54 protein-coding genes and 1 other RNA gene (2 of these 55 cut by a window edge) are annotated in these 57,671 nt (G+C 57.4%); 4 read left to right on the top strand and 51 right to left on the bottom strand.

Annotation, left to right across the window (positions count from 1 at the left end; genetic code table 11):
- The 33 genes from ileS to L6439_RS08695 all read right to left on the bottom strand — a co-directional run.
- Positions 1 to 2,304, bottom strand: partial view of an isoleucine--tRNA ligase gene (gene ileS / locus L6439_RS08855; RefSeq protein ID WP_213469096.1) — the 5' portion only. Its footprint begins 789 nt before the window's first position; 2,304 of the gene's 3,093 nt are visible here — the first part of the coding sequence; its start codon is at positions 2,302 to 2,304; its stop codon lies beyond the left edge, outside the window.
- Between the two features lie 452 nt (positions 2,305 to 2,756).
- Positions 2,757 to 3,248: a DivIVA domain-containing protein gene (locus tag L6439_RS08850; RefSeq protein WP_087442170.1), complete on the bottom strand. Its 492-nt coding sequence runs from the start codon at positions 3,246 to 3,248 to the stop codon at positions 2,757 to 2,759.
- A gap of 95 nt (positions 3,249 to 3,343) precedes the next feature.
- On the bottom strand, positions 3,344 to 4,132 hold the full coding sequence (locus tag L6439_RS08845) for a YlmH family RNA-binding protein (protein ID WP_168178933.1): 789 nt from the start codon (positions 4,130 to 4,132) through the stop codon (positions 3,344 to 3,346).
- Between the two features lie 50 nt (positions 4,133 to 4,182).
- Entirely contained in the window at positions 4,183 to 4,455 is a 273-nt protein-coding gene (locus L6439_RS08840; RefSeq protein WP_168178934.1) for a YggT family protein, read from the bottom strand.
- 7 nt (positions 4,456 to 4,462) lie between these two features.
- Positions 4,463 to 4,912 (bottom strand): cell division protein SepF, encoded by a 450-nt coding sequence (locus L6439_RS08835; protein WP_168178994.1) that lies wholly within the window; start codon positions 4,910 to 4,912, stop codon positions 4,463 to 4,465.
- Positions 4,912 to 5,598, bottom strand: a complete 687-nt coding sequence (locus L6439_RS08830) for a YggS family pyridoxal phosphate-dependent enzyme (protein ID WP_213469095.1) — start codon at positions 5,596 to 5,598, stop codon at positions 4,912 to 4,914. The genes L6439_RS08835 and L6439_RS08830 overlap by 1 nt, the downstream gene beginning before the upstream one ends.
- 4 nt (positions 5,599 to 5,602) lie before the next feature.
- Positions 5,603 to 6,454 carry a peptidoglycan editing factor PgeF gene (gene pgeF / locus L6439_RS08825; RefSeq protein WP_213469094.1) on the bottom strand — a complete coding sequence of 284 codons (852 nt, stop codon included), beginning with the start codon at positions 6,452 to 6,454 and terminating at the stop codon, positions 5,603 to 5,605.
- 46 nt (positions 6,455 to 6,500) lie between these two features.
- The gene (locus L6439_RS08820) at positions 6,501 to 6,791 is read right to left on the bottom strand and encodes a YlmC/YmxH family sporulation protein (RefSeq protein WP_168178937.1); all 291 of its coding nucleotides are present in this window, start codon (positions 6,789 to 6,791) and stop codon (positions 6,501 to 6,503) included.
- Positions 6,792 to 6,930: 139 nt separating this feature from the next.
- Positions 6,931 to 7,713 carry an RNA polymerase sporulation sigma factor SigG gene (gene sigG / locus L6439_RS08815; protein WP_168178938.1) on the bottom strand — a complete coding sequence of 261 codons (783 nt, stop codon included), beginning with the start codon at positions 7,711 to 7,713 and terminating at the stop codon, positions 6,931 to 6,933.
- 128 nt (positions 7,714 to 7,841) lie between these two features.
- Complete coding sequence (sigE, locus tag L6439_RS08810) at positions 7,842 to 8,564, bottom strand: RNA polymerase sporulation sigma factor SigE (RefSeq protein ID WP_006675641.1); 723 nt, start codon at positions 8,562 to 8,564, stop codon at positions 7,842 to 7,844.
- 110 nt (positions 8,565 to 8,674) lie between these two features.
- Positions 8,675 to 9,640: a sigma-E processing peptidase SpoIIGA gene (locus tag L6439_RS08805; protein ID WP_213469093.1), complete on the bottom strand. Its 966-nt coding sequence runs from the start codon at positions 9,638 to 9,640 to the stop codon at positions 8,675 to 8,677.
- Positions 9,641 to 9,829: 189 nt separating this feature from the next.
- Positions 9,830 to 10,948, bottom strand: coding sequence for a cell division protein FtsZ (gene ftsZ / locus L6439_RS08800; protein WP_168178941.1), 1,119 nt, complete (start codon positions 10,946 to 10,948; stop codon positions 9,830 to 9,832).
- Positions 10,949 to 11,001: 53 nt separating this feature from the next.
- Entirely contained in the window at positions 11,002 to 12,246 is a 1,245-nt protein-coding gene (gene ftsA / locus L6439_RS08795) for a cell division protein FtsA (RefSeq protein WP_168178942.1), read from the bottom strand.
- A 238-nt stretch (positions 12,247 to 12,484) separates the two neighbouring features.
- Positions 12,485 to 13,357 carry a cell division protein FtsQ/DivIB gene (locus L6439_RS08790; protein WP_213469092.1) on the bottom strand — a complete coding sequence of 291 codons (873 nt, stop codon included), beginning with the start codon at positions 13,355 to 13,357 and terminating at the stop codon, positions 12,485 to 12,487.
- 92 nt (positions 13,358 to 13,449) lie between these two features.
- The gene (gene murA, locus L6439_RS08785) at positions 13,450 to 14,733 is read right to left on the bottom strand and encodes a UDP-N-acetylglucosamine 1-carboxyvinyltransferase (protein ID WP_168178944.1); all 1,284 of its coding nucleotides are present in this window, start codon (positions 14,731 to 14,733) and stop codon (positions 13,450 to 13,452) included.
- Between the two features lie 16 nt (positions 14,734 to 14,749).
- The gene (murB, locus tag L6439_RS08780) at positions 14,750 to 15,658 is read right to left on the bottom strand and encodes a UDP-N-acetylmuramate dehydrogenase (protein ID WP_213469091.1); all 909 of its coding nucleotides are present in this window, start codon (positions 15,656 to 15,658) and stop codon (positions 14,750 to 14,752) included.
- A gap of 308 nt (positions 15,659 to 15,966) precedes the next feature.
- A complete protein-coding gene (murG, locus tag L6439_RS08775; protein ID WP_168178946.1) occupies positions 15,967 to 17,073 on the bottom strand; it encodes an undecaprenyldiphospho-muramoylpentapeptide beta-N-acetylglucosaminyltransferase in 1,107 nt (368 codons plus the stop codon).
- A gap of 5 nt (positions 17,074 to 17,078) precedes the next feature.
- A complete protein-coding gene (gene spoVE, locus L6439_RS08770) occupies positions 17,079 to 18,176 on the bottom strand; it encodes a stage V sporulation protein E (protein WP_168178947.1) in 1,098 nt (365 codons plus the stop codon).
- A gap of 47 nt (positions 18,177 to 18,223) precedes the next feature.
- On the bottom strand, positions 18,224 to 19,651 hold the full coding sequence (gene murD, locus L6439_RS08765) for a UDP-N-acetylmuramoyl-L-alanine--D-glutamate ligase (RefSeq protein ID WP_168178948.1): 1,428 nt from the start codon (positions 19,649 to 19,651) through the stop codon (positions 18,224 to 18,226).
- A gap of 3 nt (positions 19,652 to 19,654) precedes the next feature.
- A complete protein-coding gene (gene mraY, locus L6439_RS08760; protein WP_168178949.1) occupies positions 19,655 to 20,617 on the bottom strand; it encodes a phospho-N-acetylmuramoyl-pentapeptide-transferase in 963 nt (320 codons plus the stop codon).
- A gap of 3 nt (positions 20,618 to 20,620) precedes the next feature.
- Positions 20,621 to 22,045, bottom strand: a complete 1,425-nt coding sequence (locus L6439_RS08755) for a UDP-N-acetylmuramoyl-tripeptide--D-alanyl-D-alanine ligase (protein ID WP_213469090.1) — start codon at positions 22,043 to 22,045, stop codon at positions 20,621 to 20,623.
- On the bottom strand, positions 22,042 to 23,538 hold the full coding sequence (locus L6439_RS08750; RefSeq protein WP_168178951.1) for a UDP-N-acetylmuramoyl-L-alanyl-D-glutamate--2,6-diaminopimelate ligase: 1,497 nt from the start codon (positions 23,536 to 23,538) through the stop codon (positions 22,042 to 22,044). The genes L6439_RS08755 and L6439_RS08750 overlap by 4 nt, the downstream gene beginning before the upstream one ends.
- 2 nt (positions 23,539 to 23,540) lie before the next feature.
- Positions 23,541 to 25,469 (bottom strand): stage V sporulation protein D, encoded by a 1,929-nt coding sequence (locus L6439_RS08745; protein ID WP_168178952.1) that lies wholly within the window; start codon positions 25,467 to 25,469, stop codon positions 23,541 to 23,543.
- Positions 25,470 to 25,538: 69 nt separating this feature from the next.
- Positions 25,539 to 27,728, bottom strand: coding sequence for a penicillin-binding protein (locus tag L6439_RS08740; protein WP_237096793.1), 2,190 nt, complete (start codon positions 27,726 to 27,728; stop codon positions 25,539 to 25,541).
- Positions 27,729 to 27,735: 7 nt separating this feature from the next.
- Entirely contained in the window at positions 27,736 to 28,122 is a 387-nt protein-coding gene (gene ftsL / locus L6439_RS08735) for a cell division protein FtsL (protein WP_168178954.1), read from the bottom strand.
- Between the two features lie 18 nt (positions 28,123 to 28,140).
- Complete coding sequence (gene rsmH / locus L6439_RS08730; protein WP_168178955.1) at positions 28,141 to 29,091, bottom strand: 16S rRNA (cytosine(1402)-N(4))-methyltransferase RsmH; 951 nt, start codon at positions 29,089 to 29,091, stop codon at positions 28,141 to 28,143.
- 118 nt (positions 29,092 to 29,209) lie between these two features.
- Positions 29,210 to 29,641: a division/cell wall cluster transcriptional repressor MraZ gene (gene mraZ / locus L6439_RS08725; protein WP_168178995.1), complete on the bottom strand. Its 432-nt coding sequence runs from the start codon at positions 29,639 to 29,641 to the stop codon at positions 29,210 to 29,212.
- A 116-nt stretch (positions 29,642 to 29,757) separates the two neighbouring features.
- Positions 29,758 to 30,927: a DUF4349 domain-containing protein gene (locus tag L6439_RS08720; RefSeq protein ID WP_213469089.1), complete on the bottom strand. Its 1,170-nt coding sequence runs from the start codon at positions 30,925 to 30,927 to the stop codon at positions 29,758 to 29,760.
- 193 nt (positions 30,928 to 31,120) lie between these two features.
- Complete coding sequence (locus L6439_RS08715; RefSeq protein WP_168178957.1) at positions 31,121 to 32,392, bottom strand: adenosylhomocysteinase; 1,272 nt, start codon at positions 32,390 to 32,392, stop codon at positions 31,121 to 31,123.
- Between the two features lie 78 nt (positions 32,393 to 32,470).
- Positions 32,471 to 34,099, bottom strand: a complete 1,629-nt coding sequence (gene bshC, locus L6439_RS08710; RefSeq protein ID WP_213469088.1) for a bacillithiol biosynthesis cysteine-adding enzyme BshC — start codon at positions 34,097 to 34,099, stop codon at positions 32,471 to 32,473.
- Between the two features lie 94 nt (positions 34,100 to 34,193).
- Entirely contained in the window at positions 34,194 to 34,568 is a 375-nt protein-coding gene (locus tag L6439_RS08705) for a DUF3397 domain-containing protein (protein ID WP_168178959.1), read from the bottom strand.
- 40 nt (positions 34,569 to 34,608) lie between these two features.
- Entirely contained in the window at positions 34,609 to 35,583 is a 975-nt protein-coding gene (locus L6439_RS08700) for a ketopantoate reductase family protein (RefSeq protein ID WP_213469087.1), read from the bottom strand.
- 189 nt (positions 35,584 to 35,772) lie between these two features.
- A complete protein-coding gene (locus L6439_RS08695; RefSeq protein ID WP_168178961.1) occupies positions 35,773 to 36,417 on the bottom strand; it encodes an RsfA family transcriptional regulator in 645 nt (214 codons plus the stop codon).
- 339 nt (positions 36,418 to 36,756) lie between these two features.
- Between L6439_RS08695 and L6439_RS08690 the strand changes: the two genes are divergently transcribed.
- Entirely contained in the window at positions 36,757 to 36,993 is a 237-nt protein-coding gene (locus L6439_RS08690) for a DUF2626 domain-containing protein (protein ID WP_040730274.1), read from the top strand.
- A gap of 136 nt (positions 36,994 to 37,129) precedes the next feature.
- On the opposite strand, the gene L6439_RS08685 is transcribed toward L6439_RS08690, so the two are convergent.
- Positions 37,130 to 38,248 (bottom strand): SAM-dependent methyltransferase, encoded by a 1,119-nt coding sequence (locus L6439_RS08685; protein ID WP_213469086.1) that lies wholly within the window; start codon positions 38,246 to 38,248, stop codon positions 37,130 to 37,132.
- A gap of 220 nt (positions 38,249 to 38,468) precedes the next feature.
- Between L6439_RS08685 and L6439_RS08680 the strand changes: the two genes are divergently transcribed.
- Entirely contained in the window at positions 38,469 to 39,581 is a 1,113-nt protein-coding gene (locus L6439_RS08680) for a hypothetical protein (RefSeq protein ID WP_213469085.1), read from the top strand.
- A gap of 29 nt (positions 39,582 to 39,610) precedes the next feature.
- Here L6439_RS08680 and L6439_RS08675 read toward each other — a convergent pair whose 3' ends face one another.
- Together L6439_RS08675 and L6439_RS08670 are read right to left on the bottom strand one after the other, a co-directional pair.
- Positions 39,611 to 41,020 (bottom strand): extracellular solute-binding protein, encoded by a 1,410-nt coding sequence (locus L6439_RS08675; RefSeq protein ID WP_213469084.1) that lies wholly within the window; start codon positions 41,018 to 41,020, stop codon positions 39,611 to 39,613.
- Positions 41,021 to 41,195: 175 nt separating this feature from the next.
- Positions 41,196 to 42,524 carry a PhoH family protein gene (locus L6439_RS08670; RefSeq protein WP_168178965.1) on the bottom strand — a complete coding sequence of 443 codons (1,329 nt, stop codon included), beginning with the start codon at positions 42,522 to 42,524 and terminating at the stop codon, positions 41,196 to 41,198.
- A 150-nt stretch (positions 42,525 to 42,674) separates the two neighbouring features.
- Between L6439_RS08670 and L6439_RS08665 the strand changes: the two genes are divergently transcribed.
- A complete protein-coding gene (locus L6439_RS08665; RefSeq protein WP_168178966.1) occupies positions 42,675 to 43,217 on the top strand; it encodes a YhcN/YlaJ family sporulation lipoprotein in 543 nt (180 codons plus the stop codon).
- A gap of 351 nt (positions 43,218 to 43,568) precedes the next feature.
- Here L6439_RS08665 and L6439_RS08660 read toward each other — a convergent pair whose 3' ends face one another.
- From L6439_RS08660 to L6439_RS08610, 11 genes are all read right to left on the bottom strand, one after another.
- Complete coding sequence (locus L6439_RS08660) at positions 43,569 to 44,690, bottom strand: LCP family protein (protein ID WP_168178967.1); 1,122 nt, start codon at positions 44,688 to 44,690, stop codon at positions 43,569 to 43,571.
- 18 nt (positions 44,691 to 44,708) lie between these two features.
- A complete protein-coding gene (locus L6439_RS08655) occupies positions 44,709 to 44,990 on the bottom strand; it encodes a hypothetical protein (RefSeq protein WP_168178968.1) in 282 nt (93 codons plus the stop codon).
- A 61-nt stretch (positions 44,991 to 45,051) separates the two neighbouring features.
- Positions 45,052 to 45,342, bottom strand: coding sequence for a YlaH-like family protein (locus tag L6439_RS08650; protein ID WP_168178969.1), 291 nt, complete (start codon positions 45,340 to 45,342; stop codon positions 45,052 to 45,054).
- A 37-nt stretch (positions 45,343 to 45,379) separates the two neighbouring features.
- Positions 45,380 to 47,221 (bottom strand): translational GTPase TypA, encoded by a 1,842-nt coding sequence (typA, locus tag L6439_RS08645; protein WP_168178970.1) that lies wholly within the window; start codon positions 47,219 to 47,221, stop codon positions 45,380 to 45,382.
- Between the two features lie 172 nt (positions 47,222 to 47,393).
- A complete protein-coding gene (locus L6439_RS08640; RefSeq protein ID WP_213469083.1) occupies positions 47,394 to 47,879 on the bottom strand; it encodes a glutamate synthase in 486 nt (161 codons plus the stop codon).
- Between the two features lie 212 nt (positions 47,880 to 48,091).
- Positions 48,092 to 48,760 (bottom strand): TerC family protein, encoded by a 669-nt coding sequence (locus L6439_RS08635; RefSeq protein WP_213469082.1) that lies wholly within the window; start codon positions 48,758 to 48,760, stop codon positions 48,092 to 48,094.
- A gap of 94 nt (positions 48,761 to 48,854) precedes the next feature.
- The gene (thiI, locus tag L6439_RS08630; RefSeq protein WP_168178973.1) at positions 48,855 to 50,144 is read right to left on the bottom strand and encodes a tRNA uracil 4-sulfurtransferase ThiI; all 1,290 of its coding nucleotides are present in this window, start codon (positions 50,142 to 50,144) and stop codon (positions 48,855 to 48,857) included.
- 24 nt (positions 50,145 to 50,168) lie between these two features.
- Positions 50,169 to 51,326 (bottom strand): cysteine desulfurase family protein, encoded by a 1,158-nt coding sequence (locus tag L6439_RS08625; RefSeq protein ID WP_213469118.1) that lies wholly within the window; start codon positions 51,324 to 51,326, stop codon positions 50,169 to 50,171.
- 490 nt (positions 51,327 to 51,816) lie between these two features.
- The gene (locus L6439_RS08620) at positions 51,817 to 52,155 is read right to left on the bottom strand and encodes a hypothetical protein (RefSeq protein ID WP_213469081.1); all 339 of its coding nucleotides are present in this window, start codon (positions 52,153 to 52,155) and stop codon (positions 51,817 to 51,819) included.
- A 24-nt stretch (positions 52,156 to 52,179) separates the two neighbouring features.
- Positions 52,180 to 52,386 carry a DUF1540 domain-containing protein gene (locus L6439_RS08615; RefSeq protein WP_168178975.1) on the bottom strand — a complete coding sequence of 69 codons (207 nt, stop codon included), beginning with the start codon at positions 52,384 to 52,386 and terminating at the stop codon, positions 52,180 to 52,182.
- A 159-nt stretch (positions 52,387 to 52,545) separates the two neighbouring features.
- Positions 52,546 to 53,046, bottom strand: coding sequence for a DUF3907 family protein (locus L6439_RS08610; RefSeq protein ID WP_213469080.1), 501 nt, complete (start codon positions 53,044 to 53,046; stop codon positions 52,546 to 52,548).
- Between the two features lie 259 nt (positions 53,047 to 53,305).
- On the opposite strand from L6439_RS08610, the gene L6439_RS08605 reads away from it, so the two are divergent.
- Entirely contained in the window at positions 53,306 to 55,213 is a 1,908-nt protein-coding gene (locus tag L6439_RS08605) for a S8 family peptidase (protein ID WP_213469079.1), read from the top strand.
- A 71-nt stretch (positions 55,214 to 55,284) separates the two neighbouring features.
- Here L6439_RS08605 and rnpB read toward each other — a convergent pair.
- The 4 genes from rnpB to L6439_RS08585 form a co-directional block, all read right to left on the bottom strand.
- Positions 55,285 to 55,690, bottom strand: an RNA gene (rnpB, locus tag L6439_RS08600) — RNase P RNA component class A.
- 54 nt (positions 55,691 to 55,744) lie between these two features.
- Positions 55,745 to 56,860 (bottom strand): Nif3-like dinuclear metal center hexameric protein, encoded by a 1,116-nt coding sequence (locus L6439_RS08595; protein ID WP_213469078.1) that lies wholly within the window; start codon positions 56,858 to 56,860, stop codon positions 55,745 to 55,747.
- Positions 56,836 to 57,609 (bottom strand): tRNA (adenine(22)-N(1))-methyltransferase, encoded by a 774-nt coding sequence (locus tag L6439_RS08590; protein WP_213469077.1) that lies wholly within the window; start codon positions 57,607 to 57,609, stop codon positions 56,836 to 56,838. The genes L6439_RS08595 and L6439_RS08590 overlap by 25 nt, the downstream gene beginning before the upstream one ends.
- Positions 57,569 to 57,671: the 3' end of a hypothetical protein gene (locus L6439_RS08585; protein ID WP_213469076.1), read on the bottom strand. 785 nt of this gene lie beyond the right edge of the window; only the last 103 of its 888 coding nucleotides appear in the window; the start codon falls outside the window, past its right edge; it ends in the stop codon at positions 57,569 to 57,571. The genes L6439_RS08590 and L6439_RS08585 overlap by 41 nt, the downstream gene beginning before the upstream one ends.

Here is a 57,671-nt window from a genome sequence, read left to right as displayed (position 1 = left end):
GCCCAGATTGACGTAGATATCGTCCGCAATCATCGGCGCATAAGGCGCGGCCAGCTTCGCCAAGGTTAAGAGCACCTTGCGCAGCGTCTGGTATGCCGACAGCTTGTCGTCGGTCATGCCGCTGCCCCAGAAGCGGTCGCGGGAACGGCGGATGTACCAGTTGCTCAGCTCGTCCACATAAGCTTCAATCGCTTTGGCCGGATTCAGGAAATCATTCGCGTCCAGCCCCTTCGTCACCGTCCCGATAAGCGAGTGCAGCCTAGACAGAATCCAGCGGTCCAGCTTGTTGGCGGATGGGCGCTCTTCATAGGCCTGCGCATCGTACTGATCGATATTGGCATACAGCACATAGAAGGCGTGCGTGTTGACAAGGGTGTCGATTACCTTGGACTTCGCTTCCGCGACAATTTGCTTCGAGAAGCGCTTCGAGTTCCATGGCGCGCTGTCCGACAGGAGCGCCCAACGGAAGGCATCCGTGCCATACGCATTAATAATTTCCCACGGATCGATGACATTGCCTTTCGATTTGGACATTTTTTGTCCGTTCTCATCCAAAATATGGCCCGTCGCAATCACGGCCTTGTATGGCGCTTTGCCTTTGTAGAGCGTCGATACGGCCAGCAGGCTGAAGAACCAGCCCCGCGTCTGGTCGATTCCTTCGCAGATCATATCGGCCGGATACTGCTCGTTGAATGCTTGTTCATCGCCGAATGGGTGATGGAACTGGGCGAACGGCATGGAGCCGCTGTCGAACCATACGTCGATGACTTCCGGCGTACGCTCCATCACGCCATGCTCGCAGTGCGGGCAGCGCAGCTTCACTTCATCGACGTACGGCTTGTGAAGCTCGATATCCTCCGCTACCGGACCGACCGCCCGCGCGATCAGATCTGCGCGGCTGCCAGGCGCATATTCTTCCTTGCAGGAGGAGCAGACCCAGACGTTGAGCGGCGTCCCCCAATAACGGTTCCGGCTGATGTTCCAATCGACGAGATCTTCAAGGAAATTGCCGAATCGTCCTTCGCGAATATGGGATGGATACCAGTCTACCTTGCTGTTATTTTCAATTAATTGATCTTTAACCGCTGTCGTCTTAATGAACCAGGATTCCGTCGCATAATAGAGCAGCGGCGATTTGCAGCGCCAGCAGAACGGATAGCTGTGCTCATATTTTTCTTTGCTGTAGAGCGTCTTCTGCTCCGACAGCGCCTTGACGATGTCAATATCGCAATCTTTGACGAAGCGGCCCGCGAAGTCGGTCACTTCCTCCGTATAGCGGCCGCGGGCGTCCACGACGCTGACGAAGCTGATGCCGTTCTCGCGGCAGCTCTTGTAGTCGTCTTCCCCATGGGCCGGCGCCATATGGACGATCCCGGTTCCGCTCGAATCCGTAACGAACCCGGCCGCGACGATCCGATGGCCTTTCTCGGGCTTGATGTAGGTAAAGGGCGCATCATAGGTCTTGCCGATGAATTCGGCCCCTTTATGCTCCGACAGAATCGTGTATTCGCCCTGCATCACGTTATCGGCGAGATTTTTGGCTACGATATAGACGCCGTCCTCCTGCTGCACCCGCACATAGTCCATATCCGGGTTCATCGCCAGCGCCGCATGCGCCGGCAGCGTCCATGGCGTCGTCGTCCAGGCCAGCACGTATTCCCCGCTGTCCTTCAGCTTGAACTTGACGGTCGCCGACAGATCCTTGACTGTCTCGTATCCTTGCGCCACCTCATGCGAGCTGAGGGTCGTCTGGCAGCACGGGCAATACGGGCTGACGCGATGGCCGCGATAGAGCAGGCCTTTGTTATGGATCGTGGATAAAATATGCCATACGCTTTCGATATAGCGATTGTCGAGGGTAATATACGGATCGTCCATATTGGTCCAGTAGCCGATCGCTTCCGTCAGCTCCCGCCATTGCTTCTCATACTCGAAGACGCTGGCCTTGCATTTCTTGACAAATTCCTCGACCCCGTATTTCTCGATCTCCTGCTTGCCGGAGATGCCCAATTGCTTCTCCACGCCAAGCTCGACGGGCAATCCGTGCGTATCCCAGCCGGCCTTGCGGAGGACGCGGTACCCGGACATCGTCTTGTAGCGGCCGATGAAATCCTTGATGACCCGGCCGAGCACATGCCCGATATGCGGCGCTCCGTTCGCCGTCGGCGGTCCTTCATAGAACACATAGTTCGGCTTGCCTTCGCGCTGCTCGATCGATTTCTGGAACGTATTCTGTTCATTCCATCTCTGCAGCACCCGCAGCTCCCGCTCGCGGGCCCGCTCTTTTACATCTACTTTTTTCACGGTTCCTCTTCCTTTCTCATGCAAAATGCATCTCGGATTGACATAAAAAAACCTCATCCCAAAAGGGACGAGGTCTCTCGCGTTACCACCCTTGTTCCATTAGCGCGCCCGAAAGTAGGGTGCAATGGCACTCTGTGCGCTTCAGCAGACTGCTGGCGCTCCCGGATAACGGCCGGCTTGCCGGGCAAGCTTACCTCCGCCGCGATGCCGCGCACCGCCGGGTTCTCGGCCTGCCTTCTCCGGGATGATGTCCGGTCACGTCGTGTTCATCGGTTCCCACCTATCCCGATTCTCTGGTCGAACAACAGTCGTGACGGCGCGTTCCCGTCATTGAATATGCGATATACGATGCGGCCGGAATGCTGCCCGGGCCGTGTCTATCATACAACGTATGGAATAATACATAGTTATATCGCGTTTTGCGCGAAATGTCAAACGATTCGGCCGGACGCTCAATAGAGCTCCTTCACTTCGGTCCGTTCCGCGCGCTCCAGTCCGTCCCAGCCGTCCTGGCTCAGCAGCTCGAGCTGGGCCTCGACCAGCGTGCGGAAGCGTGTGCGGTAGATGGAAGCCTGCTTCTTCAGCTCCTCGATCTCAATCGCCACCTTGCGCGATTTGGCCAGAGAGTCGTTGATGATCCGATCGGCATTCTTCTCCGCTTCCTTGAGGATAAGCTGAGCTTCCTTCTTCGCGTTGTTCTTTACTTCATCGGCCGCTTCCTGAGCGACAATGATCGTCTTGCTGAGCGTCTCCTCCAGGTTGGCGAAGTGATCCAGCTTCTCCTGCAGATTGAGCGCATGGTTCTGCAGCTCTTTGTTCTCCCGGATAAGAGCTTCAAAATCTTTAATAATCTGATCTAGAAATTCATTTACCTCATCTTCATCGTAACCGCGCAGCTTGCGGCTAAATTCCTTATTATGTATATCGAGCGGTGTCAATGGCATGCTGTGCACCTCCTAATAATTACAAGCCTTGCAGCGATTATTATGCAATTCGACATCCCTTGCCAAAATTCCTGCACCTGCGTGCCGCAAGATCATCAGGTGAACGTCCCGACCGTAACCCAATAGCGGCCCTTCTTCGTCAACCCTTCCACATCGATAATCTTGAACCGCCCGAAGCCCTGCAAGGAGACGACGTCCCCCGCTTCAAGCGGGGCGGAAGGGTTCTCTTCCACCTTCCAATTCACCTTGCAGCGGCCCGCCTTGATCGGCGCCACGATCTTCGTGCGGCTCAAGCGGAACACATCGCTCGCAATTCCGTCCAGGCGCAAAGAAGCGACGCTCAGCTTCGCCGTCTTCATCTCCGCGTGCGCCGCCCGCAATTCAGACAGAGGAAGGATATCCGTCAAGACGCTCACCCGGTGAACCTGGCGCAAATGCGTATTGATGAACGGCGCCATCTCCTCCGTTACCAGCACATGGCAGCGATCGGGAGAGACATGAATATCCCCGATCTTCTCCCGCTTGATGCCCAAGCCAAGGAGCGCGCCAAGAAAATCACCATGCTCCAGCTCGTCCCACTTCCGGTCGGGTGAGGTGATCTGGAGTACGGAGATTCCCATATCTTCCCCTTCGGCATACACATAGTCGGGGGCGATTAAGCCCCGCTTGCGCTCTGCCTGCCCGGAGCCGCCGTCCAGCCGGAGCTGTACATCCCGACTCCGGTTGACCAGCGTCGCCGTAATATAAGCTTGTCTCGGATCCAAAAAGTCCGTCCGCTTTATCTCATGTCCTTCCGCCGCGCGCCGTACCCACTCCCATGCGCGATCGACGAACTCCCGCTCGTCCGGATGGAAGTGGACATACAGCTTCTCGTTACCTTTCATTCCTCATTCCGCCTTTTGCCATTCTCCCGAGCCGAACGCATCAATCATGTCTAGAACAGGTACTGCACGACGGCTACCAATCCCATATACACGAAGCGAAGCGCGAACAGGGCGATGATCGGGGAAATATCGAGCATGCCGCCAATCGGCGGAATAATGCGCCGGAACAGACTCAAATACGGTTCGACGATCTTGCCCAAAATCTCGCCGACAAAGCTCTCGCGGACATTCGGGAGCCAGGACATCAAAACATAAATAATGATGAGCCACGTATAGATTTCATACAAATAGCCCAAATATTGAATAATCGTATATTCCAGCAACAGCAGGTCACCTCGTTTGTTTGTATTCGAAATCCTCCGCAAACATCTCCGTTATCGAACCTTGGATCTCGATATTGTCCGGAGTGCAGATAAAAATATTGCTTCCGAGCTTGGAAATGTTGCCGCTCAACGCATACACCGTTCCGCTCAGGAAATCAATGATGCGCAGCGCCTGATCAGTGCGGACGCGCTGCAGATTAATGATGACCGACCGCCGGGAACGCAAATGATCGGCGATCTCCTGCGCTTCATCATAGGATCGGGGCTCATACAGGACGACCTTGGAAGCCTTCTGCGAATGGATGCTCACGATGTTGGACCCTCTCGCGCCCTTGCGCTGATCGAAGGCAGGCGCTTCCAGCTCCTGATCGTCCGCGTGGGTGACCTGCTCTCGTTCGATGACTTCTTCCTCTTCCTGCAGCCCGAGAAAACTCATGAAACGGTTCATTACGCCCATCATTCATCCCTCTCTTTCCCTACCAGAATGGAGCCAAGCCGAATCCAAGTCGCTCCTTCCTCAATGGCGATCTCGAAGTCGTTCGACATGCCCATCGACAGATGATCAAGCGGTTCGGCCCGCGTCTCGTTCAATTCATCCCGCAATTGGCGCAGACCGCGAAATACCGGTCTCGTCTCTTCCGGCTCCGCTTCATACGGAGCCATCGTCATTAGCCCGATCGGCTGAATGTGCGGGTATGCCTTCAACTCTTCGAGGAAAGGCGCGACATCCTGCGGCGGCAACCCTTGCTTCGAAGCTTCTCCTGATATATTCACCTGAATGAAGCAGCGGACGAATTGATCCAATTCGGCGGCCCGCTTCTCTATTGCCTTGGCCAGCGAGAGCCGGTCCAGCGAATGGATGTACGGGAACTTGCCGACCACATCCTTCGCCTTGTTCGACTGCAGCGTTCCGATAAAATGCCAGGCCGCCTGATCGCCGTACCGCATCCACTTCGCTTCCGCATCCTGCCACCGGTTCTCCCCGACGTCCTTCAGACCGGCCGCAATGGCCTCTCCGGTCCGTTCCAGCGAGACATACTTGGTCACCGCGATCGTCCGGACGTCCTCCCGGTTGCGCCCCGATCGGGCGCATGCTTCCTGTATACGTCGTTCCACAGCTTCGATTCTCTGCTGCAGCGTCATGTCGTCATCCCTTCTTCCAACCAATAAAGCTCATCATGCGGCCGGTTGCTCCCCCCTCCTTGCGGTGGGAAAAAAACATGCCGGTATCGCAGCCGGTGCACAAAGTAGTACATTCGATATTTGTTGGCAAAATTCCTGCTTGCTTCAACAATTGTCGATTCAATTCTCTCAAATCGAGCCATGCATGTCCCGGCCGGGAAGCTCGAATGACAGGGCGGTCCGCTTCGCCTTCCTCTTCGTTCCACACCGCCCGGACTTGCTCCAGCACCCGGTTGTCCACCTCATAGCAGCACGGACCGATCGAAGGTCCGATGGCCGCTCTTATATGTTCGATCGAACTGTGATAACGTTCCTGCATCATATGTACCGTCTCCGGGCCAATCCGGGTTACCGTTCCCTTCCAGCCCGCATGCGCCAACGCCACGACCCGCTTCACCGGATCCAGAAAAATAAGCGGCACGCAATCGGCGTAAAAGGAGGCCAGCATCACGCCTTCCGCATCCGTCACGAGCGCGTCCGCATCTTGTATTGCGCTGGCCCGGCCGAACCAGCCCCGGCCCCGGTCTTCCCCCGTAACGGCGTGCACGCGATTGCCGTGCACCTGCTCTCCGCATACCCAGTTCTCGAACGGAATGCCGGCAGCCTCGGCGACTCGCCGCCGGTTCGCGATGACATCCTCCTCCGCATCGCGCACATGAAGGGCGCAGTTAAGCGAAGCGAAGCAGCCCTGGCTCACTCCGCCCTGCCGGGTCGTGAACCCGGCCGCCAGCCCGGGCGCGTCGGCCATCCAGCCGGCCAGCTCGAGCACGCCCGGTTCAGCCAGCTTCCCGCCTTGACGTCGTACAAAAGGTTCCATACCGTTCACCTCAACCTCCAGTGTACCACAAACTCCGGCCGGAAGCCTACGGTCTCGGCAGCAGAACCGTTGTCTCGTATTCCTCCGCACGCTGGGAGGCTTTCGCCTCTTCCATCTTGACGAGCACGACGTCGGCGCCGATTTTGACAATGTTCCGCCACGGAATCACCAGCTCGGTGCCGCCGCCGAAAAAGCCGAGGAACTTGCTGTAGCTGGGCACGACGATCGCGTCGATGCGCCCTTGCTTCAAATCCAGCTCCACATCACTAACTTGCCCTAATTTTTTCCCGTCTACAATATTGATAACATCTTTGGTTTGAAAATCGGATATTTTCATCGGGATCCCCACTATGCATTTATTTTGGATCATAATATAGATATATGTCCGAAGCCTCCAAAATGTCCTCTCCCCTGCCCTCCGGCACAAAAAAAGCCGCCGCTTCAAGGCGGACGGCTGCAAACTTGTCGTAACCGGATTACGTTCGCACATGCTTTTGCATTTGATTGATCGCTGATTTCTCCAACCGGGATACCTGCGCTTGAGATATGCCGATTTCATCCGCTACCTCCATCTGGGTTTTCCCTTCAAAAAAACGCATCGATAAAATCATTTTCTCTCTCTCGTTCAATTTCCGCATCGCCTCCCGGAGCACAATCTCCTCGATCCAGGACACGTCCTTATTTTTGTCATCGCTTATCTGATCCATGACATATATCGGATCGCCGCCGTCATGATAAATCGGTTCAAAGAGCGACACCGGATCCTGTATGGCGTCCAATGCGAACACGACATCCTCCTTGGGAACGTTCAGCGCTTCCGAGATTTCCATAATCGTTGGCTCCCGCGAATTTTGATTGGTCAAGGAATCACGAACCTGCAGCGCCTTGTAGGCAATGTCCCGCAAGCTGCGGGATACGCGGATCGGGTTGTTGTCCCGCAAATATCTCCGGATCTCGCCGATAATCATCGGTACCGCATAGGTGGAAAACTTAACGTTCTGCCCCAGATCGAAGTTATCGATGGCCTTCATCAGGCCAATGCATCCGACTTGGAACAAATCATCGACGAACTCGCCGCGATTGTTGAAGCGCTGAATGACGCTAAGGACAAGACGCAAGTTGCCGTTGACCAGCTTCTCCCGCGCGGAACGTTCATTCCGCTCCTGCAGAGCCACGAACAATTCTCTCATTTCGGCGTTCGTGAGGACGGGCAACTTCGATGTATCGACACCGCAAATTTCGACTTTGTTTCTGGTCATTCGTGACTACCTCCCAGGGTAAAACATTAATGTACATTATCTCCCCGGGGTTCAAATTTATTCCTTCGCCATCTCCCCGCAAGCGGGGGAATGAGCGGAAACTCGCTCTGGATTAAGCAAAATTGCGGTCACACCATTTTATTGAATTCCTTGCGCAAGCGCTTTATTATTCGCTTCTCCAATCGGGAAATATAGGACTGGGAAATGCCGAGCAAATCGGCCACATCCTTTTGCGTTTTCTCCTCTCCGTCGGACAAGCCGAACCGCAGCTCCATAATGAGCCGCTCCCGCTCGCTCAGCTTGTCAAGCGCCTTGTGAAGCAGCTTCCGGTCGACCTGCTCCTCAATATTTTTATATATCGTATCGTTCTCGGTGCCGAGCACATCGCTCAGCAGCAGCTCATTGCCGTCCCAGTCTATGTTCAGCGGCTCATCGAAGGACACTTCCGTTCTCGTCTTGCTGTTGCGGCGCAAATACATCAGAATCTCATTTTCGATGCAGCGGGACGCATACGTGGCCAGCTTGATTTTCTTCTCCGGATCGAACGTGTTGACGGCTTTGATCAACCCGATCGCACCAATGGAGACGAGATCCTCGATGTGGATGCCTGTATTCTCGAATTTGCGGGCAATATAGACGACCAACCGCAAATTGCGCTCGATCAGCATCGCTCTTACGGCGGCTTCCCCGCTGCTGAGCTTCGAGAGCAAGTACTCCTCCTCCTCCCTAGTCAGCGGGGGAGGAAGCGCTTCGCTGCCGCCGATGTAATAGATTTCATCGCGCTTCAAACCCAATAAGAACAAGAGTCGGTAATAATAGAGCTGCATGATCAATTTCCATTTCAAGCGCATGGCTACTCCTCCTATATACGTGGTAATCACCGAACGCATTTGCCGCGAAGGCTCTCCTTCTTGCCGGGAATCCGAGTGCTCCATCAGGCGCCGCATGGCCCAAGCTGGCGTCAAGATGCCCGGTGGGCCTGCGGAATCGGTTCGGACGGCTTCTGCTGCCCGGTCTCGATCATATCGGGATGGACAATCGCCTGGAAAGCGCCGTCACGGGACAGCACGCCCCCGTCGAGCCCGATAATCGCCCGGTCGCAGAGAAGCGTCTCCGTCTCGGTCGTAATCCGGATCTCATCCGGCTTGAAGCCAATCATCCATTGCATTCCTTGATTGACGCCGCGATAGGGCAGCAGCCGGAGCTTCGATACATCGATGACTCCGCTAAGCGGTTCCAGCATATCCAGCGATTGCGAAGCCCCAAGCTGCTGCAGCCAGTCCGCCGGCAGCCAGCCCTCCCATATCCTTGCTTCCGTCACCATAACCGGGGCCCCGCTCAGCGGATCATTCAGATGATTCCCCGTATCGACCAATCCGGTCACCTGGCGGCGAATGTCACCGATGCGGATATCGACCGTTACCAGCTGCCTCGCCACTTGCTGCTGCCGCTTGCTCCATTTCCAGACGAGGCGGAACAGCCCATACGTAGCGGGGAGCGCCGCCATGACCAGCCCCATGCCGGTCTGCATCCGCCGTTCATTGGCAGACCACCACTCCGAGGTGCGGTGAGCGATCGACCATAGCCTGGAATCCTGCAGCATATATTGAATACCAATGGCGCCGCCGGCAAGCACAAAAGCGGAAAAATAAAAAACGGCGACATTTTTTAAAAAATATCCGGGATTGCGAAATCCAAAAGCGATGAGCAGCATAAATATGGATATCAGAATCTTTCCCGCATAGGTATACAGCAGCGGAAAAGCCGGAATAAACAAGACGAGGGCATAGAGCGTCCCAAGTCCCGCTCCGGCCGCTACCTTCCAGCGGGAATGAGAGAGTCCGCGCATCCAGGCGGTCATCGTCAGCAGCGTCCAATCCAGTGCTAGATTCAGCCCGAATACGAGATCGGCATAGATGACGGTCACAGCGCTCCCTCCTTCGGCACCGCCAATCTATCGTGAGATAAGGATAAGTATATAGAGGCGGTTATCCGAAGTCTGTCTAAAGGTGGGTGGGGGATTGTTACTTTTTTTGTCGAGGAGAAGCGAACCGTGGCCCTGGACAAGCATGCAAAAAGACGCCTGCCCCGGAAGGCAGACGTCTCGCGTCTATCATTATTCGTTATTATTGCGTGGACGGTTCCGCAGGAACGTCGGAATGTCGAGCTGATCTCCGCCGGATGGCGCATTGCCGAACGGACGAAGCGGCGCCTGAGCGCGGGATTCCCCTCCGCTCGTCTCGCTGCCCGCAGGGCGCCGCCCTGGCATCATCGGAGCGGGCTTATGCTCGAATCCTGTCGCAATGACAGTGACCTTAATGTCATCATTCATATTCTCGTCGATAATCGCGCCGAAGATCATGTTCACTTCCGGATCCGAGGCAGCGGTCACGATCTCGGCCGCTTCATTGACCTCGTAGAGCGACAGATTCGCTCCGCCCGTTATGTTCATGATGACGCCGCGCGCGCCATCGATCGACGTCTCCAGCAGCGGACTCATAATCGCCTTGCGCGCAGCTTCCGCCGCCCGGTTCTCCCCGTTGGCGATGCCGATTCCCATCAACGCCGAACCCCGTTCGGTCATAATCGTCTTCACATCCGCGAAGTCGAGGTTGATCAATCCCGGCACGGCAATCAAGTCGGAAATACCCTGGACTGCCTGACGCAGCACGTTGTCTGCCGCCCGGAACGCTTCCAGCATCGGCGTCTTCTTATCCACAATCTCCAAGAGGCGGTCATTCGGGATGACGATAAGCGTATCCACCTTCTCCTTCAAGGCTTCAATGCCCATCTCCGCCTGCGTCAGACGCTTGCGGCCTTCGAACGTAAATGGCCTCGTAACCACTCCTACCGTCAGCGCCCCGCATTCTTTCGCGATCTCGGCGATAACCGGAGCCGCGCCGGTTCCCGTGCCTCCACCCATGCCGGCGGTGACAAAGACCATGTCAGCCCCCTTCAGGGTGTTCATAATCAGCTCGCGGGACTCCTCCGCCGCCTTCTTCCCCACCTCGGGATTCGCGCCCGCCCCGAGGCCGCGCGTCAGCTTGTCCCCGATCTGCAGCTTGTGCTCGGATTTCGCAAAGTGAAGCGCCTGCGCATCCGTATTTACCGTAATAAATTCAACGCCCTTGACACCGTTGTCGATCATGCGGTTGACCGCGTTGCTCCCCCCGCCGCCGACGCCGATTACCTTAATCTGGGCTAATGCTTCCATCTCGAATTCAAATTCCAACATGAGCTCTCCATCTCCCCTTCATTGTGCATGGATGGCATGAAGTCAAAGAAACTTTAAATAAATTCGCTAAACATATTTTTTAACCGTTCGATAAAACCAGGCTTGTTCGATGATTCTGCCGGAGCCGGCTTTCGTGCGGCTGCTTTCTTGGTGCCACCTGCACTGCGTGGTCGGACAGAGCGCATCACATGATGCAAGACCCCCACACCGCTTACGAATCCTGGATCGCGCACTCCGATGTAATCAGGAACCGCAATCCGAACCGATGTCTGCAGCTCGGCCTGTGCGGCATTCAACACACCGGCCATAGAGACAGTGCCTCCCGAAAGAATGTACCCGCCAGGAAGCTCTGTGAAACCTAGACGCTTCACTTCATTCTTCACAAGGTGAAAAATCTCTTGAACGCGAGGCTCAATAATATTGGCGAGGAACACTTGATTGAATTCCTTCTCCACGTTGCTGCCGATGCGGACGACTTTGAACACTTGGTCCTCCAACGCATCGTCCACCCAGGCGCAGCCGAACTTGAGCTTGACCTTCTCTGCCTGATCCGACATCGTCCGCAAGCCGTAGGCGATATCGTTCGTGACGAAGTCGCCCCCGATCGGGAGGGTCGAAGTAGCTGCTAGCGTCCCGTCCTGGAACACGGCAATCGTCGTGGCGCCGGCACCTACATCGACCAATACCGAGCCCATCAGCTTCTCATCCTTGGAGAGCGCCAGATGGCCCCCGGCCAGGGACATGAGGACAAGCTCCTTGACATGCAGCCCCGCTCTCTCGACGCAACGGGTCAAATTATGTATCGCGGTCTTCGCCCCTGTAATAATCGTCGCATCCGCCTCGAGGCGGACTCCAATCATGCCGCGCGGATCGTGGATATCCTCCAGACCGTCGACCACATATTGCTTCGCAACGACGTCGATGATCTCCCGTTCAGGCGGGAGCGCAATGACTTCGGCCGCCTTCAGGACCCGTTCGATGTCTTCCTCGCCAATCTCTCTATCCTCGTTCGAGACCGCGACGACGCCATGACTGGACTGAAGTCCGATATGATTGCCCGATATGCCAACGTACACTTCCGTAATCTCTATACCGACCATGCGTTCCGCATGCTCCACAGCATTACGAATGGATTGCACAGTCTGATCAATATCTACAATCGCACCTTTGCGAATACCTTCTGAATCAGCAGATCCAACGCCGATGATTTGCAGCGTTCCGTTGTTAATCTCTCCAATGATAGCACGCACTTTGGATGTACCGATGTCCAAACTCACAATGATGTCATTGCTGCTCAACCCGTGGCACCTCCTACTTCCCAGTCAATTGGTATGTTTGTATCCCCGGACACTCACTATGTATTCAACAAAGGATTGGTCATTCCCTCTTTTTTCTACACTTTTTTTGAAGACAAAATCCTTCCATTTGTCATGTGCCGCTTCCGGTCCGTCTTGTCTTCCACATTCTGAAAAATGCAGATCAAAAAGAAGGGGAGTTCAGGAAATACCATAAACTTTATTCTAGCATTTATTCCGTTTATTGAGTAGAGTTTTTTTCTTCGTCCACATTTTGTTGATCTTGTCCATCCTGCATGTTATTCTCATTATTTTCCTTTTCCTGCTCATTTGTACCCGTTTGTTCCTCTTCTGCGCCTATCTCGTCCGGGTCCTCCGGGAGGCTGGAGTACGGAATATACGAATCGGCCTTGAGCATCGTGATGCGGCCAGGCTCCTGCGTCTCGACCACGCCGCTTAAATACGTGATCTTGTCGGGGAGAGCCGATACCGTCGTGACGACCTCGAACCCGGAGCGCGTATACATCTTGATGCGGTCCGGGTACGAGGGAGACGGATAGAAGCTAATCTCGGAAATGTCCGCCAGCAGCCCCTTCGGAATCTTGGCCAATTGCTCGCTCAACCGACCTCTCATCTCGGCTTGTCCGTCCCATTTGGTCAATACCGGCTTCTCCAGCACGGTCTTCAGCTGCGCGCTCGGCTTCACGACGGCGCCGTTCTCCAGACAGGCCATAACCTGCCCGTCGGCGCTCAATTCGTAGGCTACGGCGGCATACTCATGAACGTATACTTCGATCACGCCAGGGAACTGCTTGACCATCTTCACCGATTTGACAAAAGGGAACTTTTCTTGAATTCGCGCGCCGACCGTCGCCTCGCTCGTCCCGAAGAACGGTTCGCCGGGCTTCAGTCCGCTGACTTCGCCCAATTCGGCCTTCGTCACGAAGTGCTCTCCGATCCAGCGCACTTCCGAAACCTTGCTTATCGATGAACGGAAGAACAGCACGACCAGAAGCACGATGCATAGAATGGACAGCAGCCAAATGAGCTTCGCAGCTGCGCGCTTCTTCTTCGGCGGCTTCCCTGGAAGCGGGGGAATACTACGTAGGTGCAACCGCTCACCCCCTCCATTCTTTCTCCTTAAATGTTAGTTCGCCGTAACACCCACAATCCCCTCCTTGTTAGGGGAGGGGACTCGCTGTAGCTTTATCCATTGGCAAGGTCAAGCTTGGGTACCGCGGCGAACCGTTCGATGTTCGCGCCAAGTCGGCTGAATATATGCTCAATCCGGTCATAGCCGCGATCAATATGATGGACATTTTCAATAATCGTTCGGCCCTGCGCGGCCAATCCGGCAATAACGAGAGCGGCTCCCGCGCGAAGGTCGGTCGCTTCGACTGTCGTGCCGTACAGCGTAGTCACGCCGCGTACGAACGCCGTGCTCAGATCGACCCGGATATCGGCGCCCATGCGTGACAATTCATCCACATGCTTGAAGCGGCCCTCGAATATCGTCTCCTTCAGCACGCTGACTCCGTCGGCAAGCGCCATCAACACCATCAGCTGCGATTGCAGATCGGTCGGAAATGCCGGATACGGCGATGTGACGATCCGATCTACGGCCTTCGCCCTGCCGAAGCTGGTTACATTGATTATACCATCACTCGTAGCGATCTGAACACCGGCGCGGCGAAGAATATGAATCAATGAGGTCAAATGCCCCGAATGCGCGTTGGTCAGCGTCACCGCTCCCCTTGTCGCGGCTGCCGCGATCATCAGCGTGCCGGCCACGATCCGGTCCGGGATGATCGAATATTGACAGCCGTACAGATTGCTGACGCCTTCAATCACGATCGTGCCGCTGCCCGCTCCGCTTACATTGGCCCCCATCTGATTCAAGAAGTTCTGAAGGTCGTTGATTTCCGGCTCCCGGGCGGCATTCGTGATGACGGTCGTGCCTTCCGCCAGCACGGCGGCCATCATTACATTCTCCGTCGCCCCCACGCTTGGGAAATCAAGATGGACATCCGTTCCGACGAGCCGGGATGCGCGGCACGTGACGCGGTGGCCGCACTGCTCCACTTCCGCTCCAAGCGCCTGCAGCCCCCGCAGATGCAAATCGATCTTGCGTTCCCCGATAGCGCAGCCGCCGGGCTGATAAATATGAACTTCCTTAAAGCGAGCAAGCAGCGGCCCCATCAAAAATATGGATGAGCGCATCTGTCGCATCAAATCTTCCGGCACATGAACCGAATGAGTACCGGCTGCATCCAATGTGACCGTATAACCGTCTTGAACGGCCCGACAGCCCAAGCGGCGCAAAATGTGCAGCATTACTTCAATGTCGAGTAATTGCGGAACATTATCGAGCTTGACGACACCGTCGGCCAGGATCGCGGCTGCTAAAATCGGTAAAGCGGCATTTTTGGCTCCATGGATACGAATGGTTCCCGATAGAGGCTTCCCACCCTCAATCACCAATTTGTCCAATGTATCACCTCCGTGATTACCGCTCACCCACCACCAACACTTCCGGCACCAACTCGACACCATATCGGTCTTTTATCGTTTGTTGGATGCGCTCCATCAGGGTGAGCACGTCTGACGCTGTTGCTTGCCCGGTGTTTACAATGAAATTGGCGTGTAACGTGGATACTTCGGCTCCGCCGATCCGAAATCCCTTCAGTCCGGCTTCTTCCACCAGCCGGGCCGAGAAATCTCCCGGCGGGTTGCGGAACACGCTCCCCGCGCATGCGGCTTGCAGCGGCTGCGTCCGCAGACGCCGTTCCTTATTGGCTGCGTTCAAGGCTTTGATTTCATGCCGGTCTCCGCGCTCCAGCCGGAACGTCGCCTCCAGTACGATGCCCCTGATCTCGTGCAGCACGGAATGGCGGTACGCGAACTTCATATCTTCCGTTCTGTATCGCACCAATTCCCCTGTCTCCAGTACAATCTCAGCAGATTCAAATATTCGTGACACGTCAGACCCGTGCGCGCCGGCATTCATGTAGACGGCTCCGCCTACCGTGCCTGGAATGCCGCCCGCGTATTCCAGTCCCGACAACCCCATATTGCCGGTGAGCACGGACAGCTTGATGAAGGAAAGCCCCGCTCCGGCATGCACCAGATTGTCTTCCTGCCGGACATAATCAAGCGCATGCCCGGTATGAATGACAACGCCTCGCACCCCTTTGTCGGAGACGAGCATGTTGGATCCGCGCCCTAAGGCCATCCACGGGAGTTGCATGTCATGAAGGAGCCGGACAGTCTGAACGATCTGCTCTTTGCCGGCAGGCTCGACGAGCACATCCGCCGGACCTCCGATTTTCCAGGTCGTATACGGTGCAAGCGGCTCATTTACCTTGTACTTGCCCAAGTTCAAATCCGAATAACGGGATATAAATTGCTGCAGCATATGATGAACCTCCTTAACCCAACTCATCCTGTCGTCCGCGATAGAACGATGCAACGTCCGTGTCCGGCAAGCGGCACTGGCTGTCACGATGTATAGGGTATCTTATGTAGCCGTCACGCGTTGTGTGACAGGTGCCCAGACGGAAAGGGCGCGGCGCTTCACCCATGCCGTCCGCCCCGCTCCGGGCCGGACGGCCCCCGGCAAACCTCGGATTGCGCTTGCCCCGGAACATGATGAAAGCCCCAGTTCGCAGCGAGAGCGGACGCCCTCCCCCGCATCTCGTCCGAGACGCACAAATCGGGCAAGCTTCACTTGCCCGTCAATCGTTCCAATTCAATTGCGACGCGCTCCGCGGCGTCCGGCTGGCCGAACGCTTTGGCCCGGGCCGACATCCGGCTTCGCGCATTCTCATCGGTCATCAGCCGCTTGATCGTATCGAAGAGCGCGGTCGAGCTCAGCTCCCGCTCCAGCATCATGATGGCGGCTCCGGCATCCGCCAGCGATCGCGCGTTGGCCTCTTGGTGATTATTCGTCACATTGGGCGACGGGATGAGCACCGACGGGATGCCAAGCGATGTCAGCTCCGCCAGCGATGAGGCCCCCGCCCGGCTTACCGCGAGCGTCGTCGCGGCCAGCACCTCGGGCATATTTCCGATATAAGGAAGCACATGCAGATGATTGCGCACGGACTCGCTCGATTTGAGGACCGCGGCCCGCGTATGCTCATAATAATGCTGGCCGGTCACATAGACGAAGTGAACGTCCGGCAGCTGCTTCAGCAGCGGGACCATTCCGATCATCGCCTGGTTCACCGCTTGCGCGCCGCGGCTGCCGCCCACGATAAGCACGACGCGGCTGTCCATCGGCAGTCCGAGCGAGGCGAAGCCCCGCTCCCGGTTCGCCCGCGCGACCGCGGTCGCGCGCGGGTTGCCGGTGTAGGCGACCTGCTTCGCCTTCTTGAAATAAGCGGCCGATTGCTCGAAGCTGACCGCGACCAGGCTGACATAACGGCTGAGGAACTTGTTGGTCAGCCCGGGAATGACATTCTGTTCATGGATGACCGTCGGGATGCCCATCTTGGCGGCCGCGTAGACGACCGGCCCGCATACATACCCTCCGGTTCCGATGACGACATCCGGCTTGAATTCGGCCAGCATCGCCTTCGCCTTGCTCACGCCCTTCAGGAAGCGCATGACCGTCTTGACGTTGTCAAGCGAGAGCTTGCGGCGAAATCCGGTGATGTCGATGGAGGCGAAAGGGAGGCCTTCCTCGGGAACAAGCCGGCTCTCCAGGCCTCGATCGGTTCCTATATATAAAAAAGTGCAGTCGGGATAGCGTTTCTCGCATTCCCTCGCGATGGCGACAGCCGGGTAAATATGACCTCCCGTACCGCCGCCGCTCAGCACGACGCGCATCTCGTTCACCTCGCATATCGTGATATATTCAACAAGATGCCCAGTGAAGTCAGCATCAATGTCAAGGAAGAGCCGCCATAGCTGATTAATGGCAGCGTAATGCCTGTCACCGGCATCAAGCCGATGACGACGCCAATATTGATAAGAACCTGCACGGCGACGATGCCGACGATCCCGACGGCCAGCAGACTGCCGAATGTGTCCGGAGCCGCCATCGCCGCCCGCATGCCGCGCCATACTAGAATTAAGAATAGCATTAATACGGTAACGCCGCCAATGAACCCAAGCTCCTCCGCCAGAATGGAGAAGATAAAGTCGGTCTGCGGCTCGGGCACGTAATTGTATTTCTGGCGGCTCGCCCCCAATCCGAGGCCGACCAATCCGCCCGGACCGATCGCGTACAGCGACTGGATCGCCTGATACCCCGCCCCAAGCGGATCCTGCCACGGATCGAGAAAGGCGGTGATCCGCTGCAACCGGTAAGGCGCCGCCAGAATAAGACCGACGAACCCGGCTATTCCGACGAGAGCCAGCGAAGCCAGATGCTTGATCCGGGCCCCTCCCGTGAAGATGAGCAGCAGCGAAGCGCCCATCATGACCGTGCCTGTCCCAAGATCGGGCTGAAGCATAATGAGTCCGAAGGCTGCCCCCATCACGCCGAGCGGCGGAAGCAGTCCGGTCGTGAACCGATCGATTCTTGTCTGCTCGTCGGACAGCATTTTGGCCAAAAAGATCACCATGCCGAGCTTCATGAATTCCGAAGGCTGAATGCCGAACGAACCGATGCCAAGCCAGCTGCGCGCGCCGCCCCGGACGTCTCCGATGCCCGGAATAAGAACGATGATGAGCAGCCCGAAGCAGATCAGCAGGCCGGCCTTCGCATACCGGGCCCATACCCGGTAATCGGTGTTCATCGTTATGAACATGGCAACCAATCCAAGTACGGCGAACAGCAGCTGCCGCTTGACGAAATAGAACGAGTCGCCGTAGTCATGAAAAGCGATGACGGCGCCGGCACTGTATACCATGACAATTCCTATCGCCAGCAAAGAGAGAATGGATCCGATAAGCCACAAATCGGGAGCGGTCCGTGCTTTGACCATTGCGGTACACCTCATTGGACAATGTAGGGGCTTGAACACCCCCCTACTTAAAGACTATGCACCGCCGCCTTAAACATTCGTCCGCGCTCTTCATAGGAAGGGAACATATCCCAGCTCGCGCAAGCCGGCGACAGCAGCACGACATCGCCCGGCTTGGCATAGCCGGCCGCCAGGCGCACCGCTTCCGAGACGGCTTCCGATGCATTATCTACATTGTCGACGACCGCTACGTTCGTTAAACCCGCCTTTGCGGCGATGGCGGCCAAGATTTCTCTGGTCTCGCCCATTGTCACCACGGCCGCGGCCCGCTCCTTCAGCGCCGGAACCAGCTCCAGGAAATCGAGCCCGCGATCCAGGCCGCCGGCGATCAGGACGACCGGCGCTTCGAACGCCTCCAGCGCCATCAGCGTCGCCTTCGTATTTGTCGCCTTGGAGTTGTTATAGTACGATGCGCCGTTCACCTCGCCCACGTATTCGAGCCGGTGCTCCACGCCCCGGAACGAACGGAGCGGCTCCGCCAGCGCCGCGGGATCGGCGCCCGCCGCAATCGAGATGGCAGCGGCCGCCAAGGCGTTGTCCACATTGTAACGCCCGGGCACGCCGATTTCCCGGACGCCGATGATCGGATGCAAGCGCCCCGCCTCATCCGCATAGACCAACCGGCGATCTTCTTCCTCCCCTTCGCCGGCTTCCGCCGGATAAGGAGGCTCTACGTATACGCCGCATTCCACTCGCCGCGTGGACGACACCCACCAGATGCGGGCCCCGATCCCGGGAGCGAGCGCCCGGCAAGTCGGATCGTCCGCATTGAGCACGGCGACATCCCCGTTCGCCATATTGCGGAACAAGCGGGCCTTGGACTGGACATAATCCTCCATCGTCCCATGATAATCCAAATGGGTCTCCGACATGTTCAGCAAGCTGGCGACACGCGGACGAAAGGCGGATGTCCCCTTGAGCTGGAAGCTGCTCAGCTCGGCGACCAGCACGTTGTCCGCGCCCGCTTCCCCGGCGGCCTGGCAGAGCGGCGTGCCGATATTGCCGGCGACGATGGGACGAAGCCCGGCCGCTTCGAGCATATTGCCGACCCAGGTCGTCGTCGTCGTCTTGCCGTTGCTGCCCGTAATGCCGATGATCGGCGCCGGACTGAGATGGTAAGCGACCTCCACCTCGGTCACGACCTCGATCCCGAGGGCGAGCGCCTGGCGCACGGGCGGCGCCGTATACGGAATGCCCGGATTTTTGACGACGAGCCGGACGCTGGCGTCGAGCAGATCATCCGGGTGTTGGCCGCATACAACACAAATGCCCAAAGCTTCCAGCTCCGAAGCTTCAGGGCATTTGTGGCGCTCTTTCTTATCATTGACGGTTACGAGGGCACCGCGTTCATGAAACGTCTTAGCCACACTGACGCCGCTCTTGGCCAGTCCGAGAACGACGACGCGCTTACCTTGGTACGTATCTGGATGTTCCATCTGCTACAACCCCTTGTTGATCCATAATCCGAGTCCGGCGAGCACGATGCCCGCGAGCCAGAAGGTGATGACGACGCGCCATTCCGACCAGCCGGACAACTCGAAATGATGATGAATCGGACTCATTTTGAATACGCGCTTGCCTCGTGTCTTGAAAGAGACGACTTGAATCACGACGGACAGCATCTCGATGACGAAAATGCCCCCGATAACGAGGAACAGCAGCTCCGTCTTCGTCAAAATGGCAATCGCACCGATAGCGCCACCGATGCCGAGCGAACCGGTATCGCCCATGAACACCTTGGCCGGATGCGCATTGAAGACGAGGAAGCCGAGCACGGCGCCGATCATGGCTGCCGCGCATACCGCGGCCGCGATCTCGGACAGCTGCATCGCGATCAGGGCGAAGGCCGCCAGCGCGATCGCGCTGGTGCCGGAGAGCAGTCCGTCCACCCCGTCCGTGAAATTGACCGCGTTGCTGATCGCCAGCATCATCAAAATGACGAACGGATAATAGAACCAGCCTAGGTCAAGGCCCCAGGACGTCCCCGGAACCGCCAGCACGGTGCTGTGATCCGACTGCCACAGCAGCGCGCAGATCACGGCGGAGCACGCCAGCTGCCCGATCAGCTTCTGCCTCGCGGTCAGACCGAGCGAACGCTTGAACACGATTTTGATATAATCGTCAAGAAATCCAATCAGTCCGAAGCCGAGCGTCGCGATGAGCAATACATAAAAATCGATATCGGTTACAGAAAATTTTAGAAAAGCAAGCGTAAAGGCGAGCAAAATAATGGCGCCACCCATCGTAGGGGTACCTGCTTTTTTCAAATGGGCTTGCGGGCCGTCATCGCGGACCTGCTGTCCGAACTTGAGCCTGCGAAGCAGCGGAATGGTTAGCGGGCCGAGGATGACAGCCAAGATGAAAGATACGCCCATTGTCATTAACATCAATTTGAAGTCCAATCCCTACACCTCCCGTAGCCCCACAGACGAATCCGTGTTACGGATCCAGTCATTTACAACTTCTTCAAGTTTCATTCCCCGGGACGCCTTGACGAGCACGATATCGCCGGGTCTCACTTCTTGGTTCAAATAGGCTTTCAAGGCCATTTTATCTTGGAACGAGTGCACCGCCTCTGCAGGCAGCGAGGCGCGGGCCCCTTCAGCGATATGGCTGCCCAACTCGCCGTACGTGAGCAGCAGATCGACCGTATCCGGGCCAAGCTCCGCTCCGATCTCGTAATGGAGATCCGCTTCCTGCGGCCCCAGCTCCAGCATGTCGGCGAGCACGGCGATGCGCCGTCCGCCCTTCATGTCGGCCAGCACGGACAAGGCCGCCCTCATCGAAGTCGGGCTCGCATTGTACGCGTCATTCAGCACGATCCAGCCTTCCGTCGTGACATGACGCTCGAAGCGCATGCCGCTGATGCGCGCCCCGGCCAGTCCGGCGGCAATCTGTTCGTCCGTCAGGCCGAAGCGGCGCCCGACCGCCAGTGCGGCCATGGCGTTCAACACATTATGCCGCCCCAGCAGCGGGATGCGGAAGACAGCCTCGCCTTGTCCGCCGGCGGAAGGCACGGCGAAGACGGTGCCGCTGCCGTCGCCGTTCATGCGCGACAGCCGCAGCTCGCATCGTTCGCCCAGACCGAAGCGGAGCAGGCGGATGCGCTCCCCCGGCTCCCGTTCGGACAGCGCAAGATCGACCAGCGGTTCGTCCCCGTGGCAGACGAGCAGGCCGCCGTCGCGCAGCCCGGCCGTAATCTCGAGCTTCGCCCGGGCGATCTCCTCCCGGCTGCCGAGCTGGAGCAGGTGGGCGTCCCCGATATTGGTGATGACGGCCACGTCCGGTCTCGCCAGCTTCGAGAGCAGCTCGATCTCGCCCCGGCCGCTCATGCCCATCTCGAGCACCGCAATCTCCGTCTCCGGCGGCATCGAGAGCGCCGTCAGCGGAAGCCCGATATGATTGTTGAAGTTCCCATCGGTCTTATGTACCCGATATTTTTGCGACAAGACGGACGCCACCAGATCCTTCGTCGTCGTCTTGCCGTTGCTTCCGGTAACGCCGACCACCTGAACCCGGGTTTCCGCAAGATAAGCGGAGGCCAGCCGCTGCAGCGCCGCATACGTGTCCTTCACGAGAATCAGCGGTGCCGAAGCCCCGGGCAGCTCCCGATCCGCTTGCCAGAGCGATCCGGCCGCCCCGGCGCGCAGCGTCTCCTCCACATACGCATGGCCGTCGAATCGTTCGCCGGCGAGAGGAACGAACAGTCCTCCGGGGAGCACGGAGCGGGAATCGGTAAATACGCCGCGCACCTTAGCCGAGCCTGCGGACGGATCGGCCAACCGGCCGCCGCACAGCTCCGCTATATGTTCCAAGGTTGTCTCTATCACTGCACTTTTCCCCTTATCGCTTCTTTTGCTACCAAGCGGTCATCGAAATCAAAGGTTTCGCGGCCGATAATTTGATAGGTCTCATGTCCTTTCCCCGCAATCAATACTACATCGCGCGGGCTTGCCATATCAATAGCCTTCGCAATCGCGGCTCTCCGGTCAACGATGCATTCATAACGGTCGCGGCCGACCTCCATCTCCGCCAGCCCCCGTTCGATATCCTCGAGAATCCGGTCCGGATCCTCGGTGCGCGGATTGTCGGACGTAATGATAGAATAGTCCGCATAACGGGCCGATATCCGGCCCATAATCGGGCGCTTCGTCCGATCGCGGTCTCCGCCGCAGCCGAATACGCAAATGACGCGGCCTTCCGCGAATTCCTTGACGCTCTGCAGCACGTTCTCGAGGCCGTCCGGCGTGTGCGCGTAGTCGACGATGACCGTATACGGCTGCCCGGCCTCCACGGCCTCGACACGCCCTGCCACGCCCGGCACCGCTTCGAGGCTGGAACAAATGTCGTCCAGAGCGATGCCTTCAATCAACCCGACCGCGATGGCGGCGAGCGCGTTGCAGACATTGAACTTGCCGACCATGCGAAGCTGCACGTCGGCCGATCCGCGGAACGTATGGACGCGGAAGCTCGTTCCCTTGCCGTTCATGCGGATATCCTCCGCCCGAATATCGGCGGACGCCGACAAGCCGTACGTCAGCGTCTCTGCGGCGGTCAGCTTGGCGAAATGCGCCGATGCCGGATCGTCCGCGTTCAACACGGCATAAGAACGCTCTGCCTCCAGATCCGGGAACGTGTTCCCGAGCCGGGAGAACAGCAAGCCCTTCGCGTCCCGGTACGCTTCCATTGTCTCATGGTAATCGAGGTGATCCTGAGTCAGGTTCGTGAAGACCGCTGTCCGGAAGCGGCAGCCTTCCACCCGGCCCTGGTCGAGCGCATGAGAAGACACTTCCATCGCGACCGCCTCCACGCCGCAGTCGGCCATATCGCGCAGCGAACGCTGAAGCTCAAGCGCGTTCGGCGTCGTGCCCGACATTGGCAGCCGGCGTCCGTCATAGCGCATCTCGATCGTGCCGATCACGCCGCTTTTGCGGCCGGCATCGGTCAAGATCCGCTCGATGAGATACGTCGTCGTCGTCTTGCCGTTCGTTCCCGTCACGCCGATCAGCTTCAAGTCCCGGCTTGGCGAACGGTAGAAGGCATCAGCCAGCACCGCAAGCGCATGACGGGCCTGGGGGACGATAATCTGGGGAACCGCAAGCGGCAGTTCCCGCTCCACGACAAGCGCCGCCGCTCCCTTGTCCACGGCCTGCTCCGCATAACGGTGGCCGTCATCCGCCGTGCCCGAGATGCAGAAGAACAGATCGCCCGGCCGGACCTGGCGTGAATCGACCGCCAGCCCGGTCACCGCTGTAGCTTCGTCTCCTGTACATTTCACATTCAGCATTCGCTTGCATGCTTCGGACAATCGCATTTCCTGCATAGTTATTCCTCCGTCTCCGTACCCATGTAGATGCGGATCGTCGATCCCCGCTCCACACGGGTTCCCGGCTTGGGCGCCTGATGTATGACCGTGTTGCCCGTGCCGGATTTGGCTAGTTGAAAATTCATGTTCATATCTTCGTAAATATCGGTCAGCGTCTTGCCGACCAGATTGGGAACCGCCACAATCGGCGTCTCATTGTATCTATATTCGCGGGGTACTTGTTTCTGACGCGGTTCCACTCCCATATAGTGGAGCGCGTCCTCCATGATGCGCTTGACGATAGGAGCGGCGATCAGCCCCCCGAACTGAATCCCTTGCGGATCGTCCACCGCCGTATAGATGACGATCTTCGGATCGTCCGCCGGCGCGAACCCGACAAAAGATACGATATGCTCATTCGGCGAATAACGTCCGTTCACAACCTTCTGCGCCGTGCCCGTTTTTCCCCCGACCCGGTAGCCGTCGATGAACGCGTTGCGTCCCGAGCCCTGGGCCACGACATGCTCCAGCGCGTCCCGCACCTTCGCCGACGTCTCCGGAGAGATTACCTGCCGGACCATCTCCGGTTCGATCTCATCGATGATCATCCCTGTCTCGGGATGCTCGAACGATTTGGCCACATGCGGACGGTAGAGCTTCCCTCCGTTAATCGTGGCCGAGACGGCCGCAATCTGCTGGATCGGCGTCACCGATACGCCCTGTCCGAACGAGGTCGTCGCCAATTCGACCGGGCCGACCCGGTTCAGCTTGAACAGAATTCCCGTCGCTTCCCCGCTCAGGTCAATGCCCGATTTTTGGCCGAAGCCAAAATTCCGTATGTACTCAAACAGCGTCTCCTTGCCTAGCCGCTGTCCCAGCGTCACAAAGCCGGGGTTGCATGAATTGCCGACCACCTCGAGGAAGGTCTGGCTGCCGTGGCCGCCTCTCTTCCAGCAGCGGAGACGGGCTCCTCCGACCTCGATGCTCCCGGGGTCAAAAAAATGCTCATTGTACAAATCGACCTTGCCTTCCTCCAGCGCCGCGGCGAGCGTAATGATCTTGAAGGTAGACCCTGGCTCGTACGTCATCCAGATCGGCAGGTTGCGGTTGTACACCTCCGAGGAATATTCCTTGTACCGCGCCGGTTCATAATTCGGGCGGCTCGCCATCGCCAATATCTCGCCGTTGTTCGGATCCATCGCAATCGAGATGATATGCTTCGGCTTCAATTCGAGCATCGCCTGATCAAGTTCCCGCTCCATTATTGTCTGTATTTGCTTGTCAATCGTCAATTGCAAATTTAATCCATCCCGCGGCGGGGCGTACGTTTCCGAGGAATTCGGCATTTGGCGGCCCTTCGCGTCGGACAGGTAAGACACGCTTCCCTGGAGCCCGCTAAGGGCGTCATTGTACTTCTGCTCGATCCCCGTCAGCCCCTGATTGTCGATGCCGGTGAAGCCGAGAATATGGGAGGCCAGATCCCCGAAGGGATAATATCTTTTATTATCCTCTGCCACAACAATGCCGGGCAAGTTCATTTCCCGCACCTGCTGGGCGGTTTCAAGCGGTATTTTGCGGCCTCCCGGCTTAATATGAACGATAGACCTGCGTACCTTAATCATCCGCTCGACATCTTCCGTTTTCATTTGCAGCACCGGCGCCAGCCGGGCAGCCGTCGCGGCGGCATCCTGAATCTGGGCGGGAACGGCCATAATCGTCGGCGAAGTGACGTTGTAGGCGAGACGCACCCCGTTCCGATCGAGCACTTCCCCGCGCTTGGCCGTAACCGGGATGTCTCTGCGCCATAGTTCCTCCGCCTTTGCCGTAATTTCCCCGCCCTCCCACAGCTGGACATAGGCAAGACGAACGACGAGCGCTAGAAAGCCAAGAGACACGAGTCCGGCGCCGATGAACAGCCGCTTGCGGACCGTGACACTGGATAATTTCACGGTAACCCCTCCTTTGTCCCACTTGGGTTCATAACCAACCTATTCGGGACAACCAGGGGATAGAACAAGCTATGGCCTTCTCGGCTCCAATTTTATGTCTACGACGCGCTTGCCGTTGTCTGTCGAGGCTTGCTGCTCGGTCACGTACCCTTCGCCCTCGATCCGCACCTCGATGCCCAGCAGCGAGGCGATCTCCATGACATCGCGCAGCGATTTGCCTTTCATATCGGGCATCTTCAGATTTTCCGGCTCATCGGTCAGCAGGTAGACCCGCTGGCCGGACCCCAAATATTCGCCCGGCGCCGGGAATTGGCGCTTCACTTCCTTGCCCGCGCCGACCGTCTGGAAGACGATGCCCTGCTCGGCCAGGCGCTTCTTCGCCTCATGGGGCTTGAGCCCTTGGATGTTCGGCGCCTTGACCAGCCGGATTGGGCCTTCGGATTTTCCCGCCTCGCCCGGCTTCATCTCATGGGACGTTGGCACGCCCATATAGCGCAGCGATTTGGAGACGATATTTTTGAAAATAATCGGCGAGACGAAGCCGCCGCCCTCCCAATATTTCTGCGGATCGTCGACGACCACGATGAGCGCGATCCGGGGATCCTCCACCGGGGCAAAGCCGATAAAGGATACGACCGCGCGCGTAGAGTCGTACTCCCCGTTAATAACCTTGAGCGCGGTCCCCGTCTTGCCCGCGACCCGGTAGCCTTCGATGTACGCATTCTTCCCGGTGCCGATCTCCTGGTCTGCGACGACCTGCTCCAAATACTCGCTGACCTGCTTGGCAATCTCCGGGTCGATGACTTGGCGCACCACTTCAGGCTGCCGCTCTGTCACTTCGCCGGTCACCGGGTCCTCGATCTTCTTCACGATATGCGGCTTCATCAGCTTCCCGCCGTTCGCCACCGCCGAGACCGCCATAATCTGCTGAATCGGCGTCACTTTGATCTGGCCGTGGCCGTATGACGCGGCAGCGACGTCCGCCGGATAGGTGAACTGAACGAAACCCTCGTATTCCCACGGAATCTCGATGCCCGTCTTTTGCCCGAAGCCGAACTTGTCTATGTAGGACTTGAACCGCTCCTCCTTCAGCATCTCGAAGCCGAGCTTGACGAAGGCGACGTTACTGGAACGCTTCAAGCCTTCCAGATAGGAGATCGTGCCCCACGTCGTATTGACGTCGTGAATAGGCCGTCCGCCCGCATAAATTTTCCCTGAAGGGAAAGTGGCTTCCGGATCGAACAAGCCTTCCTGCACCGCCGCCGCGAGCGTTACGATCTTGAAGGTCGATCCGGGCTCGTACCCTCCCTGCACCGCCGGGTTGAAAAAGGCGCGCTCATTGTCAAAATCCCAGTACGCATTCGGATTGAACGACGGCCTGTTCGCCAGGCCCAAAATGTCCCCCGTCTTCGGATCCGCGGCGATAACCGTAATCGTATGCGGGGAATATTCATTGTACACCTTCCGAATCTCTTCTTCGATATATTGCTGGATCGTGCGATCGATCGTCAAATAGAGATTGTCCCCGTCCCGGGCCGGCGTGTAAATCTCGGACGCCTTCGGGAGCTTGTTGCCCATCCGGTCCTTCTCGTACTGGATCGCCCCGGCCGTGCCGGCCAATTGATCATTATACAGCTCCTCGATGCCGCCGACCGGTTTTCCGTTTTTGTCGGTATAACCAAGGACGTGCGCGGCCATGTTGTTTTTGGCATAGAACCGCTTTACCTCCGGCATCAGATACAGCCCGATATCCTGCAATTTGGTCTGCTCCTTGAGCGACTCGGTGAAGTCGCGCAGCTTCTGCGCGGTCTCCTCCTCGATTTTCCAGCCCTCGTTCCGCACCTCGCGATGAACCAGGTATTTTCCGGTCTCCGGATTTTTTTTGCGGACAATGTCATAGAGCTCGTTCTCCGGCTTGCCCAGCACCTTGTGCAGCTCCTGGACGATAAGCCGCTCCACGTCGATATCCTGCTCGACCAGTTTAGTCTGTGTTTTTAACTCCTGAATCAAGCCCGGATTGACCGCGACCGTATACGCAGGGGCATTCATGACAAGCACTTCCCCGTTCTGATCATAGATCGTTCCGCGCACCGGCTCGATGGTTCTCTCGGTCGACCACGAATTTTTCGCCAGTTCCATCCAGAAATCCTGATTCCACACTTGATACCAAAACAGACGAGTCACGATGACAATAAAAAAGAGGGTGAATAAGCCCCCGATTGTCAACGTGCGCAACTTGATTCGTTTGACCATCTTCATCCCTCGTTCAATCCCCTATGGCTTGTTTGTACACTTGAATCTCCAGCGGCGTCTCCGGAAAGACCAATCCGTTCTTCCGCGCGATCTCTTCCACCCGCTTCCAGTCCGACAGCTTCTCCACTTCCACTCTCAAGACAGAGGTCTGATCCTGCAGCGAGATCGTCTCCCGCTTCAAATTCTGGATCTTCCGGTTCATGTCGTAGATCTGGGCATACCGCCCGATAAGAACGAGCGCTACGGCCGTGCACAATAGAATGGTAAGCAGATACAACAGCTTCTCCCTCGTCGGCAATGTGTTCTTGCGGACGACGGTCTTCGTTGTCTGGCGAACCTTGGGCCTCGGCTGCTGCTGTCTCTCCGGCCGGACGGCCAAATTACCGCGAGTATAAGCCATCTACTGCTCTCCCCCTCATTACAATTTCTCGGCAACCCGTAATCTCGCGGAGCGAGAACGCGGATTGCGCGCCAACTCTTCCGCGCTCGGAACAATCGGCTTGCGCTTCGGCAGCGTCAAAATATCCTCCCTGCCGCAGGCGCACATCGGCAGATCCGGCGGACAAGTGCAGCGGTTCATATATTGATTGAATGTCTGCTTGCATATCCGATCCTCCAAGGAATGGAAGGTAATGACAGCGACCCTTCCGCCCGGCTTCAAGCAACGGATGGCTTGATGGAGCGCCTGCTCGAACGCCCCCAGTTCGTCGTTGACGGCGATGCGGAGCGCCTGGAAGCTGCGCTTGGCGGGGTGGCCTCCGGTTCTTCGGGTTGCCGCCGGAATTCCGGCCTTTACCAGCTCGGCCAGCTCGCCGGTCGTCTCGATCGGATGATCCGCTCTCGCCTCCGCGATGCGGCGGGCGATGCGGCGCGAAAATTTCTCTTCCCCATATTCGAACAGGATGCGGGCAATCTCTTCTTCCGGCCACTCGTTCACAATCTCGCGGGCCGTAAGCGAAGTGCTCCGATCCATCCGCATGTCGAGCGGCGCGTCATGTTGATAGCTGAAGCCGCGCTCGCCTTCATCAAGCTGCGGCGAAGATACCCCGAGGTCGAACAGAATGCCGTCCACCTGCGGCACGCCATCAGCAAGCGGCACCTCTGCCTGATGCAGCGCCTCCTCGATGTGGCGAAAATTCGTCTTGATCAGCGTCACCCGATCAAGGCTGGAAGCCAGCACGTTCGCGGCATTCTCCAGAGCCCAATCGTCCTGATCGAGCGCAATAAGCCGGCCGTCCGCGGACAGCATGGATGCAATGGCGGAGCTGTGCCCTGCCCCTCCCAGCGTACAGTCGACATAGATGCCGTCAGGGCGCACATTCAGCCCGTTCACAGCCTCCTCTTTTAACACCGTTATATGGTGAAACACATGTTATTCCTCCTAGTTCTTCCTGTTCCCGTCTATGTTGTCTTTCCTCTTTTTCACGGTTCGCTACCCCTAGAAATGGAAGTTCGAACAGGCCGGTTTTCACTTTTTGAATAACCCCTCAAAAATCAAAGTCAACCAAGGTCTCGGCTATTTCTTCAAAGGTGGACGCGGACTGCTGCATATATTGTTCCCAAGCGTCCTTGCTCCAAATCTCCACCCGGCTCTGCACGCCGATAATCATGCATTCCTTGTCCAGCTTGGCATGCTGGCGCAGATGGGCGGGAATATTGATCCGGCCCTGCTTGTCCCACTCGCATTCGGTGGCGCCGGAGAAGAAAAAGCGGGTAAACGCCCGCGCGTCCGCCTTCATCAAGGGCAGCGCCTTCAATTTCTGTTCGAGCAGACCCCATTCTTCCATCGGGTAGACGAACAGACATTGATCCAGGCCGCGCGTGAGTATGAAGGCGGATCCTAGGGAATCACGCAGCTTGGCGGGAATGATCAGGCGGCCTTTGTCATCGATGCTGTGTTGATATTCACCCATGAACATCATGCCGCCACTCCTCCCCCTAAATCCACCACGATGCCCCACTTTTCCCCACAACAAAAGAATACTTCGCCGTCAATATAAAAAATCCTGCTTGTCAGCAGGATTTTTATTTCATCTTACTTTTTGTTCTCGCTATTCGCTTCAGCGCTTATCCCTTCGGTCGAACTCCCCTGTTCCCCCGCTTCAGCCGGTTCGACAGCCGGTGCCGGCACCGAGGCCTCCGCAGCGGGCCCGTCGTCCGATGCTGGCTTGCCATCCGCCCCATCGGCCGGGTCTAGGACCGTTCCCTTGCGCTTCTGCTGCTCCGGGCCGCCCGTCTGTCCGGAGAAGCGCGCTTGCGGCGGCCGGCGCCGGCCCCTTCTCCGCTTTGCCAGCAGCCAGATCGGAACGCCGGCGATGGCCGCGGCGGCGGCAAAAGGAAGCAGCCCCGTCAAAAACAATAGGATGAGTTGTACGAACTGGATCAACGCCTCCCAGCTCTGGGCAAGCGTATTCGCCATCCGGGTTCCGAATGCGTTTTTCAAGCCCTGCACGACCGGAGCGTTGACCGGCTGGTACAGTCTCATATTTACGGTCGACATGGCCACATGATTATCGAGATACCGCTTGCGCCCGACAATCTGCTCGATTTCCGACTGTACGGAACCGAGCTCGCTGGAGAACTGGACCAGATCGTCCGCGCTCGTCGCCTTCTCCATGAATGCGAGCAGCCGGGCTTCCATGGCCCGCCGCGCCGTCAGTCTCGCTTCCAGATCGACGTACTCTTCCGTCACGTCATTGGCCGAATATTCGCGGTGATAATCAAGCGCCTCCCATGTTCCCAGTTCATCAAGGAAGGCGGTAAATCCAGCCGCAGGCACCTTAATGACGAAAGAGCCTCCGCGCTCGCTCTCCGACTCCTGATCGGAGAACTGCAGCACATATCCCTTCGAGCGAGCGACCAATTGCTGCAGCCGCTGCTTGGCGGCTTCATAGTTTTGAACCTCCATCCGGATATTCGCCTCATAGATCAGCTTCCGGTCGGCCGGGACGAAGCTCGCTTCCCCCTGCTTGGCGAACCCGGCTCCGGCAGGCGGCGGGCTCTCCGCCCTATCCATTGCCGCTTCCGATTGGTTCATGACCGCTCCGGCCTCGGAGGGTTGATCAGGCGAAGCGGCTCCGCAGCCGGCTGCCAACGCGAGCATCAGCGTTCCAATCAGAAGCGCTCCGAAGCGGGCCCGCCTCTTTAGTCGTCCTTCCCGCGTCTTTTCTATTCCCCTTGCCTTCCTCATCCCGATCCTTGCCATAACCTACATTCCCCCTTTTATTTGGCACATCGTCTTCCGACCCCGTCTGGATGCGTACGCAAGCTGCACCTTTCCTAACGGAATTTGGAAATCAAATGTTGCGGGGGGGCTTATGTTATCTATGCAAAAAAGACCGCCCGCTTCTCTGCCATTCATGAAGCAAAGAAGCGGGCGGCCGGCAGTATCGCGGCTATTAATGTTCTTGCCAGCTTGCCAAATACGATTGCTGCTCCGCCGACAGCGTGTCGACCGAGATGCCGAGCGACTCCAGCTTGAAGCGGGCAACCTGCTCATCCAGTTCGTACGGCACATTGACAACCTTGCTGCCGATGCGCTCGTAGTGCTCGTTCACATATTTCAGGGACAGCGCCTGCAGGGCAAACGTCATATCCATAATCTCCGCCGGGTGTCCATCCCCCGCCGCCAGGTTGACGAGGCGGCCTTCCGCCAGCAGATAAATGCTGCGTCCGTCCTTCAGCTTGTATTCTTCGATATTTTTGCGGACCGTGCGCACGTGCTGCGCGCGGGCTTCCAGCTCCGGCTTGTTCACTTCCACATCGAAATGGCCGGCGTTGGATAAAATCGCGCCATCCTTCATGACATCATAATGCTCGCCGCGAATGACATCGCGGTTCCCCGTGACCGTAACGAAAATATCGCCGACGCGAGCCGCTTCGCTCATCGGCAGCACCGTGAAGCCGTCCATATACGCTTCGACGGCCTTGATGGCGTCGATCTCCGTCACGACGACGTTCGCGCCGAGACCTTTGGCACGCATCGCGACGCCCTTGCCGCACCAGCCATAACCGACGACGACGACCGTCTTGCCGGCCACGACGAGATTCGTGGTCCGGTTGATGCCGTCCCACACCGATTGGCCTGTGCCGTACCGGTTGTCGAACAAGTATTTGCAGAAGGCGTCATTGACGGCCACCATCGGGAATTGGAGCGTGCCATCCTTCTCCATCGCCTTCAGGCGGAGAATGCCTGTCGTCGTCTCCTCGGCCCCGCCGCGCACCTGCTCGCGGAGATCCGGACGCTCCGAGTGCAGAATCGAGATCAGATCGCCGCCGTCGTCGATAATCAGGTCCGGCTTCGTCTCCAGCGTGCGCAGGAGCAGCTGCTTGTACTCTTCCGGTTCGGGATTGTACTTCGCATAGACAGTAATGCCGTCTTCCACCAGCGCGGCGCAGACATCGTCTTGCGTCGACAACGGGTTGCTGCCGGTAATCGTCACCTCGGCGCCGCCGGCCTGCACGACCTTGGCCAGGTAGGCCGTCTTCGCTTCCAGATGGAGCGAGATCGCCACCTTCAAGCCCTTGAACGGCTGCTCCGCTTCGAATTGCTTGCGAATCCGGTTCAGCACCGGCATATGGGCTTGAACCCAATCGATTTTCAAATGCCCCTCAGGGGCCAATGCAATGTCGCGGATGATGCTTTGGTCCGCTGCTTTTGTCTGACTCATCCTCTACACCCTTCCCTTCGTGTTATAGCTATCGTATTCAGCAGATGCGCGAGCGTTGACCCGGATCGGCGGCCATCGTTACAGCACGACCAAGCGGTTCTCTCCGTTCCACACCACGGGAGCTTCCATGAACGGCTGGAACCAGCCGTCTCCATAACGGCAGGCGTACATCAGCATATTGTAGACGCGCTCCTGCGGCCGATCCTGCGGATGGAGCGTCAGTCTCATCCGCTCCCACTGGCGAAGCCCCGATTCGTGCTGCTTCTGCAGCGCATCCTTCGCCCGGTGGTGCAGGAAATCAATCTGCTCCAGCACCTTCGCCCGGTTCGTATCCCCCAAGCGGCCGAGCGCGGGAAGCGCTTCGTTCAGCCGGGCGAGCAGCTCTTCATACCGGGCATCGACATCGTGGCGGAGCGAAGCGAACCGTTCATCGAGCCCCAATTGATCCTGAGCCTTCAACCACGCTTCCTTCCTCTCCTCATAATGCCCGATGATGTCTTGAGCCGTCAATTCATATTTCCCCAGCAGCTTGTTCACGGTGCCTTCCAGACAAGTGAAGCCCATGCGCGGCCAGAGTAGCGGCATGCGCATGCCGAGCGCGCGGAAGGCCTCCTTCGTCTGAGCCCAATACGCGATCTCGCCGGGACCGAGCACGGTGGCCAGCACCGGGAACAAATATTCCTGCATTAACGGGCGGGTCAGCACGTTGTTGCTCAACTGATGGGGCGCCGATTCGGCGACTGCCATCAGTTCATCCTCGCTGCGGAACAGGATCCGGTGCCGGTCGGTAAACCCGCCCTCCTCCTTGAACAGCAGATGCCGCTCTCCTTCGTGAATCAGGAACAAATTCGCTCCGTTCTCGGCGTGCTCCGCCTGAGTCGGGAAGCCTCGCGAGGCCAGCTCGCGCTCGCTGCCGGCATAAGCCTGCCTCAGCCGGTCATTCTGCGCGATGAGGCTGCGGAACATCGGTCCTTCGGCCTCGCGCAGCTCCGGATCGGCCGAATCGAGGAACACGAGTCCGTAGGATCCGAACATGCTTCCGAGCAGTACGGCGCACGCATCGGTCAGCGACGCGGCGCCGGCGGAAGCTTCCCGTACCCGCTCCATCAGCGCGGGCTTGAACTCCGTCGGCGGGAGCAAGGCGTCCACCTCATTCAATACCGCGGCCCATTGTTCCTCGTCCAGCCGAATGCTGCTGACCGGCGCTCGCGTTCCGTCCTTCTTCTCGACCCGGACCCGGGCGACCGAAGGCTCCGGCGTAAGGAAGTACGCATGATTGACTTCATCGAAGTCATGATCCTCTCCCGCGATCCAGAAGATCGGAATGACCGGGCGCCCTAGCCGCGCCTCCGCCTCCTGCGCCATGCGGATCATCGAGACCGCCTTGTAGACGACGAGCAGCGGGCCGCCAAACAATCCGCCCTGCTGTCCGCCGACGACGACGAGCGCGTCGTCCCGCTCCAGCCGATCCAGCGCTTCCGCGACGGCCGGATAATCGTTCCTAGCCTTGTTGTAACGGCGCAGGACGGAGACAAGCCGCTTGCGATCCGCCCGCAGATGCGCCGCTTCATCCACCCAGCGGACGCGCGCCTCCCAATCGCGATCCGGATGGTATTCATACAGCGATTCGATAATCGCTTCGTCCCGATCTATGTATCGTCTTGCCAATGATTGCTGTACAGGTATGTTCAATATAGGCCAAGTCATGTAAGCCGCCTCCTCTGTCTGTCGTCTCGATTGTACACAATGCGGCTTGGGTACGTCAAAGAGGCGATGTTCCGGCACGCGCTTCCCGGAGAGTCTACACGCTCGCGATATAGGCGATAATGCCGATGAGCAGCAGGAGGATATACAGGATGCTGAGAATGAAGAAAGCCAGTCTCCAGATCGTCCTCGCCAGCCGCTGGACATGAATTTTGCCGTATTTGCGGTGCTGGAGGCCGCCAAGCAAGCCGGTGGCAAGGAGCAGCATAAGACAGATCCAATAGAATCCGGCGGAGGAGCCCGTTACCGTATTATAGAGGCCCCCAACCGATGCGATAAGGAAGAACGTCGTCACGTCCATCGCCAGCATGAACGCTTTTTTCTTGGGCCTGACCCAGCAGGAACCGGCAATCCACACGATAATGAACGGAAAAAACGGCAATGCCGATAAAAATACGAAAATGGTATACATGCGCGGTGTGACTCACTCCTTTGGACAGAAGAAGTAGATGCTAGCGGTGTCTTGGCTCGCCAGCCCGGATCAGGCGGTATATCGTCTGATGCAGCGGGGTGCCGGCCCCATGGCGCGCGCCGAGCCGGATAATCGCGCCCGTAATCGCCTCGCATTCCGTCGGGCGGCCGGCCAATATATCTTGCAGCATGGAGGAGGTGTTGCCGGCCGTCAGGCGGCACACGTCCGTAATCCGCTTCCATGCGTCCTCTTCCTTCACCGGGATGCCGGCGGCATGATAGACCCGGGCCGCTTCGGCCAACAAATCCCGCATAAGCTCCATCCGTTCCGCCCCGTCCAGCAATTCGCCGTTCTTGACGCGAAGCAGCGCGGTCAACGGATTGATGACAGCGTTGACGAGCAGCTTTTGATAGACCATGTCTTCGATGTTGTTCGACACAAACGCCTCAATTCCTGCCTTTTCCAACAAGTTCTTCGCGCAAATACAGGAAAAATTCAAGGCATGAGCCCGCGCCTCCTCTTCAGCGGCGGCCGGGCCGATCCAGGTTGCTCCGGATCCGGTATGGCGGATCCGGTTCAGGCCCTCTCTGGCGGCGGCCTCCGTCGTCACCGCAACCGCAAGCGAGGGGGAAGGCCATACCCCGGCCAACGCTTCGGCATGGCCGACCCCGTTCTGGAAGCAGACGAGGGCAGCCTCGGGCTGCCGCGGCATCTTCCGAAGCACGGTGAGCAGCTCGGGCCCGATATGCGTCTGCTTGACGAACAGCCATACCATTCCCGCCTCCAAGCCATGGCGGCTCAGCCGCGCCGGAGCCAACGGAAGCGGGAACGCTTCTATCCCTTTATAATGCGACCGCTCTCCTGACATCTCCACCACCTCGAAGCCTTCGGCGCGGATCTTCTCCGCCTGTTCCTCCGTTCGCGTCCATAGCCGGACCCCGGCCTGCCCGCCGGCCAGCAGCCGTCCCGCGTACAAGAGGCCGAGCGCGCCTCCTCCGATAATATCGACAATCATATTCGTCTCTCTCCTTCTTCCGATCTACTATCGGCTTCCTCGCCATATATGAATGGTTGAACACACTATCAGTGTCCTTGTTATATCAAAGAATCCGGAAAAACACAAAAAAAGCGCCGAGTGAGAGAATTCTCTCGCCAGGTGCTTTCCTTGCGCCGTCCTGCTTAAGCCGGGGACGGAAGCCGGCTCCTATTCGATTCGCTCCAGATTGCCGTTGGCGTCCATACGGAACCGCGTCTTCACGTCATCGTCTTCTTCGCTCAAGATAGCCAATCGGCGAGCACGGTCCATAATTTGAATGAGCGCTTTATAATCATCGTTCACCGTACGATAGTCGGTCTCTACCACGTTGACTTGCTTGGAGAGCTCCTCCTTTTCCCGCTGCAGGCGAGCGCAATATTCTTCCTTTTCTTGCAGCTCTTTTTCCATATGCTTGATTTGGCGGGTCATTTCCTGCACATTGTTGCGCATCTGGCGCAAATAGCGGATAACCATATCCATGGACAACGATTCTTCCGTCAGCATCTCGCCTTTCAAATCGCTGTCTTCTCCCTCTTGCAGCGTAAGAGAAGCGACCTGCGCGCCCAGCGGCTGCTTTTTCAAATAATTGCGCTTCTGCCGCTGCGCCTTGGCCAGCTGTATCGCCGCCTCGTACTTTTTGCGGACGCAGCTGTTCCAACGGAATCCGCACGCTGCGGACGTGCGTCCAATCTTTTCTCCCACTTCCTCAAAAGCGGCCAACTGGGTACTTCCTTCCCGGATGTGCCGAAGTGTAACTTCCGCTAAAATCAAATCATCATCTGCGGTCCATGCATCTTGCCTTATTGCTGTCATGAAATAACCTCCTAACGACTTCCATCATTCATATCGGTCGCAAGCAGCTACGCCGCGTTCGCCATCCGATTATTGGAGCGGAATAGACTGCCGCTTGAAATAACCGCTTATTCCATCTCTATGCCCATGCTAGATTTCATAGAATCTATCGGATACTAAAATGTATATCCATTTTTCCTAGGAAACATACGTGCCCGTGTCCATGCTTTATATCACATTTATGAAGATCTGAACAAATTATTTGGTTTTTCGTCACGGTTAATCGTTTACATAACCAATTGCGAACGCTATAATATCATTAGAAAAGTGGGACCGATCGTAACGAGAGGAGGATGAATCGTGGCACGAATGTATCGCGTACTCGGCTTCTGGACATTAGTCATCGGTCTAATGGCGTTTGCTGGAGACATGATCGAGATGGCTCTGCTCTTCTTCATGCAGACCGCCTTCTTTGTGTTGTTGGGATATCTTAAATTGTCCGAGCGTACATATATACTTCTGTTCTGGGGGTACATGCTTGTATGCTTCACCGGCTTCTCCTACTGGACCGTATTCGTAATGGGCAAGCCGTTCTAGGCGGATACGCCGAGGTGACGATTCAGGATATGTTGAAGAGCAGCACATAACAGATACGGCCGAAGCCTTCGGGCTTCGGCCGTTCTCTATGTTCAGGCACTATCCCCCGCCAACGCCGCCATCTCCGCGCGGGGGGCTATGCGGAAGCGTCCCGGGCGAGCAGCAGCACGCGGAACCGTTCGCTCATCCGGTCGCTCAGGAGCAGCTGCCGGATCGCCCGGTTGCGCCGCGCTTCCGGACTGAACGGATCGGGCTCCGCGTGATCGGCCAGCTCCTGGAGCAGACCTTGCTCCAGCAGGAAGGCTTGCTGGCTCATGTCATTCCGGATCAGCGCCCCGGCTTCGAGAGCGGTCTGGCGGCAGACGCTGAAATCGACCATGGCCGTCATATCCTGCTCCCCGATGTGGATCCACGGATTGGCATGAGCGCGGTGGCGGTGATAGCACACCAGCGTCCCTTCGACGCGATGCTCCGCCGTCAATTCCTCCGTTACATCCCCATAATCGATGAAGATGAATTCCGCGGCGGATGCCTGACGCAGCATCGTGCCGAGCCAGCCGCTCATGGCGATTCCGGCGTCGCAGATCCGGCCTTCCGGCAGCTCGATCCGATAGCGGGTCAGCCAGCGCGACACTTCCGGTTCGGCCGGCAACCAGACAGGACGGAATCTCTGCTCGGCTTCCTCCCAGACAACGAAGCACTGCTCGATATGTCCATTGACTGCACGGATGCGCTCGACCGGGAACGCATCCAGCAACTCGTTCGCGAGGACGAAGAGCCGGCTCCCTCCCGCCTCCCGCCGATAATCGGCCTCGGTCCACCAGGAGACGGGAAAGCCTTCGCCGCTCAGCCGCTCCTTGGCCAGCTGGGCATGATAAGGACTCGCCTCCACGATGGCATACCGGCAGCCGCTGAAGCGATCATGGCGCAGGCGCCCGTTGATGTGTCCCGCCAGGCGGCCGTTGCCCGCTCCCCACTCGACGATCGTGAACGTGTCCGGAGCCCAGCCTCTCGCTGCGGCCTGGCGCTGAATATAGACCGCAATCATTTCCCCCATCGCGCTCCCCACATTCGAGCTCGTGTAGAAATCGCCCTCCTTTCCGATTTTGGGGCGATTCGACATGTAATAGCCGCCTTCGGGATGGTACAGGCAGCTTTCCATAAAGGCCGAAAAGGGAATGGCTGCCTTGGCGGAACGGCGGATGCAATCAATTAGATATTGAACGAGAATGGAATTAGACGGATAATGAGACATGGCAACCATCCTTTCTATTCGTGCGAAAAATAGACCATGCTCGTCACGGATTTGGCCTCTGCCGGGCCCCGCTCGCGGCCTGCTACCGGGTCATGCGGCGGCGGACGGGCCGTTGGCCGATCCCAGTCCGGCCCTGCATACGGATAAGGGAAAGAGGTCATATCCCGTCTGGACGAGACATACGATGAGTTGTGCATACCGTTTGTAAGGGGGGAACCCGATGTCACTGGCACAGCGTGCGCGCTATGCGCTGTTGGGTCTCGCATTCATACTTCTCTTCTCCATTGCGGTCCCCGGTGCCACTCGTGCGGAACCGACGGTTCATACAGGATGGAGCAAGGAACCGACCGAAGCGGAGCGCAAGCTGCTCCAGCAGAGCTTGTCGGTGACCGAGCTGAACAAAGAGATCGAGCGCATCGCCGCGAAGGAGTCGGCCGCGGCGGGAGAACGCCGCCAGACGGAAGACGCCCTCCGCAAGCAGGCGGCCGCCTTCGATCAGAAGCGGGAGCAGGCGGGCCGCGTGCTCCGCGCCTATTATATGGGAGAACGCGACATGCTGCTGCAGGCTCTCCTCTCGGCCCGCGACGAACACTCCATCTGGCTGCTGTTCGATTACTATCAGTTCCTGTTCAAGACCGACCAAGAAATACTGGAGACGTATTCCGAGCAATTGCAAAATCTGAACCGGCTTCGCGATGCGTTAGCCCGCACGGAACGGGAATTGTCGCAGGTCAAGGAACAGCTTGTCCGGCAGCGGGACAGAGTGAACGCCCTGCAGCGTGAGCTGGATTCCAATCTGGCGAACAGCAGCGACCCGGAAGCGATGAGCCGGCTGATCCAGGAGTTCACCTCCTATTGGCAGAACATCGGCATGTATGAGGTGCGCCGCCATTTCCGCGCACTGGCCGACGCGATGCAGAAGCTGCCGGAATTCGTGAAGAAGAGCGGCAATCTGCAAATTGATGGTACTAAGTATACCATTTCGATCCAAGAAGAAGAACTGAATCGGTTTTTGCGCGAGCAGGATCCGATTTTCGAGCAATTTTCCTTCCGCTTCCGGGAAGGCTCGGTCTCCGCCGAAGGGGAGAGCGCCGGACTGAGCGTGTTCGTTCAAGGCCATTATACGCTCGAGAGCGAGCACGAAAACATGATGCTGTTCCATGTCGACCGCCTCATGTTCAACGGCCTGGAACTGCCGGATACGACCCGCTCGCAATTGGAAGAGGAATTCGATCTCGGCTTCTATCCGCAGCGGCTGGTCTCGTTCATCGAAGCCACCGATGTCGCCGTGGAAGACAAGCGGATCACGGTCAATCTGTCAATGAAATGGTAAGCAACGCAAACAACCATCAACCGGGGCTTTCATTGCCGGTTGATGGTTGTTCTATGTTCCGACTCTATGTTGATAAGCCGGGCCCATTCCAAATCCAGCTGCTTCGCCGCCAGCTTGCCGGCCATCCAGCTGCTGGCGGCCCCGGACCATTGCTCCAGCCCTTCCGCCGCTCTGTACACATGGCGTTTCCCTTCCTGCTTCGGCCGAAACGGTTCCGGCAGCAACCGCTCGCCGCTCGTCGAGAGATAGGCTTGCTCATGAACGGGAAGGACGGACAGCGTCTCAAACCATTCCTGCTGGACAGACCATTGAGTCATATAAGCGATCCAGCGCATCGCCTCCTGTTCCCCTTCCGTATGCGACGCAAGGACATAGCTGCGGCTCGTCACCCATTGTCCCGCCGGAGGCGAAGCCTCCCCGGCCGGCTCGATGGCGAGCGGAGCGCTCGCTTCCAGCGCCGCCTCCGAATACGGGACGATCGCGAAGGCGATCTCTCCCGCCTTCAGCTTCTCCCAGGTATCCATGTGGCTGGATTCCGCGGTCCACGGCTGGAAATGCCCCCGATACGGCTCCAGCTCCGAGAGCGTCTGCTTCCACCGGACCTCCGAGGCTTCGGCGCCGTCAGCCTGCCTCCCGGCCCATTCCGGGCTCCGGGGAGCGGCCGCAAATTCCGGATGAAGCAAGCCAAGCCTCCAGAAAAGCGACAGCAAGGCCCGATGATCCTCCGCATGCCAAGCGAACCATTGCTGCGGCAGCCGCTTGCCCGCCTCCGGAGAGATAACGGGCGGCGGGATGATGCCGGACGAAGGCAGATTGTCCGGCGCTTCCTCCGCCTCCCCGGCCATGCCCGGCGCATTCTCGTCGAACAGCCGCTTCCACCCGCTCCAATCGCTGGGCAGACCGGAGGCGGATTTTACGATATTTTTATTCCAGACGAGCACATAAGGATCCAATTGAACCGGCATGCCCCAGGCGTAGCCGTTCCATCTCACCCGGTCGCTTAACCATGCCGGCACCGCGTCTCCCCCGCTCATCGACGGATCGAGCGGCAGAATCCAGCCTTTTCGGGCATAGGGGATAACCGATTCACTGTCGAGCAGTAAAATATCGGCGCTCTGCTCCATCTGCATCGCCTTCGGCCACTCTTCCTCCGCCTGCTCGGCAGAGCTGTTCTCCAGCTCGACGAAGATGCCGGTCTCGTCCATGAACATCTGATTCAAGCGACGAAGCTGGATGAAGGACATCGGCGGGAGCTGCACCGCCACCTTCAATTGCTTCATCGGCTTGGGGCCCGCGCTGTCCGGCAACGGCTTCACGACGGTCTCCGGAGAGGCATCCTGCTCCGCCTGCTGCGGGACGCTGCCGCTGAACTGGAATAACAACAGCAGCGATACGAAGACCATCATGATCGTAACCAGCGTTTTTTTGAATTGCGGCATTGCCCTCTCCCTTCCGTCCGTACCTGCTTCTTTTGATTTCTATTGTAGCACCGTTGGCCTACCTTGTCCTTACCCCGGACTCCGATTTTGGCAAAAATAATAAGCCCGGAGCACTATTTCGCTCCGAGCCGTTTTTCCCGGCCTGTGACAGGCCGGATCCGTCTGCCGTGAAACTTTACAGCAGGTCGGCGGCAATCTGGGCAAGGCGCGATCGCTCCCCCTTCTCCAGCGTCACATGGCCGCTGATCGCCTCGGCTTTGAAGCGTTCCACCAGATAAGTCAGGCCATTGCTCGCCGCATCGAGGTACGGATGGTCAATCTGCGCCGGATCGCCCATCAGGATGATTTTACTGCCTTCCCCGACACGGGAGACAATCGTCTTGACCTCATGCTTGGATAAATTTTGCGCCTCGTCAATAATAATGAATTGCCCCGGTATGGAGCGGCCTCGAATATAGGTCAACGCCTCCACCTGAATGTTGTTCATCCCGACTAGGATTTTGTCGATGTCGCCGGATTTTTTCGTATCGAACAGGAACTCCAGATTATCATAAATCGGCTGCATCCACGGACGCAGCTTCTCCTCCTTCTCGCCCGGCAAATACCCGATATCCTTGCCCATCGGCACGACTGGCCGCGCAATCAGCAGTTTTTTGTACTTCCGCTCATCTTCCACCTTCATCAGCCCGGCGGCCAGCGCCAATAGCGTTTTTCCCGTTCCCGCTTTCCCTGTCAGCGTCACCAGGGGAATGTCGTCGTTAAGCAGCAGCTCTAGCGCCATCCGCTGCTGGGCGTTGCGGGCCGTAATCCCCCACACCGGATCATTGCTTAAATAGAGCGGCTCCAGCTTGGTGGCCTCGGCATTTACCTTGAGCAAGGCGGATTTGCTCGTTCCGATCTCGTCCTTCAAAATGACAAATTGATGCGGATGCAGCCCCAGCCCGAGCTGCTTCAGGTGGAGCATGCGGTTGGTGTAGAATTCGTCGATCATGCCGGGGTGAACATGAACGGAGCACAGGCCGCTGTATAAGTCATCACCCGATTGAACCGTCCGGTCGGATAAATAGTCTTCCGTATGCAGACCAAGCACGTCCGCCTTAATCCGGACAAGCACATCCTTGCTGACCAGAATGACATTCGACGGATGCTCGGCATGCTTTTGCTCCAATTGGTAATTCAAGGCGACGGCCAGTATCCGATTGTCGTTCGATACTTCTCCGAACATTTCCTGAACCTTGACGAAGCTGCGATGGTTCAATTCCACCTTCAGCGTGCCTCCATTGGGGAGACGGACGCCATGATGCAGATGCCCGTGTTCCCGCAAGCCGTCCAGCAGCCGCGATACCATTCTTGCATTGCGTCCGAGCTCATCGGCATTGCGTTTCTTGGAATCCATTTCTTCGAGCACAACGGCAGGAATGATCACTTCATTATCTTGAAAAGCAAACAGCGCCTTCGGATCATGCAGCAGCACGTTAGTATCCAATACAAATATTTTGCTCATTGGATTCTCCTTTCGCCGAACCGACCGTTCCAAGAGGGAGGGCATGGCGATTCATTTTTGCATTACATAAAAAATGCCGCGGCCGTTCACACTATACTCAATCGGAAGTCTCATTTTTTATTGTCAAACAAAAGGAAAGGTTGATACGTGATGCATAGATTGCTACTTGCTATCGTGATCGTGGGAATGCTCGCCGGATGCGGCAATGCGAACAGGCAAGCGACGCCAGGAAGTTACTCCGGAGGACAGGCGCAGCCAATCCAGGACGGCAAGCGCAACATTCGAGACGCGGGGGCGGTCAGCCAGCATCTGGCCGATCTGGCGCGCAAAGTGCCTGGCGTGAAAAGCGCGAATTGCGTCGTCTTCGGAAATACGGCTATTGTCGGCATTGATGTCGATTCCGAGATGGAGCGTTCCCGCGTCGGAACCATCAAGTATTCCGTGGCCGAGGCTCTGAGCAAGGATAAATATGGCGCCAACGCCCTTGTGACAGCCGACATGGACATTAATGCAAGACTGCGCGAGATGGCTGCCGACATTCGCCAGGGGCGGCCGGTATCCGGCTTCGCGAACGAGCTCGCCGATATTGTGGGACGCATCGTTCCTCAAGTTCCGAGCCATGTGAAGCAGATCCGCGAGAATGCGCCTGAGCCGGCACCGAAAGACGGAACCCGCTCCCAGCAGGGGCGTTAACCGCCGGTTGGGACGCGCAGGGGCCTGAAGCTGAAGCCCATCGAGCGCGCGGCGGCTTCCGGGCCAGGCAAGACAACCGCCGAGCGTACCCAAATGCAGCAAAAAGCCTAGTATGTACTAGGCTTTTTGCATTGGTGCCGATCTTGCCCCTTGCATAGGCGCGCGCCAGGCCGGCCTTATCGGCATCGGGCCGCAGCATGCGGCTCCCCGCCAGATTCAGCATGCTGTCCTGCTGTCCATTGTGCATCGCGGATGGCTGCTTCGGCATGGCTTCAACCTCCTACACAAGTTCGTTACCTGTCACTCTATTGTATTAATCGATGAAGCAAAAATTGCATACAACTTGTATAACTAGGCCGCAGGGGAAGGGGAAGCTGGCGTCTCCGCCGGCTCCTCCGTTCCCTCCGGAACGGCCGGCTCCTTAAGCGATTTGCCTGCCAGAACGTCCTTTAGCGCCTGCTTGGCCTCTTCCAATTTATCCTCGAACGGATAAATATAAGGACTCTTCCAGTCTCCGTCGACCGAGATGTAATGAATATTATCCTTATCAATCGTAATATACGTTGTCAGGGCACTGCGAATCTGGGACGGCAGCATATCGATCGTGAAATTGTCCGCCAAAGCGTCAATGACATCCGTCGCCTTGGTAAGGCCGCCCAACGACTGCATGTTGCTGACGATCTCTTTGAGCACGGCATTCTGGCGCTTATTCCGGTCGAAATCGGTTGTTCCCGGCGTCTGAGGACTGCACCGCCAGCTCGATTTGCGGTAACGGACGAAATCAAGCGCGTTTTTGCCGTCCAGATGTTGAAAGCCCTTGCTCAAATTAATATTGGTGCCGTCTTCCTTGTCAACGTAGCACATATCCTGATCGACATTGACATCGACGCCGCCGACCGCATCGACCAGGTCGACGAAGCCTTTGAAGTTGATGACGGCCGTATAGTCGAGATCGATGCCTAAATATTGGCCGAGCATCACCCGCATCTCGTCCTCCGGCGTCTCGCTGTCCAAGGTGCCCCGCTCTTTCATCACATAAAAGTTAGGATAAAAATGATTCAGCTTATCCGGTCCGTAACCCGGAATATTGAAGTACGTGTCCCGCGGCAGCGACACGAGCACCGCTTCCTGGGTGTCGGGATGAATCGCGCCGACCATAATGACATCCGTCCGCTTCCCCGGAAGCTCCGGCCGGTAATCCAGCCCGAGCAGCACGAACGAGAAGGGCTCGCTCTTCGGCGTCAGCGTGGCCTGAACCGTGCTCGCTCCCTCTCCTCCGACCTTGGCGGTGGAGATCTCATCCAGCTTCTTGTTCGCATACAGCAATATGTATCCGGCGTAACTAATGACGCCGAGAGATAAAATGATAATCGCTATGAGAATGCCTTTTAGCCATTTCGGCATGCCTTTGCGGGCCGAAGCTGCTTTTGCGCTCTGTTGTTTTCTCGGCGGCAATGGTGTCGATGAATTCATAGTTCCTCCCACATCATGTTACTCGTTGTATTTCGGATTCGCTTCGATGTCTTTCCAGAGCCGTTCCGCTTCTTCCCGCTCGAACCGCTCGGAATGCGCAGCCCCATCCTGTTCATAGGTTACGACATAGCTGTCCTCCGCCTCGCTCCATTCCGCGGCGACGAAGCCCAGCCGATGATCTTCGCGCAAAATATCCTCAAAAAAAGCAACCGTCTCCTTCGCCGCCCCGTCCTCGGGGCGGGCATCCGCCACGATCTTAATCTGCAGCCAATTGAACAGCGCAACCGGCAGCTTCATCATATGCGCCCTCGTCCCTTCTGTTCAGATGCCCGCTGCCTTCGCGGCAGCGGGTCAACTTCAATCAGCCTTGATTATTCGCTTCTTTTTTGCGCCGCCGCTCTTCCATGAAGTAGCGGATGCGCACCATGAACATTAAGATGACAGCCACGGACAGACACTGCACGATCGGCAGCTTGTCGATCTGGAAAATAAGAAGAATGAACGCCCCGACCGCCATAAACAGATACACGAAAATTTCTTTGAGCAAGGGCAGCTTCTGCTGCGTACGGAACACTTTATTGAAGATGTACACCATGAACGCAAAAATAAGCACATAGCTTATATATGGATGGGATGCCAACCACGCTTGCATCGAGGGTCACTCCTTTTCCAACGTTGTCCAAATCCCATTATACATGGGATTCGGACATTTTGCGCACTTTTTCTGCCCGTTCGCGTTCGCTCTTGTTCAGAATTTTTTTGCGCAGGCGGACCGTGGACGGAGTAATCTCGCAGTATTCATCATCGTTCAAATATTCCAGAGCCTGCTCCAGCGAGAACAGGCGCGGCGTCTTCATGCGGACCGTTTCATCCTTCGTCGCCGACCGGACGTTCGTCAAGGCCTTCTCTTTGCAGATGTTGACGACGATGTCGTTGTCGCGGTTATGCTCGCCTACGATCATGCCTTCATACACCTCAGTTCCCGGCTGAAGGAACAGTACGCCGCGATCCTCGACCGACAACATGCCGTACATGGTGCTTGTGCCCGTCTCGGTCGAGACCAGCACCCCTTGATGCCGTCCGCCGACTTGGCCGCCGACATAAGGACCGTAATGGTCGAACGCATGGTTCATAATGCCGTAGCCGCGGGTCAGCGTCAGGAAGTTGGTGCGGTAACCGATGAGTCCGCGGGCCGGAATCAGAAATTCGAGGCGGACCTGGCCGTTGCCATGGTTGATCATATTGACCATCTCGGCCCGCCGGGTGCCCAAGCTCTCCATGACCGGACCGGTGCAATCTTCAGGAATGTCGATAACAAGCCGCTCGATTGGTTCCATTTTTTTGCCGTCGATCACTTTTACGATAACTTCCGGCTTCGACACTTGGAGTTCATAGCCTTCACGGCGCATATTCTCGATCAGAATCCCTAAGTGAAGCTCGCCCCGCCCGGAGACGATGAAGGCCTCCGGACTGTCGGTATCCTCCACCCGCAAGCTGACATCGGTCTCCAGTTCCTTCATCAGCCGTTCGCGCAGCTTGCGGGACGTAATCCATTTCCCTTCTCTTCCGGCGAACGGACTGTTGTTCACTACGAAGGTCATCTGCAGCGTAGGCTCGTCGATATGAAGGACAGGCAATGCCTCCGGATGCGCCGGATCGGCCAGCGTCTCGCCGATATTGATATCCTTGATTCCGGCAATGGCCACGATATCTCCGGCTCCGGCCTCGTCCCGCTCGATCCGCTTCAATCCTTGGAAGCCGAACAGCTTCTCAATCCGCGCCTGCTTCATCTGGCCCTCGCGGTTGATGACGGCGACGGCCTGCCCCTGGCGGATGCGGCCCCGGTTCACGCGCCCGATCGCAATCCGGCCCATATATTCATTGTAATCCAGGAGCGTAACGAGGAACTGGAGCGGCTCATCCGGGTTCTCCGCCGGAGCGGGGATATGCTCCACAATCGTGTCATACAGCGATTGCATGTTGCTGTCCTGCTGCTCGGGCGACAAGCTCGATGTCCCGTTCAGAGCGGACGCGTAGACGACCGGGAAATCGAGCTGGTCGTCATTGGCCTCGAGTTCGATGAACAATTCAAGCACTTCGTCAATGACTTCATGCGGCCGGGCATTCGGACGGTCGATTTTGTTGACGACGACGATCGGCGTCAGATTATGCTCCAGGGCTTTGCGGAGCACGAACTTCGTCTGCGGCATGCAGCCTTCGAAGGCATCGACGACCAGGAGAACCCCGTCGACCATTTTCATAATGCGCTCCACTTCTCCGCCGAAATCGGCGTGACCCGGAGTATCCACGATATTGATCAAGTAATCTTTATACGTAATCGCCGTATTTTTGGCCAGAATGGTAATGCCGCGTTCACGCTCCAGATCGTTCGAGTCCATGACGCGTTCCTGAACCACTTCATTCTCGCGGTACGTTCCGGACTGCTGGAGAAGCTTGTCCACGAGCGTGGTCTTGCCATGGTCAACGTGGGCGATAATAGCGATATTGCGAATATTTTGTCGATCTTGCATACTTGAACCTTTCCCTTCTGGATGTGAATGACAAGCATTGGAATCATCCTCGCGCGCCGGAAGACGAACAAGGAGATTCATCAAGAAAAACGCCGGATTGAGGCGGCGTTTCTACTCGGACGGAATAGTGTCTTCATGTCGTGGCAAGCGGCGGCAAGTGGCGCCAAGCCTCTTAATATCTTCGGCCCAAGCGGCCGAACACGAGAGCGGCTCCAACCACGATGAGCGCAATCGCAATCATGTAAAGGCTGATTGTAATCATGAGCATCAGGATAAAAATGCCGATCCCTGCCCCGCCGAACAACATCGAGCCGAGCCATGCGTTCCTCGGATGGAGCGGATCTTCTACATAATAGCCGTACAGCCCTGCCCCGACCCCAACCAGAAGCAGAGGCCAGAGCCATATGAACAGGCTGGCGCTAATCCAATGCGTCAGCATGAACAGGACGCCGTAGACGGTCAGCATGCCGGCAGGCACCATGGCAACCGGCGGGGCGATTCTCGCCCGAACGAGAGCGTAGGCGCCCGCTCCGGCAAGAAACATGATGAGCGGCCACAAGGTGCCGCCGATAAAAGCAAAGACTCCCCATTTGCCCAACAATATAAATAAGCCTGCAGCGAGGATGACGATGCCGATAAATTGTTGATTTTTGCCCATTCGACAATACCTCCATGCATCATGGTTACGAGTGGCTAGACAGAGTGCGGCGTTCGATGCGTCATTTTTATCTTTTCTAGTGTATATGAAAGTCCGGAAAAATACCACCATCACCTGAAAATTTGCAAAATCCGCAAACGGCGCAAAAAAACAGCCGTTCCCCGAAGGGGCAGCGGCTGTGTGCAGCACCGCATTCTCGCGCCAAACGGGTGTTATTCTGTTCCGATCTTGCCCCTGCCGCGCAAAAATACACTGAGAAGCAATGCCAGTCCGACCAGTACCCAAGGAAGGCTCTCTTCCAAGCGAAGACCCGACCGGTCAATCCAGGCGACGATTTTCGCATCGGACGCAATCATCTCCCCGGCGGTGTACGCCAGAATCCCCGCTCCCGCATACAGGAGCAGCGGCAGGCGCTCCAGCCAGCGGCTGATGATCGAGCTGCCCCATACGATAAGGGGGATGCTGAGCGCAATGCCGAGGATAACGAATTCCATTCGCCCCTTCGCAATCGCTGCGATAGCCAGCACGTTGTCCAAGCTCATCACGAAATCCGCGATCAAAATCGTGCGGATCGCCGTCCATAAGGACCCAGCCTCTCTCACCGCATCCGGCTCCTGCCGGGGCTGGGCGGTCAGTTGGACAGCCAGGGCGAAGAGCATCGCTCCGCCTGCCGCCTGAAGCAGCGGGATTCGAAGCAGCGTGACCGCCGCAACCGTAAGCGCGCAGCGCATCAGCACGGCCCCTCCCACGCCCCACCATACCGCTTGGCGGCGGTAATGAACGGGAAGATGGCGGGAAGCCATGGCGATAATAACCGCGTTGTCCCCGCTCAGCACCATATTGATTAGCAATATTTCCCCAATTATCCATACAGAGTCCACAGTCCGTCCCCCCTGACTACTACATGTATGAACAGAGGAGACAGGCTATGACGTTTTTTTGGACACGAACCCCAAGAGAATCCGGTCTGGCCAGTTAGAACCAGTCATCCGTCCGGGCGGGCTCGCTGTCCGGCTTGCCGGACGCTTCCGCTGCCGACAAATCTTGCCGGCCCGGTCCGGACAGAATAATCGCCTGGTCCGGACTTCCCCCTGCCCGGAGGACGAGGGACTCCGTCTGTTCCACGGCCGCTTCCAGCAGCGCTTCATAATCCTTCAACGAATACTCGGCATATTCGACGACGCGCAGATTCGGATTCGTCGAAGGCGATTTCGGCACGAACAAGGTGCAGCAGTCCTCGTAAGGCAGGATGGACAGGTCATAGGTTCCGATCTGCTCCGCAATGCGGATAATTTCATTCTTGTCCATCGTGACGAGGGGACGCAGAAGCGGCAGATCCGTCACGCGCCCGATGACGTTCATACTCCCGAGCGTCTGGCTCGCCACTTGTCCGAGGCTGTCCCCCGAGATGAGGGCCCCTGCTTTGCGCTGTTCGGCCAGCCGGGTCGAGATGCGCATCATCGCCCGCCGCATGAGCGTAATCATCAGATTATCCGGCGCTTCCTGATGCAGCCGGGTCTGAATCTCGGTGAACGGGACGAGGTGAACCCGCATCCGTCCTGCGTAGTTGGCCAGCACCTGGGCCAGATCCAGCACCTTCTGCTTGGCGCGTTCGCTCGTGAACGGATAGCTGTGGAAATGAATCGCCTCAATTTCCAGACCTTTGCGCAGCGCCTGGTACCCGGCCACAGGGCTGTCAATTCCGCCGGACAGCAGCAGCATGGCCCGCCCGTTGGATGCCAGCGGGAAGCCCCCCGCGCCCGGTATGACTTCATTGAACAGATAGGTCCCTTCCTCGCGCACCTCGACATGCAGCTCGATATCGGGCTGGCGGACATCGACGGTGAGCTGCGGGTATTTGCGGAGAATCGGGGCGCCGACCAGGTGATTCATTTCCTGCGATCCATGCGGGAAGGCTTTCCAGGCTCTCCGGGCCGTGACCTTGAAGGTCGTGTTTTCCCCAGGATTCATCTCGGCCATAAGCTGCAGCGCCGTCTCCACAATCGGTTCCAGCTCCGAGGGAGCCCGCTTCACCGGGCTTAGCGACACGATGCCGAACACCCGCCGCAAGGCGCCAACCACCTCATCTATCGGTTCTCCGTTCAATTCCACGTACATTCGGCCGTATACCCGAATAATTTTGGCCTGCGGGAACGGCGCCAGCACGAATTTGACATGCTGGTAGGCGGCCTTTTCAAATCTGCCGCGGTTCTTTCCTTTAATGGCCAATTCCCCGTATCGGAGAAGTATCATATCGTAATTCATAGCTCGTTCGATCCTTTCCCCTGTTTATCTTCGGCTTGTCCGCATCGGGGCGAGCCGCTTCGTCACTTCCTCCAATGCGTCGGCCAGCCGTTCGATGCCCGCCGCATCGGTATCGGCTCCCATGCTGATGCGAAGTCCGCTCGCCGCTCGTTCCGCATCGTTCGTCATCGCCATCAGCACCCGGCTCGGCTGGTGCAGCTTGGAGGAGCATGCCGATTGGGTGGAGACGATAACGCCCGATTCTTCAAGCGCATGCACCACCACTTCGGACTTCATGCCGGGGAACGACAGATTGACGATATGCGGCGCGGCCAGCGGAAGCGGCGGACTGTTCACCACAAGCGGCTCCACCTGCTCCAACCGGCGCAGCAACAGCCCGCGCAGCTCGGACCAGCGCTCGTAATTCGCCGGCTGCTCTTCGACGGCGAGACGTACCGCCTTGGACAGGGCGATCACGCCCGGCACATTGACGGTGCCCGGCCGGAGACGGTGCTCCTGAGCTCCTCCCGCGAATAAGGGCTTCAGCGGAGCTTGTCCCCGCCGCAGCAAGGCCCCGACTCCTTTGGGCCCCCGGATTTTATGGCCGGAGAGACTGTACAAATGCACGCCCCAACCCTCAAGATCGACCGGAAGCTTGCCCAGGCCCTGTACGCCGTCCACGTGGAACACGATCCCCGGGTGCGCGCGCGCGATGCGGCCTGCCTCCGCAAGCGGCTGCACCGATCCCGTCTCATTATTGACATGCATCAGCGAAATGAGCGCCGTCTCGGGCCGGATGGCCGCTTCCAGTTCAGCGGGACGGATGCGCCCATGCTCATCTACGGGCAAATACGTGACGGCGACGCCCTCCCGCTCCAGCTCCCGGAAGCATTCATAGACGGAGGCATGCTCGACGGCCGATGTGATAATATGCCGCGAGCGGCCCCCGGCCAGAGCCCGCACGGTCCCCAATATGGCGATATTGTTGCTCTCGGTCGCCCCGGACGTGAAAATGACGTCGTACCCCGACGCGTTCAACGCGCCGGCCACGACTTCCCGCGCCCGCCGGACCAGTTGCTCCGCCTGGCCTCCCAATTCGTGAATCGAAGAGGGATTCGCATATATTTGCTCCATCACTTCCGCCATCGTCCGAATGACGTCCGGATGCGGAGGCGTGGATGCGCTATGATCAAAATATACCATTGACGCCGCTGGTGTTTTCAAGCTAATCCTCCTTATAAACCGTGTTCCTATGCCGAATTGAGGAACACCCTTCTCAAGAACGTTCAAAAAGGCCTTTTGTCAGCACCGAGAAGGTTGCAAGAACTCGAAGCCTATGCTTCCAAAGCGAGTTTTGCTCCGCAAAACTTGCAAGGAACAGCGCAGTCCAGGCTCGACGACAGGAGCAGCTGCACTGTTTCCGCAGGAAACATGCTTCGGAAGCACACGCTTTTCAAGAGTGAGAACATCCTCTGGAAACAAAAAAGATCAAAACAGCATGGGAAGCGCGCCACTTATTCCCCGCTTCCGCCGTTGTTGATCCCCTGCAACTTCGACATTACTTGTTATTTTACACGTTTTCTTCGGTTCGCACCATCTTTTTTGAAGTGGATGTGAGGAACGGCGGCCTTCTGCTAGATGATAAAAGAGCTTGTCCCCGCCGCAGCGGTTACAAGCCCTGAACAGAGTGTGATTACATGGATGCCAGCAGCAGGCGAAGAACGATGGCGAAACTCCCAACGATGATGGCGGTCATCCCCAATGATCGGCTCCCTTGCAAATACGACAGGCCTCCAAGCGCAATGCCGCTCAGGCCAAGCACATATGGAAACATAATGACTGATACAATAGAAAACCCCAGGGCAACGGCGCCCACTCCGGAAATATGATCGATTTTTCCCCGTTTTTTCTCAGCGTCAGCGTTCATCGGCTCCGCGGGCGGCAGCGTTGCTGTGTCAGCAGCAAATTCGGTATCGCGCGCGATCGACTCGCGCTGGCGGTTCTTTTTGTGGCGGCGGCCTTTCGCTTTCATGCATTGTCCCTCCCGTTCCCTCGGTTATTTCGGTTCAAATGTTTGGCAGCAGGTTACCGATGATTTGGAAGCTATATCTTTGTGAGGGCCATACTCCTCGCCGAATTCCGACTTCAGATTCGCGGCTGCATGCTTGTCGATTTCAATCATAATCTCGCTGGCTTGACAGCGGTAATCGCCCCAGAACTTGCAGTTGGATACACTGCAATTCACCAATGGCTTGTCACTCATGTCAGTCACCTCCGCTACACAGGATGTCCCGCCGCCGCCGCCCCTATGCCGTGCCGCCCTGCCATTTCCAACACAAAAAGACGCTCCGTTCCAACCCGAAGCGTCATTGACTCTAATTCCGATATTTGTCCGGCCGACCGCCGCCCAAGCTTCGTCCAGTCATTGGGTAAGCTGCATGCGCCGCTCTGACATATAATCGCTTTCGTAATAGCTTAGCTCCTCCCGAAGCTCTTCGAACAGGCGGGACAATTCCCGAACCAGCCGCTTCACCTCAGGATCGGGGGTCATGCGGAAGCGGATCGCTTCCCGGCCGGTATAAGCATACCGCCCATCCTCGGTGTACGCTTCATGCTTCGGATTGAAGAAGGCATGGACGCAATGATGATACAGCTCATACAGCGATTTCTCCGCAAACGCCTGCTCGAAATTCGCCCGCCGCAGCGCGACGCCGAGCCGCTCGTAACTGACCTCGGAAAAAACGAGCAAATGCCGGAAATCTGCCAGTAGTCCTTTGTAAAAAGCCAACGTTTGTTCATCTGTCCGCTCGCCGGCCAGTTGGGCCAGCGTATGCCCGTTCAAAAACCGCTCCAATTGGTCTGCTGCTTGCGCCACGTGGCCCCGGGCCAACTCGCATTGCTGTCTTACCGTGGATGCTGACATGGAAAAAGCTCCTCCCTTAATCGCGTCATTGCATACCTGAACGCTCCAAACGGATACCGTTTTGCCATTTTATCCTACCATAAATCAAAGCAAAACGGTACTGACCCAGCCAATGTTTGGCTTCCTTGTGCCATCCGAATAATTTGTCCCCCAACATCTCAAGCTAAAGCCAAATCTTCCATGCCCCGCGCTCCGCACACAACCCATGTTCAGTGCAGCCGGAGCGGTTGGATACGGCCCGGACAAGGAGGAACATCATATGTTGAAACCCCGCCATTGGGTAGGCATTGCCGCTCTGGGAACGGCGGTTCTGGCCATCCCGTTATTGTGGTCCGCGAACCGGGCTCCGGTGGAGAACGGACGTACTTCCGCGATGCAGGAAACTCATATCAAAAATCAGGTCCTTCAACAGGATATGCATTTTACGGAGCGCTTGTTCGCCATGGACGCCCGCAGAGATATCGATACAGCGCTTGAAGAGTGGCACGGGCAGACACCGAAGCAGATGAACACGCTCGCCGAGGAATTCATTCAAGCCCACCCCCATTTCATTTATATGAAATGGATCGATTCCGGCAAAGGAACGGAATGGGTTAAGGGGAAGCTGCCGAAGGACGAGTCGCGGACCGGCAATCAAAAGCTGGCGGAGCAGTTAAAAATCGCCGAATCGTCCGTCAAAAAGCAGGAATCGTACGTATCCCCGCAGTTGACCATAAAAGGCAAGCATCATATCGTAATGGGGATACCGGCCCCGGGCAAGCAGCACGCGATCGTGGCCCTCGTCAATCAGCATGTCGTTCAGACCGTGCGCAAGCTGCAACAGAAAAATTTGCGCCTTGTCCCTTATCCGCCCGAATCGAAGTTCCGGGTCAAATCCGTGGATGCCGATTCGATGCGGGACGTGAAAGTCAAGGATGGAGAAGACAATGCCGGTACGAGCCACTACTACGAGAACGAAGTCGTGGTGCGGTTCCGGGACGAGCCGACGCCGGAGGCGTTGAAGCGCATGATGCGGGAGACCGGGAGCGAAGAGCCGCGCAGGCACCGGATCGGAGCCACCTATGTATTCCGTTCCCATTGGATGACGGCGGAACAAATGACCCAATATTTCGCTCAGTATGATCCGCTGTATGTCGAGCCCCATTTTCTGTACATGACGAACGGGGAGAGCCGCCCGACCAGCATATTGCCGCTGGTTCGCACTGAGCCGGCCGGCGTGGCGGTCGAAGAACCGAATGACGTCCTGTACAAGCCCTATCAATGGAATCTGCCCAGTATTCAGACGAACCGGGGCTGGTCCATCAGCAAGGGGGCCGATAATGTCATTATCGGGATCGTCGACACTGGGGTCGACTTGAAGCATCATGATCTGAAGGGCCGTCTGCTGAACGGCTATAATGTGTTCGATCCGGGAGCTCCGCCGCAGGACGATGTCGGCCACGGCACCCATGTGGCCGGCATTATCGGAGCCAATGTGAATAACCGGGAAGGCGTGGCCGGCATGACTTGGGTGAATCCGATCCTGCCGGTCAAGGCGCTGGACAGCACCGGATCGGGGACGACCTATTCGGTTGCGGAAGGGATTATCTGGGCCACCGATAACGGAGCCAAGGTCATTAACCTGAGCCTCGGCAACTATGTGGATGGGGCATTCCTCCATGACGCCGTCAAATACGCCTTCGATCGAGATGTCGTGCTGATCGCCGCGACCGGCAACGATAATACGAAGCGACCGGGTTACCCGGCAGCTTATCCCGAAGTCTTCGCCGTCTCTGCGACCGACGCCGATGACAAGCGCGCCTCTTATTCCAATTACGGCAATTACGTTGATGTCGTGGCGCCGGGAACCTCGATCGCCAGCACCTACCCGAACAATCAATATGCCGCCTTGTCAGGCACATCCATGGCCTCGCCGCATGTCACGGCCCTGGCGGCCCTGATACGTTCAATCAACCCCGGGCTCAAAAATACCGAGGTATACGAGATTATGCGCCAGAGTGCGACGGATCTGGGCACGCCAGGCAAGGACATCGATTTCGGCTATGGCAAAATCGACGTCGCCCGGGCGTTGAGCATGGCGGAGCAGGGCAACTCCTCCCTGTCCCTGTACCCGCAAAACATCGAACGCAAGCTGAACCGCTTCATCTCCCGCTTCATCGGCATGTAAATAAGTAAAACACCCGCAGGAAAATCCTGCGGGTGTGTTCGTGTATTGGGTAATATAAAAAAGTTGCAGCTTCGGAAAGCTTGCCATAAGCCGGGTTCTGTACTCATCGTGGTATCGCGGGGGCAACCCTTCCACTACTAAGCGACAATCATCTATCTAGGCTGTGCATTACTGCACCGCTCAAGCGACCAACCCAGACGCGCCTCGGGCCGAGGTGCCTGTATAGACAGGCGTGCGTCCCATTAGGTCTTGCTCCAGATGGGGTTTACCAGGAACGAAGTCACCAGCGTTCCTCGTGGTCTCTTACACCACGGTTCCACCCTTGCCTGTGCCGTCATGAAGACGGCCATCGGCGGTCCATTTCTGTGGCACTATCCTTCAGCTTGCGCTGACTGGACGTTATCCAGCATCCTTGCCCTACGGAGCCCGGACTTTCCTCTCGTGACGCATGTCACCAGCGATTGTCTGTCAAACTTTCCGTCAACATTCGTTAGTATACTAGGTTCTGTCCAGAAACTCAACCAGTAAGTTTTACATAAATTGAAACGGTTCGGTATTTACGGAGGAAGCATGGAAGACCGTCTTCACGCCATGCTTGTCAGCAGCCTGCTGGAGACGCGAAGCGACATCCTCCTTCATCATCTTCTCGGCGTTATGGCCCGGATCGATGATGGCCAGCCCCGCAGCCAGCGCATCGTGGGCCGTATGATAGTCCACGTCGCCCGTGACGAGGACATCGGCCCCATGGAACACCGCATGCCGTACATAGCGGGATCCGGATCCGCCCAGCACAGCGATCTTCTTCACTTCGCGTTCCGGGTTTCCTACGACGCGTACATGCGGCACGTCGAAAGCCTTCTTCACCTGCTCGGCAAAGGCTTGCAAGGTCAACGGAGCCGGCAGCTTGCCCACCCGGCCAAGTCCATAGACCGTCCCTTCGAGATCGACCGGATACAGATCATAGGCGACCTCCTCGTAGGGATGGGCCTTGAACATCGCCTGCAGCACCCGGCTGCGGCGCGACTTCGGAACGATCGTCTCGATGCGCACCTCCTCGACCGACTCCAGCTTCCCGGATTCGCCGATGAACGGATTGGTCCCCTCCTGAGGCTGGAACGTTCCCGTGCCCGGCTGGGAGAAGCTGCAATGGCTATAAGCCCCGATATGGCCCGCCCCGGCATCCAGGATCGCCATCCGCACCGAATCGGCATGGGTGGCCGGCACGAAGACGACCAGCTTCTGGAGCGGTTCCTCGTGAAGCTTCTCCAGCACCTCCACCTCTCCCAGTTGGAGCCGATCTGCCATCAGATCGTTCATCCCCCCCGGAGCGATGTCATAATTCGTATGAGTAATATAAACCGAGATATCATGCTTGATCAGCTTCTCCATCAGCTTGCCGGCCGGCGTATCGGTCTGCAAGCGGGAAAGCGGCCGGTAAATAATGGCGTGATGGGCAATAATGAGCTCCGCCTCCAGCCGGATCGCTTCATCGACGACCTCTTCGGTCACGTCCAGGGCGACAAGCACCCGGGACACCTTTTTGTTCAAGGTGCCCAATTGCAGGCCGATGCGGTCATCGGGAACCGCCATCGATTTGGGAGCGAGCTGCTCCATCCACTGAATTACGGTTTGCGCGTGTGCATACATGCCAATATCGCCTCCAATTGTGCCAGGCTGTCCGCGAACATCGCGCGGCGCTGCCTGGCTTCTTCCGTCGCAGCCTGCTCCATCGTGCGCAGAATGCGCTCTCTTTTGCGAACTTCCAGCTGCCACTTCTTCATGAACTCCGGCGTTGGGGCAGCCGACAGCATCGGGCCGAGCTGCACCAGCCAATCCTCGGTCAACGTCACCTGCTGACTCAACTCGCGGGGAGCGTACAAGCGGCGATCATGCCGTGCGGCCTCTTCCTTGCTGCGCGCCCGTTCGGCCAGCAGCACCTCATACAGCTTGCCGTCTTCCTCGATCAAGGCTTCCGCCGCCAGATTCCAACCTTCCCGGCGCAGCCAGGCTCTGACATGGGCCTCGCCCACATTCGGCTGCAGGACTAAGCGGGCCACTCCCGCCAGCTTGCCCGGATCGGCCGATAAAATCTGGACGATCAGTCCTCCGCCCATGCCCGCGATCGATATGACATCGACCTCGCCGGGCGAGATGACCGCCAATCCGTCTCCCCGCCGGACGCTTACCCGATCGCTTAGCCGGACGCCTTCGATCTGGCGGCAGGCCGCCTCATACGGTCCTTGATTCACCTCGCCGGCCACCGCCATCTCAATTCGTTGTTGTTCCGCCAGATAGGCCGGAAGCAATGCATGATCCGAGCCGATATCGGCCAGACGGCTGCCTGCCGGCACCCAATCAGCGATCTGCTGCAGCCGCTTGGACAGTTTGATGTTCACGTATCCATTTCACCCACTGTTTTCTGAAATAAAAAGCACTACACCATAAGATGATCCATTTC

Origin of the sequence: Paenibacillus dendritiformis, from assembly GCF_021654795.1 — a bacterium.
In the GTDB taxonomy this organism is placed as follows: domain Bacteria; phylum Bacillota; class Bacilli; order Paenibacillales; family Paenibacillaceae; genus Paenibacillus_B.
The sequence above is the reverse complement of the archived record's forward strand: the minus strand, read 5'-3'. Positions and strand labels throughout refer to the sequence as shown.

Coding starts and splice junctions, on each gene's coding strand:
- L6439_RS08750 (WP_168178951.1), bottom strand. CDS start 23,538: ATGCAGGAAATGCGATTGTCCGAAGCATGCAAGCGAATGCTGAATGTG.
- L6439_RS08605 (WP_213469079.1), top strand. CDS start 53,306: ATGTTGAAACCCCGCCATTGGGTAGGCATTGCCGCTCTGGGAACGGCG.
- L6439_RS08680 (WP_213469085.1), top strand. CDS start 38,469: ATGTCACTGGCACAGCGTGCGCGCTATGCGCTGTTGGGTCTCGCATTC.
- L6439_RS08705 (WP_168178959.1), bottom strand. CDS start 34,568: ATGTATACCATTTTCGTATTTTTATCGGCATTGCCGTTTTTTCCGTTC.
- L6439_RS08620 (WP_213469081.1), bottom strand. CDS start 52,155: ATGAAAGCGAAAGGCCGCCGCCACAAAAAGAACCGCCAGCGCGAGTCG.
- L6439_RS08660 (WP_168178967.1), bottom strand. CDS start 44,690: ATGAATTCATCGACACCATTGCCGCCGAGAAAACAACAGAGCGCAAAA.
- L6439_RS08650 (WP_168178969.1), bottom strand. CDS start 45,342: ATGCAAGCGTGGTTGGCATCCCATCCATATATAAGCTATGTGCTTATT.
- L6439_RS08625 (WP_213469118.1), bottom strand. CDS start 51,326: ATGGTATATTTTGATCATAGCGCATCCACGCCTCCGCATCCGGACGTC.
- pgeF (WP_213469094.1), bottom strand. CDS start 6,454: ATGGAACCTTTTGTACGACGTCAAGGCGGGAAGCTGGCTGAACCGGGC.
- L6439_RS08665 (WP_168178966.1), top strand. CDS start 42,675: ATGCATAGATTGCTACTTGCTATCGTGATCGTGGGAATGCTCGCCGGA.
- spoVE (WP_168178947.1), bottom strand. CDS start 18,176: ATGGTCAAAGCACGGACCGCTCCCGATTTGTGGCTTATCGGATCCATT.
- L6439_RS08715 (WP_168178957.1), bottom strand. CDS start 32,392: ATGAGTCAGACAAAAGCAGCGGACCAAAGCATCATCCGCGACATTGCA.
- L6439_RS08700 (WP_213469087.1), bottom strand. CDS start 35,583: ATGATTGTCGATATTATCGGAGGAGGCGCGCTCGGCCTCTTGTACGCG.
- mraZ (WP_168178995.1), bottom strand. CDS start 29,641: ATGTTCATGGGTGAATATCAACACAGCATCGATGACAAAGGCCGCCTG.
- ftsZ (WP_168178941.1), bottom strand. CDS start 10,948: ATGTTGGAATTTGAATTCGAGATGGAAGCATTAGCCCAGATTAAGGTA.
- murD (WP_168178948.1), bottom strand. CDS start 19,651: ATGGAACATCCAGATACGTACCAAGGTAAGCGCGTCGTCGTTCTCGGA.
- L6439_RS08595 (WP_213469078.1), bottom strand. CDS start 56,860: ATGTATGCACACGCGCAAACCGTAATTCAGTGGATGGAGCAGCTCGCT.
- L6439_RS08695 (WP_168178961.1), bottom strand. CDS start 36,417: ATGACAGCAATAAGGCAAGATGCATGGACCGCAGATGATGATTTGATT.
- sigE (WP_006675641.1), bottom strand. CDS start 8,564: ATGCGCTTGAAATGGAAATTGATCATGCAGCTCTATTATTACCGACTC.
- L6439_RS08820 (WP_168178937.1), bottom strand. CDS start 6,791: ATGAAAATATCCGATTTTCAAACCAAAGATGTTATCAATATTGTAGAC.
- L6439_RS08850 (WP_087442170.1), bottom strand. CDS start 3,248: ATGCCATTGACACCGCTCGATATACATAATAAGGAATTTAGCCGCAAG.
- typA (WP_168178970.1), bottom strand. CDS start 47,221: ATGCAAGATCGACAAAATATTCGCAATATCGCTATTATCGCCCACGTT.
- L6439_RS08610 (WP_213469080.1), bottom strand. CDS start 53,046: ATGTCAGCATCCACGGTAAGACAGCAATGCGAGTTGGCCCGGGGCCAC.
- L6439_RS08685 (WP_213469086.1), bottom strand. CDS start 38,248: ATGTCTCATTATCCGTCTAATTCCATTCTCGTTCAATATCTAATTGAT.
- L6439_RS08720 (WP_213469089.1), bottom strand. CDS start 30,927: ATGGCAAGGATCGGGATGAGGAAGGCAAGGGGAATAGAAAAGACGCGG.
- L6439_RS08640 (WP_213469083.1), bottom strand. CDS start 47,879: ATGGGCAAAAATCAACAATTTATCGGCATCGTCATCCTCGCTGCAGGC.
- L6439_RS08655 (WP_168178968.1), bottom strand. CDS start 44,990: ATGATGAAGCTGCCGGTTGCGCTGTTCAATTGGCTGCAGATTAAGATC.
- L6439_RS08830 (WP_213469095.1), bottom strand. CDS start 5,598: ATGACGCTGCAGCAGAGAATCGAAGCTGTGGAACGACGTATACAGGAA.
- thiI (WP_168178973.1), bottom strand. CDS start 50,144: ATGAATTACGATATGATACTTCTCCGATACGGGGAATTGGCCATTAAA.
- L6439_RS08615 (WP_168178975.1), bottom strand. CDS start 52,386: ATGAGTGACAAGCCATTGGTGAATTGCAGTGTATCCAACTGCAAGTTC.
- L6439_RS08835 (WP_168178994.1), bottom strand. CDS start 4,912: ATGGGCGTAATGAACCGTTTCATGAGTTTTCTCGGGCTGCAGGAAGAG.
- bshC (WP_213469088.1), bottom strand. CDS start 34,099: ATGACTTGGCCTATATTGAACATACCTGTACAGCAATCATTGGCAAGA.
- L6439_RS08845 (WP_168178933.1), bottom strand. CDS start 4,132: ATGAAAGGTAACGAGAAGCTGTATGTCCACTTCCATCCGGACGAGCGG.
- ftsL (WP_168178954.1), bottom strand. CDS start 28,122: ATGGCTTATACTCGCGGTAATTTGGCCGTCCGGCCGGAGAGACAGCAG.
- sigG (WP_168178938.1), bottom strand. CDS start 7,713: ATGACCAGAAACAAAGTCGAAATTTGCGGTGTCGATACATCGAAGTTG.
- L6439_RS08740 (WP_237096793.1), bottom strand. CDS start 27,728: ATGAAGATGGTCAAACGAATCAAGTTGCGCACGTTGACAATCGGGGGC.
- L6439_RS08670 (WP_168178965.1), bottom strand. CDS start 42,524: ATGAGCAAAATATTTGTATTGGATACTAACGTGCTGCTGCATGATCCG.
- L6439_RS08675 (WP_213469084.1), bottom strand. CDS start 41,020: ATGCCGCAATTCAAAAAAACGCTGGTTACGATCATGATGGTCTTCGTA.
- murG (WP_168178946.1), bottom strand. CDS start 17,073: ATGCGCGTCGTGCTGAGCGGCGGCGGTACGGGAGGTCATATTTACCCG.
- murB (WP_213469091.1), bottom strand. CDS start 15,658: ATGCTGCAGCAATTTATATCCCGTTATTCGGATTTGAACTTGGGCAAG.